The organism is Pseudomonas sp. SDO524_S393 (genome assembly GCF_054071875.1).
In genome coordinates, this window is record NZ_JBSVVZ010000010.1 from 56911 (window position 1) to 108835 (window position 51925).

A 51925-nucleotide genomic window follows, 5' to 3' on the forward strand; every position below is an offset into this window, starting at 1 on the left:
TGTCCCTCAACACGGTTCCAACATCAGACCATGAACACGCTCCCACGCTGCTTGATGATGCTCGGTCTCTGCCTGACCGCCACCTCCGCCCTGTGTGCTTCCAAGGTCGACGTGACGTTGACCGGCAGCATCACCCCGAGTGCCTGCACGCCGGTCCTGTCGCCCAGCGGCATTGTCGACCATGGTCGGGTGCCGGCCCGCTCGCTCAATCAGTACGAGTTCACCGAACTGCCCATGCGCACGCTGGACATGAACGTCACCTGCAACCAGCCCGTGCTGTTCGTGCTGGTCGGTGTGGATAACCGTGCCGACTCCTCCGTGGGGCCAGGCTTCTATTACGGCCTGGGCAACAACGTCCATGCCCCGGCCGAACGCCTGGGCTCGGTGGCCGTGGCCATCCGCGAAGCGGTGGGCGATGGCCAGCGCGCCATTGTGCTGGCCTCCAGTAACCAGGGCCTGACGTGGTTTCCCGAAACCAACGCCTACCCGGACAACTACATGGGCTTCGCGCACCCCGGCACCCTGGTGCCGGACCCGCACAGCGAGCTTACCGCCAAGCTGGACATCAAAACATCGATCAACGCCGCCGCCTACCTGACCCTCGACCAGGAGGTGCCGTTGGACGGTTCCATCGTGCTAGACCTGAGGTATCTGTAGCCATGCTCCCCTTCCCTTGCGTTGCCAAAATAATGACACGGGTGTTCAACCTGGTTCGCTATGCCTGCCTCTACCTCGCCGCGCTGGCGCTGACGTTGTGGGGCCCCACCCTTGTGCTCGCCGATGGCATGGTACCGGACACGTCGGTGGTCATCGTCAACGAGGCCGATGGCGAAGCCTCGGTGTCGGTGACCAACACTGACGCCAAGCTTGCCCTGCTGCACGTCACCCTCGAAGACATTCCCGAAGACCAGGCGCGCCTGCTGGTTGTCACGCCACCGCTCACACGGGTCGAGCCGTCCAAGAGCCAGTTGATCCGCTTCATCCTGCAATCTGCCACGCCACTGACCACCCAGCGCTTGAAAAGGGTGATCTTCGAAGGCATGCCCCAGGGACGCGCCGAAGGCCAGGCCGGGCATGCGCGGGTTGGCGTGACGGTGCGCCAGAACCTGCCGGTGATTCTGCACCCCAAGGGGCTCGCACCGAATCGCACGCCCTGGACCGGCTTGGTCTGGAGCCTGAAGAACCAGCAACTGAGTGTGAGCAACCCGACGCCCTACGTGGTCCGCCTGGCTCAGGAATTGACCTTGCTGCCCGGCAAAGGCTCAGCCTTGCTGCCACGCACCTACGTGCTGCCCGGCGAGACCTTGAGCGTGGCCGCCAGCCAGGCCCAGGCCACCACCGTGCAGATACAACCGGCCACCGTCTACGGATTTGCGGTCGCGCCTTACGAAGCACCGATCACCCTTTGATCGCAGCGCCGGCGGGCCCGATGCCGGCGCCCTGATAACGAAGTGGCCTCTCATTGAAGGCCGCCGGGAGCTCTCCCGCCACGATGGAATGGCGCGGGCCAGACTCCACTATTCGAGTACGACTTGTGAGCACAGTTATGACTGATCGCGACGGCGAAGCCGTGCCTGGTATTTCATCACCCCGGGCGCGCCAATGGCTGGCGGGCGTTGCGCTGAGCCTGGGCACCGTGCTGCCAACGGCTGCCTCCCTGGCCGATGAAGGCGCCGGCTCATTTGATCCGCAAACCCTGGCCCAACGGGGCATTGACCCGCAATTGGCCAACCTGTTGCTGGAAGCCCCGCGCTTCCCGGCCGGGCGCCACGCTCTGAACCTCACCGTAAACGGTCAGCGACGTGGTCGGGTGGACATGGTGTTCAACGGGCAAGGCGCGTTGTGTTTCAACCAGGCCCTACTGGATGCAGGCCACTTGCGCGTACCGGCCGACGATGGCGAATGCCATGCCTTTCTCGAGGCCTACCCGCAGACCGTGATCGAGCAGGATCCCGCCACCCTCAGCCTGTCGCTGGTGGTGCCCACCGATGCGCTGCGTCCGACCGTGCGCGATGTGTCCGGCTACCAGACCGGCGGGTTCGCCGGGCTGCTCAACTATGACCTGAGCGGCCTGTACAACGAATTCGGCGACGACACCAGCCGTTTCGGCTCGGCCAACACCGAGGTCGGTTTCAACGCCGGCGACTGGATCGTGCGCAGCCGCCAGGTACGCACCTGGCAAGACAAGGTGTCGCGCACCACCCACCTGGACGCCTACGCCCAACGCACCTTCGCCGAACAGCAAGCGGTGTTCCAGGCCGGGCAGATCAACCTGTACAACCCGGTATTGGCCGGCGCACAGATCACCGGGGCGCAGGTGCTCACCGAGACGGCCCTGCAGGACCAGAACCAGGGCGCCACCATCACCGGCATCGCCAACAGCCCGGCTCAGGTGGAGATCCGTCAGAACGGCACGTTGATTCATTCCACCGTGGTGCCGGCGGGGCCGTTCTCCCTCACCGATGTGCGGCGCTTGAACAGCCGCTCCGATGTGGAAGTCACGGTCAAGGAAAGCAGCGGCGAGGAGCGTCGCTTCACCGTGCCTGCCGCCATGCTTGGCCTGGGCTTGCCTGCGCCGGGTTACTCGGTGGCGGCGGGGCGCGTGCGCAAGCTCGGTGCCGGTGAAGGCGCCGAACCCTGGGTAGTCAGTGGTGGCTGGAGCGGTGCGTTGCACCCGCAAGTCAGTGTGGGTGCCGGCGCGCTGGGCGCCGAGGATTATCGCGCGGTCGGTGCCAGTCTGGGTTGGTTGCCGTGGCAAGACAGCCAGCTCCAACTGTCCAGTCAAATCGCCCAGGCCACGCGCAATGGCAACGAACGCGGTGTACAAACCGATCTGTCGTGGTCGCAACGCCTGTCCGAACGTTGGGCAATCACCACGGCGGGCTCCTGGCGCACCCTGGGTTACCGAGACCTGGAAGACTCCACCTACCTCACCGAAACCCGCGAGCAACGCCAGTCGCGCTACCGCGACCAACAGAGCGCGACCGCATCCTGGTCACACCCGATGCTCGGCGCATTCAGCGCCGGCATCTCGCGCTCGTCCTCGTTTACCGGTGAGAGCAGCAGCCGCGCGCTGGCGTCGTGGGGCACCAGCTTTGGGCGTGTTTCGGTGTCCGCCAGTGCCGAGTGGCAAGTGGGCGGCCGCCAGCAGAGCGATGACAGCGTGTACCTGAACATCAGCGTGCCCCTGGGCGAAAGCCGCCGCGGTCGTGCCTGGGCGCGCAATGCCGGAGGCGATCACCGCATCGGGGCCGGGGTCAGCGAACAGATCAACGACCAGTTGAGCTACCAGGCAAGCGTTGAACGCGACAGCCGTGACCGTGAGGTGGAGTCATCCATCGGTGTCTCGACGCTGCCGTATTACAGCCAGTTGGACTTCAACTACACCCGCAACAATCAAGAACGCTCCAGCTACCAGGGTGGCGCACGCGGTGGCGTGGTGTTGCACGGCGATGGGCTGACTTTTTCGCCCTACCCGGTACGCGAGACCTTTGCGCTGATGTCGGTGGGCGACATGGCCGGCATCAAGGTCAGCACCCCCAGTGGCCCGGTGTGGACCGACTGGCAAGGCCAGGCCGTGGTGTCGCAGCTCAGCCCCTATGGCCGCAGCCCGGTGGAAGTGCAAACCCGCTCGTTGCCGCGCAACGCCGACATCAGCAACGGCCTGGCCGTGCTGTCGGCCGGACGTGGCGCCGTAGACAAAGTCGAGTTCGGCGTGGCGCTCACACGCCGGGCCCTGTTGAGCGTAACCGACGCCAACGGCCAGCCTCTCCCCCGCGGCGCCGCCGTCAGCACCGCCGACGGTGAGTTCGTAACCCTGGTTCAGGACGGCAGCCAGGTGTTCTTGCCGGACGTATTGGACCGCCGCGAATTGTGGGTCAGCGCCCCCGGCCAGCCCCGTTGCCGCCTGGACTTCGACCTGCCCGAACGCGGCGATCCCGAGGTGTATTACGAAACCGCACCGGCGCGGTGCCAACCATGAGGAACTTAACCATGGGCCTGAAACCTGCCTTGTTGTCCGCCAGCCTGTTGCTGGGCGCTAACGCCTGGGGCATGGATGAGTGCCAGTTGAACCTGAGCGAAACCGCCGTGGATTTCGGCTTGGTGAACCGGGCGGTGTCGCCGGTCGCCGTGGCCGAGCACCTGTTGGGCGAACGGCGCCTGAGCCTGACGCTGAACTGCCCCACGCCCACTGACTTGAGCCTGTTCTATCGCGGACTGGCAGCCGGCACCGAGCGCTTCCAATTCACCAGCCGTGGCAGCTACAGCCTGCGGGCGAGCGACGCACTGCTCGACGGCCAGCCCGTGGAGTTGGGCCTGGTGCCCGGCAGCGGCCAGCCGCCGATGAGCAGCGCCGCAGCCCTGCGCTGGCGTCCTGAACACGGCATCGTGCCGATGCGTGCCGGTGTGCCGGTCAGCGGGCGCAGCTTGTCGTTGCAACTGGAGGTCAGCGCCTGGGCCAGGCAAGACGCCCTGCGCGTCAGCGATACCGTCACCTGGGACACCAGCGGCGTCGTCGATGCCATCCACACGGGACGCTCGCGGGAGTTGCGCCTGCAAGCACGCTTCGCCCCTGCGGCCTGTACGCCAAGCCTGTCCAACGGCGGCACGGTGGCCTTCGGCAAGTTATCGGTGATGGATCTGAGTGTCGACAAAGAGACGGCCCTGCCCGCACGACCACTGGTGGTCAGCGTGGCCTGCGACGCACCGACCGCGTTCAGCCTGCGCCTGCAGGACAACCGCCAAGGCTCGGCCACCGGCCCGGGAGACGACAGCACCTACGGCCTGGGGCTCGACGCGCAGCAACAAAAAATCGGCCGCTACCGGTTGGTCTTCGACCCTGCGCGCACCACCGCCGACAGTTTCCCCGGGCTCTACCGAACCGACTCCCCCACCGGCACCGCGCCCTGGAGCAGCGCGAGCGCCAACCCGCTGGCGATTGGCGCCAGCCGTTTCCTGGGGTTCAGCACCAGCGTCGGCAACACCAGCGGCCCCGTGCCGATTCAACAACTCAGCGCCACCACGAGCCTGGAAGCGGTGATCGCACCGCTGGGCACGCTGGACCTGGGCAGCGAAGTGCGCCTTGACGGCGCCGCCACCCTCGAACTCAACTACCTCTAGGAGCCTTCCCATGAAGCACCTTCTGATTGCCTTGGCATTCGTGTCGGGCAGCGCACACGCCGCCTCCACCGTTGACCTGGCCGTCACCGGCCTGATCACGCCCATGGCCTGCACACCGCTGCTGTCCGGCGGCGGGCTGGTGGACTTCGGCAAGATCTCGCGCAATGACCTCAACCTCACCAACGGTACGCGCCTGCCCCACAAGTACCTGACCCTCACCGTCAACTGCAACGCACCTGGCCGCTTCGCCCTGCGCATGCGTGACAACCGAGACGGCACGGCCCACGTCAACAGCGAGATTTTCTACGGCCTGGGGCTGGACACCAGCGGCAACAAGATCGGCGTGTACTCGGTGAGCTTCGACCCCAGGCAGACCGTGGTCGACAACCTGGCCGTGGTGTACGGCACCGAATCCACCACCGGCGGCCTGGCCTGGCGCACCGCCAACCTCAACCCCATCGACGTGGGCTCGCGCAGCCTGCTCGGTTTCACCGATGTGGTCGGCAGCACTGCCGGCCCGTCGGCCATCCAGACGCTGACCAGCACCCTGAAGCTGGAAGCCACGCTCAACGCCCGGCAGAACCTGGACCTCAGCGTGGAAACGCCGATGGACGGGTCGGCCACGTTGGAAGTTGTGTACCTGTAATTCGCGTTTTTTTCCCCAACCCTGTAGGAGCAATACCATGAGCATCACCCGTAACCTGTTGGTCGCCGCGTTGATGATGAGCGCAGGCCATGCGCTCGCCGCGTCCAGCGTCGACCTGAGCGTCAAAGGCACGATCACGCCAAGCGCTTGCACACCAGCCCTGGGTAATGGCGGGCAGTTTGAAGTGGGTAAGATCGCCTCCAAAGACCTCAAGCCAGACGACTTCACCTGGCTGGGCGACTTTGTCACGCAAGTCAGCGTCACCTGCGATGCACCGACGCTGATGGCCATCGAGCCCAAGGATAACCGTGCAGGCTCCGAAGCCATGGGCGAGCCCGCTTACTTTGGCCTGGGCCTGATCAACGGCAGCGAAAAACTCGGCTCGATGTCCTTACTTCTAGAGAAAGCATTCGCTGACGGCGTCGCCAGCCGGGCGATTGACTCTCTCGATGGTGGCGCCACTTGGACGCGCCACTCCGTCATAGGGCCGGATCGCATCACTTCGGTTGCCGACACTTCAACTTACGCGCCGATCCCCGTTCAGGTCTTCGAAGCTCAAATGACCGTAACTCCGTCTATTGCCCCCACCCGCGGCCTGACCCTCACCGAAGAAGTGCCCATCGACGGCTCGGTCACCCTGACCGTGCGTTACCTCTGAACCTTGTCGCCAATCCCCTAGACGCTGACCAGCCGCCTGAAGCTGGAAGCCACACAACGCCCGACAGAACCTGGACGCTCAGCGTGGAAACGCCGATGGACGGGTCGGCCACGTTGAAAGTTGTGTACCTGTAACACCCTGAACGATCCCTTCCCTAGATAGGAGCAACACTGTGAGCAACTCCCTGAAAACCCTGATTGCGGGCCTGATGTTCGCTGCCAGCAGCACCGGCTTCGCAGCCTCCAGCGTCGATCTGACCGTACGCGGTACTATCACTCCGAGCGCGTGCTCACCCAGCCTCGGCAACAGCGGAAGCTTCGACGTGGGCAAGGTTTCCGCCAAGGATCTGAAGCCCGACCGCCCCACAAACCTGGGTGATTTTGTCACGCCATTCACCCTCACCTGTGAGGCCCCTACCCTGATTGCCATTGCGGCAAAGGACAATCGTGCGGGGTCACACTACTCGGGAGAGCCCAGTTATTTTGGCCTGGGCCTGATCAACGGCAACGAAAAACTCGGTGGGATGTCGTTGTTGCTGGACAAGGTGATCGCCGATGGCGTGCCCCGCAGAGGCACCGACTCACTCGACGGGGGCACAAGCTGGACGTATCACGACGCGTTGGGACCGAACCGCATCACTTCGTTCTCCGACAACGCCACGTTTGCGCCAATCCCGGTGCAGTCGGTGACCGCCGAAATGATGGTGACCGTCACGATAGCCCCCGCCAACAGCCTGACCCTCACTGAAGAAGTCCCCATCGACGGTTCGGGTACGCTGACGATGTTCTACCTCTAAACCTTCTGGCTGGTCACCCCGACATACAGGGCACGACCAGCCCCCAACCCGGCGATGATCGCGCCCAGGCCGATCACGCCGAACACCCAGCCGGTGGCGCCCCAGCCACCGGTCCAGTCATGCAACACACCGACCGCCAGCGGGCCCAATGAGGCCAGCGTGTACCCGATGCCCTGGGCCATGCCCGACAGGTTGGCCGCCACGTGGGAATCCCGCGAGCGCAGCACGATCAAGGTCAGCGCCAGGCTGAACGTACCGCCCTGGCCCAAGCCCAACAGAATTGCCCAGCCCCACAACCCGTCCAACGGCGCAAACAGGCAGCCAAACAGCCCGCCCAGGGTCAACAGCATCACTACCACAATGGCCAGGCGCTGGTCCTTGCCCCGGGTGGCCAGCCACGGCGCGGTCAGCGCGCTGAGCAGTTGCACGATGATCGAACCGGACAGCAGCAAGCCGGCTTCGGTGGCGCTCAAGCCGCGGCTGATCAGGATCGATGGCACCCAGCCGAACACGATGTAGGCCAGGGACGATTGCAAACCCATGTACAAGGTCACCTGCCAGGCCAGCGGATCGCGCAGCAGCCCTTTGACCTTGTACGCCACTTGATGGGCGCCGTGCTTCTGCCCCACCTGTGGCAACCAGAACAACGCCGCGACCAGCGCGGGCACGATCCAGAACCCCAGGCCGAAGGTCCAGCTGTTGCTGAAAAAATGACTCAGCGGCACCGTGGCCCCCGCCGCCAGCGCCGCGCCCAGGCACAGTGCCATGGTGTAGACACCGGTCATGGTCCCGGCCTGTTTGGCGAAGTCACGCTTGACGATGCCCGGTAGCAGCACGCCGATGATGCCAATGCTGGCGCCGGCGATCAGGCTGCCGGTGAACAGCCCGGCCTCGCCGAACGAACTGCGCAGGATGATGCCGCCGGCCAGCGTCAGCAAAATCCCCAGCACCACCCGCTCGGCGCCAAAACGCCGGGCCAGGATCGGCGCCAATGGCGCGAACAGGCCCAGGCACATCACCGGCAAGGTGGTCAGCAGACCGGCCTTGGCTGCCGACAGGCCCAGGCTGGCCGAGACGTCATTGAGCAACGGTGACAGGCTCGACAGCGCCGGGCGCAGGTTCATCGCCACCAGAATCAGCCCCAGGATCAGCAACCAGGGGCGGCTCATGGCGGGTGGGGTGTGTTGCACCACCTCGTCGTCGGCTTCGGCGTCGATCAGCAGTTCTTCAAGTTTGGTTTCAGGGTTCATTGATCAACTGCCGGCAGAGGGATTTGGCGCGTTCCGGGTCTTGGTTCTCGACGGCTTCGAGCAAGGCGATATGCAGGTCGAACACTGCCTGGCGACGCGGGGTGATGTTCAAGGTCTGGCGCAATTGGGCGCCGACGATGGCGGAAAAGTACTGGTACAACTCGCTCAGGGCCGGGTTGTGCGCCGCGTCCACCAGGCGTTTGTGGAAGACCAGATCGGCGCTGATGTAGGCCTCGAGGTCACCGTGATACAGCTCGCCGCTGGCTTCAAGCGCTTCGCGCAAACCGTTGAGGTCTTCCTCGGTTCGACGCAATGCCGCGAGGCTGATCGCCTCCACTTCCAGAATCTGCCGCGTCTCTTGCGCCTGCTCCAGGGTGCAGTGGGACAACGCCCGCAGCGTGCCCAGCGGGTCGGTCATCGAGCGCAGGTAACTGCCGTCGCCCTGGCGGATTTCAATCAACCCGGAAAACGCCAACACACGCATGGCCTCGCGCACGGTATTGCGGCTGATGCCCAATTCGGCGGACAGCTCAGGCTCGGTGGGCAGGCGCTCACCAATGGCCCATACGCCCTGGCTGATGCGCAGGCGCAACTGCTCCAGCGCCTGGTCGACCAGGGAGCGTTTTATCAGAGGGGCGATGTCTGTCATGGGTTTTACGCTTTCGTCCAATCATAGGATGAATTTTCCTACAGCCTATTTGGAATTACCTACAAAGGCAACGCACTACGGTTCTTAAGCAGGAAAAGAAGCAGTGAGGCTCTTCACCGTCCGCGGGCACAATGCATTCTCTCGCTATGAACGGGCGGAGATTTTTCCGCCGGAACCGTTGCTCACATTGATGCGCCTGCTGGATAAACATCCGCACCTGCTGGCCGAGGTAAAAGCCCTTGCTGTCGGTGATGACCTGAACCGCCTGCTCATCGCGAAAGACGCGCAACAGCTCGCAGCGCAAGCCTCCTGAAAACAACAGGCAAAAATAAACCCGGCACCGGGCCGGGTTTATTCATTCACGCTTCGATCAATGCAGAATCTGGCTCAAGAACAACTTGGTCCGGTCATTCTGCGGGTTGTCGAAGAAGTCATTCGGCGCCGCCTGCTCCACAATTTCGCCCTTGTCCATGAAGATCACGCGGTTGGCCACGGTGCGGGCAAAGCCCATTTCGTGGGTCACGCACAACATGGTCATGCCGTCTTCGGCCAGGCCGATCATGGTGTCGAGCACTTCCTTCACCATCTCCGGGTCGAGTGCCGAAGTCGGCTCATCGAACAGCATGATCTTCGGCTTCATGCACAGCGCGCGGGCAATCGCCACACGCTGTTGCTGGCCGCCGGAAAGCTGCCCCGGAAACTTGTGGGCCTGCTCCGGGATGCGCACGCGCTCCAGGTAATGCATGGCGATTTCTTCGGCCTTGCGCTTGGGCATCTTGCGTACCCACATCGGTGCCAGCGTGCAGTTCTGCAGGATGGTCAGGTGCGGGAACAGGTTGAAGTGCTGGAACACCATGCCGACTTCACGGCGGATCGCTTCGATCTGCTTGAGGTCGTTGGTCAGTTCCACGCCATCGACCACGATGCGGCCTTGCTGGTGCTCTTCCAGGCGGTTGAGGCAGCGGATGGTGGTGGACTTGCCCGAACCCGACGGGCCACACAGCACGATACGCTCGCCCTGCTTGACGTTGAGGTTGATATCTTTCAACACGTGGAACTGGCCGTACCACTTGTTGACGCCCTGCATCTGGATAATGCCTTCAGAGCCCACAGGCTTTTTGATTGCTTCGCTCATCAGAAAAACTCCTAACGCTTGTGGCCTGTGTCGAGCTTGCGTTCCAGATGCATGGAATAGCGCGACATACCAAAACAGAAAATCCAGAACACCAGGGCGGCGAACACATAGCCTTCGGTGGCCATGCCCAGCCATTTAGGGTCGGCAGCCGCTTGCTTGACGCTGTTGAGCAGGTCGAACAGGCCGATGATGATCACCAGGCTCGTGTCCTTGAACAGCGCAATAAACGTGTTGACGATGCCCGGAATCACCAGCTTCAGGGCTTGCGGCAGAATCACCAGGCCCATGCTGCGCCAGTAGCCCAGGCCCATCGCGGCGGCGGCTTCGTACTGCCCTTTGGGAATGGCTTGCAGACCACCGCGCACCACTTCGGCCACGTAGGCCGACTGGAACAGGATCACACCGATGAGCGCCCGCAGCAGCTTGTCGAAGTTCATGCCTTCGGGCAGGAACAGCGGCAGCATCACCGAGGACATGAACAGCACGGTGATCAACGGCACACCCCGCCAGAACTCGATGAACGTCACGCAGATCACACGGATCGCCGGCAGGTTCGAGCGCCGCCCCAGGGCCAGCACGATCCCCAGCGGCAACGCACCGGCAATGCCGACCGTGGCGATCACCAGGGTCAGCATCAGGCCGCCCCATTGACTGGTCGCCACGGTGCTCAGGCCGAACAGACCGCCGTGCAGCAGGAAGTACGCAATGATCGGGTACAGCACCAGGAAGCTCAGGCCGTAGACCGCCTTGCGTTGAAAACGCGAGATGAACAACGGCGCCACACCGACGATGGCCAGCCACACGGTCAGGTCCACGCGCCAGCGCAACTCGCCAGGGTAGTAGCCGTACATGAACTGCCCGAAACGCTGTTGGATGAACACCCAGCAGGCGCCCTCCTTGGTGCAGTCGGCGCGGGTGGTGCCCACCCAGTTGGCATCGAGGATGGCCCAATGCAGGATCGGCGGCACCACCAGGTACACCAGGTAGATCGCCAACAGGGTCAGCAGGGTGTTGAGCCAGCTGGAGAACAGGTTGGTGCGCATCCACGCCACCGGGCCGAAGACTTTGGTCGGCGGCGGCATGTCAGGTTTGAAAGTATGTGAAGTCATGCAGGTTTCCTCACCGCTCGATCAGCGCAATGCGCTTGTTGTACCAGTTCATCAGCAGGGAAATGCTGATGCTGATCGCCAGGTACACGCTCATGGTGATGGCAATGACCTCGATGGCCTGGCCGGTCTGGTTGAGTACCGTGCCGGCAAACAGCGAAACCATTTCCGGGTAACCGATACCGGCGGCCAGCGACGAGTTTTTCGCCAGGTTCAGGTATTGGCTGGTCAGCGGCGGAATGATCACGCGCAGCGCTTGCGGGATGATGACCTTGCGCAACGTCGGACCCGAGCGCAGGCCCAGCGAACGCGCGGCCTCGGTCTGGCCGTGGCTGACGGACTTGATGCCCGAGCGCACGATCTCGGCGATGAATGCGGCGGTGTACACCGTAAGCGCCAGGGTCAGTGCCAGCAGCTCCGGGATCAGTACCCAGCCGCCGACAAAGTTGAAGCCCTGCAACTTGGGCATTTCCCAATGCAGCGGCGCACCGAAGATCAAGGCGCACAACGCCGGAATCACGATGAACAGCGCCAGGCCCGCCCAGAATTTGTGGAAGGGTACGCCAGTGGCATCAAACCGCTTGTTGGCCCAGCGCGCCATCAGCACGATCGCGACGATGGCCACCACCACGCTGACCACGAATGGCCAGAACCCGTCGGCGGCAATCGCTGCCGGCATGTTCAGGCCACGGCTGCTGACAAAGAAGGTGTCACCGAAGTTATGGCTGTTACGCGGCCCCGGCATGGTCAGGAACACCGCGAAATACCAGAACAGGATCTGCAGCAACGGCGGGATGTTGCGGAACACTTCCACGTACACCGTCGCCAGCTTGTTGATCATCCAGTTGGGCGACAGCCGCGCCACGCCGATGACGAACCCGAGCAGGGTCGCCAGGATCACGCCGATGAACGTCACCAGCAAGGTATTGAGCAAGCCGATCACGAAGACCCGGGCATAGCTGTCCGATTCGGTGTAGTCGATCAGGTGCTGCGCGATGCCAAAGCCGGCACTGCGCTCAAGAAAGTCGAAACCCGAGGTAATGCCCCGGTGTTGCAGGTTGGTCTGGGTGTTATTGAACAAGTACCAGCCCAGCGAGACCACTGCCACGATCGTGATGATCTGGAAGAGCCACGCACGCACTTTGGGATCGCTGAAGCTGAGCTTCTGCTTGGGTGCGCTGATTTGATTTTGCATGGATTGCCCCGAAAATAATGGAACAGAACATCACCCGGTGGCTGGCCACCGGGTGACAGAACCATCAGCGATCAGCGCACAGGCGGTGCGTATTGAATGCCGCCGTTGTTCCACAGCGCGTTCAGGCCGCGGTCGATTTCCAGCGGGGTGCTCTTGCCGAGGTTTTTCTCGAAGATTTCACCGTAGTTACCCACTTGCTTGACGATCTGCACGACCCAGTCTTTCTTCACTTTCAGGTCTTTGCCGTATTCGCCGTCAGCACCCAGCAGACGGGCAACGTCCGGGTTCTTGGTGGACTTGGCTTCAGCTTCGACGTTTTTCGAAGTGATGCCGGCTTCTTCGGCGTTGAGCAGCGCGTAGCCTACCCAGCGCACGATGGCCAGCCACTCGTCGTCACCGTTACGTACCACTGGGCCCAGAGGCTCCTTGGAAATGGTTTCCGGCAGTACCACGTAGTCCTTCGGCGAGGCCAGCTTGCTGCGCTGTGCGTAGAGCTGGGACTTGTCGGAGGTCAGCACGTCGCAACGACCGGATTCCAGCGACTTGGCGCTTTCATCGGAGGTATCGAAGGTGATCGGGGTGTATTTGAGGTTGTTGGCGCGGAAGTAGTCGGAGACGTTCAGCTCGGTGGTGGTACCGGCCTGGATGCAGATGGTCGCACCGTCCAGCTCCTTGGCACTCTTCACGCCCAGCTTGTTGTTCACCAGGAAGCCAACACCGTCGAAGTAGGTGATGAAGCCCGGGAATTTCAGGCCCATGCCTGCATCGCGGGAGCTGGTCATGGTGGTGTTGCGCGACAGGATGTCAACTTCGCCGGATTGCAGCGCGGTGAAGCGCTCCTTGGCATTCAACTGGCTGAATTTGACTTTGGTCGCGTCACCGAACACGGCGGCAGCGACAGCGCGGCACACGTCAGCGTCGATCCCCAGGATCTTGCCGCTGGCATCCGGTACCGAGAAACCCGGCAGACCGTCACTCACGCCACATTGCACGAAACCTTTCTTCTGCACGGCGTCCAGGGTGGCGCCGGCATGGGCGAAACCGCTGACACCCAGCACTGCCGCCGCGGAAACGATGGCCAGGGTGGATTTCAATACCTTCATTCAAACCTCCAGTTTGCTCTTGTTGTGTCGGAGCTCGAACCCCAGCGCACCCTTTTGAGGCGGTATTGACCTGTGTTGGCTTTTTTTAGGTCAAGCGACATGAGGTTTTCGCAGTAATTCCAGTGGCTATCCCACAAGCGGCCGTCACTGATAGTGTTACCGTCACGCGATAGTTCTGACATCGAACAACACATAGCAAGGCCCGTACCAGAGTGCAGGCCGAGTCAATTCACACGGTGGTCAATAGAAAAAGATTCAACCGTGCGACATTCTCTTAACAGATAAACCTATTGCGCACCGTTCCGACGCACCCAATCGGAGCGAGCGCACTTTTATGGAGCAGACATGACCGAACCCCTGATTCTTCAGCCCGCCAAGACCGCAGACGCCTGCGTTATCTGGTTGCATGGCCTGGGTGCCGATCGCTACGACTTTCTGCCGGTGGCCGAAGCCCTGCAGGAAACCCTGTTGTCCACCCGCTTCGTTTTGCCCCAGGCACCGACCCGCCCCGTCACCATCAACGGCGGTTACGAGATGCCCAGCTGGTATGACATCAAGGCCATGAGCCCGGCCCGCTCCATCAGTCTGGAAGAGCTGGAAGTGTCGGCGAAGACCGTCACGGATCTGATCGAGGCACAGAAGAGAACCGGAATAGACGCTTCGCGGATTTTTCTCGCCGGTTTTTCCCAGGGCGGCGCGGTGGTTTTCCATACCGCGTTTTTGAATTGGGAAGGCCCTTTGGGTGGCGTGATCGCCCTCTCCACCTACGCCCCCACGTTCAGTGAAGAACTGGAATTGTCCGCCAGCCAACAACGCATTCCGACGTTGTGCCTGCACGGCCAGTACGACGATGTGGTCCAGAACGCCATGGGACGCAGCGCCTATGAGCATTTGAAACACCGTGGTGTCACCGTGACATGGCAAGACTACCCAATGGGCCACGAAGTGTTACCCGAAGAGATACGTGACATAGGTGCGTGGTTGAGCGCTCGCCTGGGCTGAAACCCGTGTTTATGTAGCCAACTGACAGACACACTACGCCGCGCCCGATTCTTGCATTACACTGGCCGGCGTACATTCCTTAACCAATTAATGAGATCACCGTGCTCAAAGCACTCAAGAAGATGTTCGGTAAAAGCGAGGCTGAGCCGCTCGCGCCTGTTCCCAGTGCCCCTGTCCCCACGCCCGGCAGCCGCAATGACGGTAAACAGCCAGGCCGGACCGCACCTGCCGCCGAGCCCGCGAAGCCGCCGGCGACCGCGCCCGAACAGGCCAAGCCAGCGCAAGCCGCCCCCGCACCGGCTGCCAAGCCACGCCGGGAACGCGCACCCAAGCCACCGGCCAAACCCTGGAAGCTCGAAGAGTTCGTCGTCGAACCCCAGGAAGGCAAGACCCGCTTCCACGACTTCAAACTTGCCCCGGAACTGATGCACGCCATCCAAGACCTGGGGTTCCCGTATTGCACCCCGATCCAGGCCCAGGTGCTGGGCTTTACCCTCGCGGGCAAAGATGCCATCGGTCGCGCCCAGACCGGTACCGGCAAGACCGCCGCGTTCCTGATCTCGACCATCACTCAGTTGCTGCAGACGCCACCGCCGAAAGAGCGCTACATGGGTGAGCCCCGCGCGCTGATCATCGCGCCCACCCGGGAGTTGGTGGTACAGATCGCCAAGGACGCCGCCGACCTCACCAAGTACACCGGCCTCAACGTGATGACGTTTGTGGGCGGCATGGACTTCGACAAGCAACTCAAGCACCTGGAAGCGCGTCACTGCGACATCCTGGTGGCCACGCCGGGCCGTCTGCTCGACTTCAACCAGCGCGGCGACGTGCACCTGGACATGGTCGAAGTGATGGTGCTGGACGAAGCCGACCGCATGCTCGACATGGGCTTCATCCCGCAAGTGCGCCAGATCATTCGCCAGACGCCACCGAAAAGCGAACGCCAGACCCTGCTGTTTTCCGCAACCTTCACCGATGACGTGATGAACCTGGCCCGCCAGTGGACCACCGACCCGGCCATCGTGGAGATCGAGGCAGAAAACGTCGCCAGCGAGAACGTCGAACAACACATCTATGCCGTCGCCGGTGCCGACAAGTACAAGCTGCTCTACAACCTGGTCAACGACAACGGTTGGGAGCGCGTGATGGTGTTCGCCAACCGCAAGGACGAAGTGCGCCGCATCGAGGAACGCCTGGTGCGCGACGGTGTGAACGCCGCGCAGCTGTCCGGTGACGTACCGCAACACAAGCGGATCAAGACCCTGGAAGGCTTCCGCGAAGGCAAGATCCGTGTGCTGGTGGCCACCGATGTGGCCGGCCGCGGCATTCACATCGACGGCATCAGCCACGTGATCAACTTCACCCTGCCGGAAGTGCCGGACGACTACGTGCACCGCATTGGCCGTACCGGTCGCGCGGGCGCCGCAGGCGTGTCCATCAGCTTTGCCGGTGAAGATGACTCGTACCAGTTGCCGTCGATCGAAGCGCTGCTGGGCCGCAAGATCAGCTGTGAGACGCCGCCGACGCACCTGTTGCGCGCCGTGGAGCGCAAACGCCCTCAAGGCTGAAAGCAGTAGACGTGTGGGAGCTGGCTTGTCGGGCCGCCTGACCCACCGCTTTCGCAGCCTCGCCGGGGCTCGACAGCTCCCACAGAGGACTGCAGTGTCTGGAAAGCCCCTGTCAACTGCACCATCATGCCGGGCACTTTGCTGACCTGCGATAGAGATCCAATGTGGGAGCTGGCTTGCCTGCGATAGCATCACTGCGGTGTCACTGACACACCGGGGTGTTTGAATCACAGGCAAATCAGCTCCCACACTTGTTTGGCGGTGCTTTGAAATGAGGATTCCAGGAGGAACCATGAATCACGCCGACTACATCATCATCGGCGGCGGCATTGCCGGCGCATCCGCCGGCTACTGGCTGTCACAGCACGCACGCGTCATCGTGCTGGAGCGTGAATCGATACCGGGCTATCACGCCACCGGGCGCTCGGCAGCACTGTACATCGCCGCCTACGGTACGCCCCAGGTGCGCGCCCTGACCCTGGGCAGCCGTGCCTTCTTCGACCAGCCGCCCGCCGGGTTCAGTGAACACCCGCTGCTCACGCCACGGGGCGAGCTGCTGGTGGACTTCATCGGCGACCGCGATGAGTTGCAGCGCCAATACCTGAACATCCGTGCGATGGCGCCCGAGGCCAGCCTGCTCGACGCCGATGAAGCCATGACGATGATGCCGATCCTGCGCCCGGAGAAGCTCCACGGCGCGATCTTTGATCCCACCGTCTGCGACATCGACACCGACGCCCTGTACCAAGGCTACCTGCGTGGCATTCGCCGCAACGGCGGAGAGATCCATACCGACAGCGAAGTGCGGCAACTGACGCGTGACAGCCAGGGCGTATGGCACGTCGAGACGTCGCAACAGCCGTTCGGCGCACCGGTCATCCTCAACGCCGCCGGCGCCTGGGCCGATCGCATCGGCGCCCTGGCCGGCTCACGTGGAATCGGCCTGCAACCCAAGCGCCGCAGCGCCTTCACCTTTCCCCCGCCGCCCGATGTGGACATTCAGAACTGGCCCGAACTGGCAGCGCTGGACGGCTCGTTCTACATGAAACCGGACGCCGGCATGTTCCTCGGCTCGCCCGCCAACGCCGACCCGGTAAACCCCCATGACGTACAGCCCGAAGAGCTGGACATCGCCATGGGTATTTATCAGATCGAAGAAGCCACTACCCTGACCATTCGCCGCCCGACCCGCAGCTGGGCGGGGTTGCGCAGTTTCGTCCGCGATGGCGACCTGGTGTGCGGGTTCGATCCACACGTGGAGGGGCTGTTCTGGGTCGCCGCCCAGGGCGGTTACGGCATCCAGACCTCACCGGCCATGGGCCAGGCCAGCGCGGCGCTGGTGCGTGGCGAGCCATTGCCCGGCGCGCTGGGCGCACTGGGCTTGACCGAGGCGATGCTCTCTCCTGGGCGACTGGGGTAGTTACTTCCAGCGATCCGCGGCAGCGTGATCACTGTCGCGCCCTTCGACCCAGCGCGGGCCTTCGGGGGTGATTTCCTTCTTCCAGAACGGCGCGCGGGTCTTCAAATAATCCATCACGAAGGCGCAGGCATCGAACGCCGCCTGGCGATGAGCACTGGCGGCGCCGACAAACACGATGGGCTCGCCCGGCTCCAGGGCGCCGATGCGGTGCAGCACGTCCAGCTTGAGCAAGGGCCAGCGCTGCTCGGCTTCGACGGCGATTTTGGCCAGGGCCTTTTCGGTCATGCCGGGATAATGCTCGAGGAACATCCCCGCCACGTCGCGACCGTCGTTGAAGTCGCGCACATAGCCAACAAAACTCACCACCGCGCCCACGCCGACATTCGCCGCGTGCATCGCGTTGACCTCCGCACCAGGGTCGAACGCCTGGGCCTGCACCCGAATGGCCATGGTCAGCCTCCGGTCACGGGCGGGAAGAACGCCACTTCGTCGCCGGCGAGCAGTGGCTCACCCAGGCCGCACAGCTCCTGGTTGCGCGCGCACATCAGGCTGGTTTCGTTCAGCACCTGGAAATCCGGGTCACTGGCCAGCGCCAGGCGTACAGCATCGACGGTGGCGAATTCGCCCTCCATCTCCAAAGAATCCAAACCGATGGCTTCGCTGTAACGCGCAAAAAACAATACGTTGATGCTCATGGCCGGTCCGCCTTGAAGTGTCCGCTCTTGCCGCCAAGCTTTTCCAGCAGGCGAATGGTTTCGATGGTCATGCCACGGTCCACGGCCTTGCACATGTCGTAGATCGTCAGTGCCGCGACGCTGGCCGCGGTCAGGGCTTCCATCTCCACGCCGGTCTGGCCGGACAATTTGCAGCGCGCCAGGATATGCACGGCATCGGCCCCGTCGGCACTGAGTTCGACTTTCACGCCAGTCAGCATCAGCGGGTGGCACAGGGGAATCAGGTCACTGGTTTTCTTGGCGGCCTGGATACCGGCAATGCGCGCCACGGCGAACACGTCGCCCTTGGGATGGGCGCCGTCGACGATCATTTTCAGGGTCTCGGGCAGCATGCGCACGCGCGCTTCGGCCACCGCCTCACGGAACGTCACGGCCTTGTCGGTGACGTCGACCATGTGGGCGCGTCCTTGGGAATCGAGATGGGTCAGCACAGCGGTACTCCTGATCAGGAGCGCCGATTGTAAACCCGATGGTCAGATTGCACACGTTCAAGTCGGGGCCTGAGCGTGGATAGCCAATAGCCACAACTTGGGGTTGATCAGTGTCGCGAATACAACCCATCAGAACAAAGAATTGGCGCCAAAAACACAATCTCCGTAAAACTTTCCAAAAAAAGGAACCCCACTTCATGTCCATCTTCTATTTCATCCTGCTCAGTTTGCTCGCCGGTTTTGCAGTTCCTCTTCAAGCCGGCACCAACGCCAAGTTGGGTAACTTGCTTGGGCATCCGCTGTGGGCCACCGCTGTTTCATTATTGGTCAGCCTGCTGGTTCTTATCGTCGTTATTACCGTCGTGAAGGCACCGCGCCCCAATATTTCGACGGCACAAGAAGGCCCCTGGTGGATATGGATGGGGGGTGTGGCGGGTGTGTTCTATATCACGGTCGCGTTATTGATGGCGCCTCGCCTCGGTGCGTTGAACTTCATCATGGCCGTATTAGTTGGGCAACTTATCATCTCCATGCTGATTGACTATTTCGGCTTGATGGGTTTCCCGCGCCAGCCATTCAACTTGAACAAGTTGATTGGCGCCATTGTGGTGATCGGCGGCTTTTTGATCACCACACGCAGTTAATAAAGCAATACGGGGCACCGACACAGAAGCCCGCTTCCTGTTCCCGAGTCAGGGATTGACGAACGTTTCAACTTTCATAGGTGGAAAATGACAACTCAAACTGCAACTTACGATTCCATTGGCGAGCGTTTCGAAGCCTTTACCGACACCGCCTCCCAACGTTCCGTGGAAACCGCGACGTTCTTCCACATGGTGGGCGACGTTAAAAACAAATCCGTCCTGGACCTGGCCTGCGGCTTCGGTTTTTTCGGGCGTGAGCTGTATCGCCAGGGCGCCAGCAAAGTGGTGGGCGTGGACATTTCAGCGTCCATGATCGACCTGGCCCGCAAGGAATCGGCGCGCAACAACGAGGCCATCGAATACCACGTCAGCGACATCAGCGAACTGGGCCAGATCGGCAAGTTCGACCTGATCACCGCGGCCTGGCTGTTCAACTACGCACAGTCGCCGGCCGAGCTGGACAAGATGTTCAAGGTCGCCGCACAAAACCTGGCACCCGGTGGCCGGGTGGTGGCCTACACCGTAGAGCCGACGTTCGAACTGAAGCGCGGCAACTTCACCAAGTACGGCGTGCACGTGCTGACCGAAGAACCCCACGAAGGCGGCTTCCGCCACCACGCCGAATTCGTCACCCAGCCGCCCAGCGCCTTCACCTTCCATCGCTGGAGCCGCGAGCTGTACGAGCACGCCATCATGAAAGCCGGTTTCTCTCGCCTGCAATGGCAGAAACCGCTCATCAGCGAAGCCGAGCGCGCCCGTTACGCCGAAGGCTACTGGGACGATTTCGAACGTAACTGCCTGCAGACCGGATTGGTCTGCACCCTCTAAAGACGGCGGGGCGCGTCACCCCGCGCCCGCCTCCTCCGCTCACCTGCCGGAACCTGCGCTATGAACCCCAATGGCTTCAATCATTGGCCCACGTTTGAGGGTCTCCTGACCGCCGACATGACAGACCGCTTCTTGATGGGCCTGCCGGAGCACTTTCAGGAAAGCCTTAACCTGAAATTACCGCTGTCGTCCTGGCGCCAGGTCGCCGAAGAGTCCGCCGAGCAGTTGGCCAGCCGAGTGGAAAACCCCACGTGCAGCCTGGCCTGGCGCTACGCCGCCGCGCAGTTGCTGGCCCAGACGGCCGACCCGCGGATCGACGTGCTCAACCCACCGATGATTCGCATCCGGGGTGGCGCCGTGCAGATCGGCCTCGCAGGCGCCGAAGTCGACCGCGTGATGCACGAGATGCGCGGGTTGGGGCTCGATCGCGACTGGATCGCCAAGGAAGTCCCGCGCCACGCCGTGCAACTGGCCCCCTATGCCATCGGTAAATACCCGGTGACCAACCTGGAATACCGAGCCTTTCTGGAAGCCACCGATCAGGTACGCATTCCCGAAAGCTGGGCGTTCGGGCAATTCCCCCATGAACGCTCCAACCATCCGGTCTACGGGATCAGCGCCGACGATGCCGACGCCTACGTCGCCTGGTTGGCCAAAGCGAGCGGCAAGGCATTCCGCCTGCCGACCGAAGCCGAGTGGGAGTTCGCTGCGGCAGGCCCTGACAACCTGGAGTTCCCCTGGGGCCCGCACTTCCTGCCGGGCCACGCCAACACCGCCGAAATGGGCCTGTTCAGCACGACCCCGGTGGGGTTGCTGGTGGAAGGCGCCTCACCATTCGGCTGCCTGGACATGGCGGGGAACGTCGAAGAATACGTCGCCAATGACTACGCCCCCTACCCCGGAGGCGATGCCATTACCGACGACCTGGTTACCGTTGTCGGCACCCACCGCATTGCGCGCGGTGGCAGCTTCACCCGTTTTCGAGACCTGACCCGCAATTGTCGACGCCACGGTAAGTACCCGCGCGAGATTTACGTCATGGGTTTCCGTCTCGCGCAAACCCTGTAACGACAGCTTGTTCCCTCATTCAAAACAAACACACACTCCTTTAAGGGGTGGAAGGAATTGCGATGAATAGCCTTAGTGTACGCAACCATGTTGATATCCCGCTGGACGATAGTTCCTGCCCTGGCACTTTTTATACCTTCAGCGGTTTAGAGACCGAGCACGAACATATTGTGATCAAACTCGGCCCACCGAATAAAAACAGCCCGCTGGTGCGCATTCATTCGGAATGCCTGACCGGTGACGTGTTCAGTTCCCAGCGTTGCGATTGCGGCCCGCAATTGAACGAGTCCATCTTGCGCATGCAGGAAAGTGGCGGTTACTTGATCTACTTGCGCCAGGAAGGCCGGGGCATCGGCTTGTATGCAAAGTTGGATGCCTATCGCCTGCAAGATACCGGCATGGATACATTCGAGGCCAATACGCACCTCAACTTCCCGGAAGATGACCGTGACTTTTCAATGGCCGCCAATATGTTGAAAGCGTTGGGCGTGCATCATTGCAAACTCATCACCAACAACCCGGACAAAGTCAAAGCGCTGCAAGACAACGACATTATTGTCGACGACGTCATTCCGACCGGCGTGTTTGTCACCCGGCATAACACTCACTATCTAAAAGCAAAAGTCGACAAGAAAAACCACCTGATTAACCTGATCAAGTAATGCGGCGGCCCCGTTCAACTTCCACCGCCAACTTCTGCATTAAGGATAATGAACCATGAGACACTTTGGCCCTATCAGTGGTATCGCAACGTTCAACGATCGTTATGTCGCCACCGCCGGCTACGACAATCAGGTCATCCTCTGGGATGCCCAGACCAAGACGCCGATCCAGCGGGTCCTCCACGACCACCTGGCCAACCAGTGCGCCTTCAACGCCACCGGTACGTTGCTGGTCAGCGCCAGCAGCGACTACACCGCCCGCGTCTGGGAAATCCCGTCGCTGCGCCTGAAAAGCGTGCTGGTCGGGCATGACGACGACATCGAAATGGCCGCCTTTTCTCCGGACGGGCAAACCATCGCGACCTGCTCCCGTGACCACACCATTCGCCTGTTCAACCTCAGCGGCCAGGTTCAACGGATCCTGACCGGCCATGAAGCCGATGTCATTTCCGTGTGCTGGGCGGCCGATGGCGACAGCCTGGTCTCCAGCAGCGACGACGGCACCATTCGTCGCTGGAATGCCGCCACCGGCGAGCAACTGGAAACCATCGACCTGGGTGGCGTGGAAACCGACACCATCGCCATCTCCCAGGAAGGCACCATCTTTGCCGGTGACGACGAGGGCAAGATCTCGGTCATCAGCCGTCAGGGCACCCACCTGCAACCCGCCCATGCCGCCGGCATCAAACGCATCGTCTGGAACGACGCACAACGCCTGCTGGTCAGCCTGAGCTACGACCGCTGCGTGATGCTGTGGCAACTGACAGCCGATAACCAACTGGTGAAAACGGCCCAGACCTCGCTGCCCAGCATCATCTGGCCACGCAGCTGCGCCCTGCTGGGCAACAGCCGCATTGCCTTCGTGACCTTCGGTTCCAGCTACGCCACCTGGGATTTCAGCACCCAGCAATGGGATGTGACAGGCATCGAACCGGCGATCAGCCTGAACGCCGTGGCCGTGGTGGGCAACGACATCTACAGCATCGGCGACGCCGGCATTCTGCAAATCAACGGCCAGGCGAGTACCCGTGCCGGCAGCCTGTGCAACTTCCTGCTGCCATTCGGTAACAGCGTGCTGACCGGTGGCCAGATGGGCACGGTGTTCGACGCCAAGACCGGCGACACCCTGTACCAGCACCGCTCACCGCTGAACTGCGGCACCACCTTTACCCGCAACGGCCAGCTGCATGCGGCCATCGGCACCTACACCGGCGAAGCCCTGATCTTCAACCTGGACGGGCAAACCCCACAGTTTCTGCGTGAAGTGCGCATGCACGAAAACGCGATCAAGGGCATTGCCGCCGACGAGAAATACCTGTTCAGCGTCTGCGCCACGGCGGCGGCAGCGTTCTGCCGTATCGAAGACTTCGAGCTGGAGGCCTACCTCGACAAGGCCCATGACCGTATTTCCAACGGTTGCACGCAAATCCAGGGCGGCTTTGCCAGCATCGGCCGCGACTTGAAACTGCGTCTGTGGCAGGAAGGGTTCAACGAGGTCTACGACACGCCGCATACCCACTCGATCAAGTGCATCGCGATTTCCAAGGATCAGCAATTGATCGCCACCGGCAGCTACGGCGGCACCGTCGCGGTGTTCGACCTGGCCAAGCGCAGCTGGACCACGGTGGAGAAAATCACCGCCAGCGGCATTTCCTGCCTGACCCACGACGCCGAAGGCAGCGGGTTCCTGGCCAGCGCCTATGACGGTCGCATCTACCCGATCGCGACAGGAGCTTCGGCACGGCGTCAGCTGCCATGACCCACTTCAGCGAAGTCGACTTTCAACACATGCACCATGCATTGTCGTTGGCCGAACGCGGCAGTCACTCCACCTGGCCTAATCCTCGGGTCGGGTGCGTGATCGCCCACGGGCGGCACATCGTCGGCGAAGGCTGGCATCGGCGTGCGGGCGGTCCGCACGCCGAGGTGTTCGCGCTGCGGCAGGCCGGCGCATTGGCCAAGGGCGCCACCGCCTACGTGACGCTGGAACCGTGCAGCCATGTCGGTCGCACCGGTGCCTGTCACCAGGCGCTGATCGACGCCGGCATCGCCAGTGTCGTGGTCGCCCACGAAGACCCGTTCAAACAGGTCGACGGCAAAGGCATCGCGCAACTGCGCGAGGCCGGCATCGACGTCAAGGTGGGGCTGCTCAGTGCCGCGGCCAGGGAGCTGAACCGGGGGTTTCTATCCTCGGTCAAGCGCCAGCGGCCCTGGGTGCAGTTGAAAATGGGCATGAGCCTGGACGGTCGCACTGCGCTGCAGAATGGCCAGTCGCAGTGGATCACCAGCGCCCGCGCGCGCGCCGATGTGCAGTACTGGCGCGCACGCAGCGCTGCGATCCTGACCGGCAGCGGCACGGTGCTGGCGGACAACCCATCCCTGACCGTACGTGAGCTGGCCAGTGCCGAGGCCATCGCCCCGGTGCGGGTCATTCTCGACAGCCAGGGCCGGGTGCCGGCCACCGCCCGGGTGTTCGACGATCAAGCGCCAAGCCTGCATGTGGTGCACGAACAGCACGCGCCGGAAGGCACGCCCGACGAACGTGTACTGCGCCTGCAAGGCGACCAACAGGGCCTGGACCTGCATGCGCTGATGGAACAGCTCAGCGCCCGCGGCCTGCACGATGTGATGGTCGAAGCCGGGCCGACGCTGGCCGGCAACCTGCTGCGCGCCGGACTGGTGGACGAATTGCTGCTGTACATGGCGCCACGCCTGCTGGGCGATCTGGCGCGTCCGCTGGTGCACTTTCCAGCGCTGGACAACCTGGCGCACTCCGTGGACTTCATCCTCTACGACGTGACCCAGCTGGGCCCCGACCTACGCCTGCGGTTGCGCCCCGATCAACTTGCGGATGCGGTATGAGTCACCACCTGCCTGACCTGCTCGCGCAACCAGTTATGGGCCTGATCGTCACGGAAACGTTGATGCCAGATCTGCACGAACGGAAAGCGCGGGATATGAAACGGCGGCGGCAATTGCACCAGGTCGGGGTTGTGCCGTGCCTCATCCAGGGTGCGGGTGGCCACGGTGAGGATCAGGTCGGTGTTGTGCAACATGCTCGGTGCCGTACGCCAGTGCGGCACGCTCACCACGATACGTCGACGCAGGCCCTCGGCCCGCAGCAGGTTGTCGACCTCGCCATTGGTGCCACCGTCCATCGACACCTGGATATGCGGACGTTCCAGGTAACTCTCCAGGCGCAACAGACCGTCCTTGGGCAGCGTGCGCCGGTCCATGAGGCAGGAGAAGCTTTCTTCGAACAGCACCTCCATGGACACGTCGGTGGTCAACTGCGGGAACACCCCCAGCGCCAGGTCGATCTTGCCCTGGGCCACCTGTTCGAACATCGCATGGCGGCTGCCCTGGGTGACCATCAGCGTGGTGTTGGGCGCATAGCGGCGCAACCGCTCCAGCAGGCGCGGCAGCACAATCGCGGCGCCGTAATCGGACATCGCCATATGAAAGGTGCGCTGGGAGCTGGCGGGGTCGAAGTCGATGGACTTGCCGAACAGCGTTTCGACCTGGCTCAGAATCTCGCGCAAAGGTCCCTGGATGTTCTGCGCCAGGGCGCTCAGCGCGACTTCGTTGCCCTCGCGGATCAGGATCGGATCATCGAGCAACACCCGCAATTTGCTCAACGAGTGACTGATCGCCGGCTGGCTGAGGTGCAAGCGCGTGCCGGTGCGCGTCACGTGTTTTTCGGTGAGCAGTGCGTCAAGCACCACCAACAGGTTCAAATCGATGTTGCGCAATAACACTGTGACCATTTTTTTGAATTCCATTTCAGGGAGCGACATCCCACAAGGAGCGACCCATGCCTCAACTCAGACGAATCATTGAAACCGCGTTGTACGTAGATGACCTGGACCGGGCCAAGAGGTTCTATACCGAACACCTGCAACTGGAGACCATGGTCGAGAGCAACGTACTCGTCGCAATGAACGTTGGTCAGCAGAATACTCTCTTGCTGTTCAAACGGGGCGCCTCCGTGCACACCAAATACCTGAGCGGTGGCGAAATACCGCCCCACGACGCCAGCGGACGGATCCATATCTGTTTTGCCGTGGACAAACAGGACATGCCCGAATGGGAACAACGCCTGCACGAAGCGCACATCGAGATCGAGGGGCGCACCGAGTGGCCCAAGGGCGGTTCCAGCGTTTATTTCCGCGATCCGGACGCCAACCTCGTCGAACTGTTGACCCCGGGCTGCTGGCCCATCTACTGACCTCTGCAAGGAATGACGCTTATGCGCCACGTCAGCCATCCACGACGTGTTGTTTCTCGGACCACCGGCGCACTGCTGATCGCCATCGCTCTGCTGCTGGGCCTCGCGTGGGGCCTGTGGCAGTGGAGCCACCCGGCGGTCGCCGCCAGCCGCGCTGCGCCGATCAAGGTCGCCATCGCCCCCGCCAGCAGCGCCCCGTTCACCCGTTACCTCGAAGCGATCGGCGAACTGGAGGCGGTGCAACAAGTCAGCGTACCTGCCGAAGTCGGCGGACGCATCGTGCAATTGCCGATTCAGTCGGGGCAACGGGTGGAGCGCGATCAGGTACTGGTCAAGCTCAACGATGCGCCGCTGCAAGGCACCCTCGTGCGATTGCAGGGTGAAGTGGAGAACGCCCGGGTCAAGCTGGAGCGCTCGCGTCGGCTGGTGAGCGTCAACGCCACCTCGCGCGAAGCCTTCGACAATGCCCAGACCGAATACACCACCGCCCGGGGCGCCTTGCAGGAGCTCAAGGCGCAGATCGACCAACACACCATCCGCGCGCCGTTTGCCGGCACCGTCGGCATCCGCAAGGTGCACCTGGGCCAGTACGTCAACCCGGGCGACAGCCTGATCAACCTGGTGGGCGACCAGGGTTTGTACGTCAACTTCAACGTGCCGGAAAAAGCCTTGGGGCAAGTGGAGGTCGGCAGCGACCTGCAAGTCGTGCTCGACGCCCTGCCCGGGCAGACCTTCACCGCGCGGGTCAGTGCCATCGACCCGTTCCTGGACCGCTCGCGCACCTTGAGTGTCCAGGCGAAGCTCCAGGCGCCCACCCAGAATGCCTTGCCAAGGATGTTCGCCAAAGTGCGCCTGCCCCAGACATTGCCGGCCGACACCCTGACCGTGCCGGAAACCGCCGTGACCTATAACGCCTATGGCGAAGACCTGTTCGTGTTGCAGCCGCCTGCCGAAGCCGGCGCGGCGCCTACCGTGCGCCGCGTGCTGGTCAAGACCGGCGAGCGCCGCGATGGCCGGGTGGTGATTGACGAGGGGCTGCATCCCGGTGAACAGGTGGTGATTTCCGGCCAGATCAAGCTCAGTGACGGCGCCACCATCGAACCGTTGGAACACAGCGTATTGAACGAGCGCAACAGCCCCTCGGGCATGACCATGGCCGGGGAAAACCAGTGAAGCTCACCGATCTCTTCGTGCGCCGTCCGGTGCTGGCGCTGGTGGTCAGCCTGTTGATCATGCTGGCGGGCCTCAAGGCCTACCTGGGCCTGCCGGTGCGTCAGTACCCGTTGCTGGAAAGCTCGGTGATCACCGTGACCACCGACTACCCCGGCGCGCCTGCCGAACTGATGCAGGGTTTCGTGACCCAACCGATCAGCCAGTCGCTGGCCTCGGTGGAGGGCGTGGACTATGTCAGTTCCTCGTCGGTCCAGGGCCGCAGCCTGATTACCCTGCGCATGGCCCTCAACCAGGACTCCAGCAAGGCCTTGAGCGATGTGATCGCCAAGGTCAACCAGGTCAAATACCGCCTGCCCGAGCAGGCCTACGACCCGGTCATCGAACGCTCGGCGGGCGATGCCACCGCAGTGGCTTACGTAGGCTTTTCCAGCGACAGCTTGTCGGCCTCGGCCCTGAGCGACTACCTCAGCCGTGTGGTGCAGCCGCTGTTCGCCACCATCGACGGGGTGGCCAAGGTCGAGACCTTCGGCGGCCAGCGCCTGGCCATGCGCCTGTGGCTCGATCCGCAGCGCATGGCCGGCCACGGCATCAGCGCCGCGCAGGTCGAGCAGGCGATCCGCGACAACAACTTCCAGGCCGCCCCCGGGCAGATCAAGGGCCAGTACGTGATCGCGTCGATCCAGGTCAACACCGACCTGATCAGCCTCGAAGACTTCCGCGACATGGTTATCCGCAATGACGGTGATCACCTGGTCCGCCTGCGGGACGTCGCCACCGTCGAACTGGGCTCCGCCGCCTATGAAACCAGTGCGCTGATGGACGCCAAACCGGCCGTGCACCTGGGCTTGTACGCGACGCCCAAGGGCAACCCGCTGCTGATCGTGGCCGATATCAAGCGTCTGTTGCCGGGCATCGAGAAAACCCTGCCACCGGGGGTCAAGGTGGCGCTGGCGTTTGAAACCGCGCACTTCATCGAAGCCTCGATCATCGAAGTGATCGAGACGCTGGTGGAAGCCATCCTGATCGTGGTGGTGATCATCTACCTGTGCCTGGGCTCGGTGCGCAGCGTGATCATCCCGGTGGTCAGCATTCCCTTGTCCATACTCGGCGCCATGGGGCTGATGACGCTGTTCGGCTTCAGCATCAACCTGCTGACGCTGCTGGCAATGGTGCTGGCCATCGGGTTGGTGGTGGACGATGCCATCGTGGTCATGGAGAACATCCACCGTCATGTCAAAGAGGGCCGCAGTACGCTGCAGGCGGCGCTGTTCGGCGCCCGCGAGATCGCCTCGCCGGTGATCGCCATGACCATCACCCTGGCGGCGGTGTACATGCCCATCGGCCTGATGAACGGCCTGACCGGCGCGCTGTTCAAGGAGTTCGCCCTGACCCTGGCCGGCTCGGTGGTGGTGTCCGGGGTCATCGCCCTGACCCTGACCCCGGTGATGTGCGCCAAGCTGCTGCCCACCCAGGAGAGCGAAAGCACCATGGGGCGGCTGGCCGAGGGCTTCTTCCATCGTTTGTCGCACATGTACCAGCGCGCTTTGGTGGGCTCACTGCGCGTGCGTGGGGCCATGCTGCTATTGGGCGCGCTGGTGCTGCTCAGCCTGCCGTGGCTGTACGGGCACGCCAGCAAGGAGCTGGCGCCCAACGAAGACCAGGGCAACCTGTTACTGGCCATCAAGTCTCCGCAACACGCCAACCTCGATTACGTCGAGCGTTATGCCTACCAGTTGAGCGAAATCCTCGGTGAACTGCCAGAGGCGGTCAGCACCTGGATCATCAATGGCAACGACGGCGTGGCCTCCAGTTTTGCCGGCGTCAACTTCACTGAATGGGCCCAGCGCGAACGCAGCGCCGCCGCGATCCAGAGCGAGCTGCAACAGCGCGTGGACGCGGTGGAAGGCAACTCGATTTTCGTGTTCCAACTGCCGCCGCTGCCCGCCTCGACGGGCGGCTTGCCGGTGCAGATGGTGATTCGCAGCACCGAGGACTACCGCTCGTTGTACCAGGCCATGGAAGACCTCAAGACCCAGGCCCGGGCCAGCGGCCTGTTTGCGGTGGTCGACAGCGACCTGGCGTTCAACAACCCAGTGGTCCAGGTGCGTATCGACCGCAGCAAGGCCAACAGCCTGGGCATCCGCATGCGTGACATCGGCAGCACCCTGGCGGTGCTGATCGGCGAGAACTACACCAACCGGTTCGGCCTGCAAGGCCGCTCCTATGATGTGATCCCGCAAAGCCAGGCGTCGCGCCGCCTGACGCCCCAGGACTTGAACGACTTCTACCTGGACACCGACTCCGGCCGCCAGGTGCCGTTGTCTACCGTGGTCAGCCTGCATAACGTGATCGAGCCGAACAAACTCACGCAGTTCAACCAGCAGAACAGCGCCACCTTCCAGGGCATCCCGGCACCCGGGGTCAGCCTGGGCCAGGCGGTGGCGTTTTTGCAGGAACACAGCCGTGCCTTGCCGGTGAGTTTCAGCCATGACTGGCAGGCCGACTCGCGGCAGTTCATTCACGAGGGCAACGCCCTGCTGTTGACCTTTTTGTTTGCCCTGATCGTGATCTACATGGTGCTGGCCGCCCAGTACGAGAGCCTGACCGACCCGCTGATCATCCTGATCACCGTACCGCTGTCGATCTGCGGCGCGTTGATCCCGCTGGCGCTGGGCCTGGCGACGGTCAATATCTACACGCAGATCGGCCTGGTGACACTGATCGGCCTGATCAGCAAGCACGGCATCCTGATGGTCGAGTTCGCCAACGAGTTGCAGGTGCTGCACCGCTGCACCCCGGCCCAGGCGATCATCCGCGCGGCGCGCATTCGCCTGCGGCCGATCCTGATGACCACGGCGGCCATGGTGGTCGGTCTGGTGCCCCTGCTGTTTTCCTCGGGCGCCGGCGCCAGCAGCCGCTTCGGCCTGGGCCTGGTGATCGTGATCGGCATGCTGGTCGGCACGCTGTTCACCCTGTTCGTGTTGCCATCGGTGTACACGCTGATGTCGCGGGCGCACAAACCCGCCGTCGACTGGGCACTGGTCGAGCAGCAAGGCTGACGGCTGGAAACAAAAACGGGCGCCCCGGGGCGCCCGTTTTTTGTGCTTGAAGCTTAGAGATGGGATTCGGCGTATTCGGCCAGAATCGAACGTGGGACGCCCTGCAAGGCGATGTGCACGCCGTTCGGGAAGTCCTTGAAGCGTTCCGTCAGGTAGGTCAGCCCGGAGCTGGTCGCGGACAGGTAAGGGGTGTCGATCTGTGCCAGGTTGCCCAGGCACACCACTTTGGAACCGGCGCCGGCCCGGGTGATGATGGTTTTCATCTGGTGCGGCGTGAGGTTCTGGCATTCATCGATCAGAATCAGGCTCTGCTGGAAGCTGCGACCCCGTATGTAGTTGAGGGATTTGAACTGCAACGGCACTTTGCTGAGGATGTAGTCGACGCTGCCATGGGTGTTTTCGTCATCCATGTGCAAGGCTTCGAGGTTGTCGGTGATCGCCCCCAGCCACGGCTCCATTTTTTCCGCTTCGGTGCCGGGCAGGAAACCGATTTCCTGGTCCAGGCCCTGCACACTGCGGGTGGCGATGATGCGGCGATAGCGCTTGGTCACCATGGTCTGTTCGATGGCGGCGGCCAGGGCGAGGATGGTTTTCCCCGAGCCTGCGGCACCGGTCAGGTTGACCAGGTGGATGTCCGGGTCGAGCAACGCGTACAGCGCCAGGCTCTGGTAGATATCACGCGGTTTCAGGCCCCAGGCTTCCTGGTGCAACAGGGGTTCCTGATGCAGGTCGAGGATCAGCAGCTTGTCGATCTGGATCTCTTTGATCCAGCCCACGAAGCCCTGTTCGTCGACGATGAACTCATTGATGTGCACCGCCGGCAGGTTGTCGATCAGCTGCACCTGGTGCCAGGTGCGGCCATGGTCCTGGCGGGTTTCGACCTTGCTCACGCGGTCCCAGAACGAGCCGGTCATCATGTGATAACCCCGGGACAGCATCGACACGTCGTCGACCAGTTGGTCGGTGCTGTAGTCCTCGGCCGCGATCCCACACGCTCGGGCCTTGAGGCGCATATTGATGTCTTTGGTCACCAGCACGAGACGCAGGTCCTTGTCGCGCGCGTGCAGGTCGATCAATTGGTTGATGATCTTGTTGTCGTTCAGGTTTTCCGGCAGCAGGCTGTTGGGCTCGTGGTGCTTGCTCATCAGAATCGACAGCAACCCCTTGGGCCCGCCCTTGCCACGCTGGATCGGCACGCCGAGCTCAACGTCCTCGGGCGAAGCTTCGCCCAGGGTCTTGTCGATCAGGCGGATCGCCTGGCGACATTCGGCGGCCACGCTGTGGTGCCCGCTTTTGAGTTTGTCGAGCTCCTCAAGCACGATCATCGGGATGGCGACGTGGTGTTCTTCGAAATTGAGCAGTGCGTTTGGATCGTGGATCAATACGTTGGTATCAAGCACATAAAGGATTGGCTGGTCGGAAGAAGGGTTACGTCCATGATCATCCATACTCGGTCACCTTTTGTGGGAGCCAGTCGACGCAATACCTGGGCGGTGCTGCGCCTCGAATCGACCGCCGAATGCACCTGAGTGACGTCAAGTGCGGGGCCCACCGAAGGAGTCTTGGAAGACGCCACCTGTGCTGCAGGTTTCGGCGATCTGACTTCGTAATACCGCAAAACCTGTGACAGGAAAAAGCACTTTGACGCTTTTTTGAAGTTTATTTTTCAGGATGACGAATAGCACTAGCCGTGTGCCAGCGTCCCCGTTAAAGTCGGAAGTCCGCCTGCATCGAATTGTCGCAATAATTCACCGCAAAAACGCCTCATCCCCAACAGGGCCGGGCACTTCGCCTTTTTAACGAAATGCTTCCCGGCAGTCCTGCCAGCCCAGGCCACTTTGTGCCGTAGCCTGCATCAGGATCGGCAACGCGACCCGCGCCTTGTCCTGGGTGTCGTGAAATACAATCACCCCTTTGCGCCACAACAGCATCAGCGTCAGCACGCGCTGTGCCGACTCATCGGCCTTGAGCTTGCCCGGTTCGTCCTGGGAGTCGATGTCCCACAACGCCACCTGCAAACCCTGAGCCTGGAAAAAACCCTGGCTGTCCGCGCGGCGCTGGCCGTAGGGCGGGCGGAACAGCGGCACGTAGTTTTCCGGCATCAGGTTCTGCGCCAGCAGTGCGCTGCGGGTAATCGAGCTCTGCCACTCCACCCAATGGCTGTGGGAGCGATACTGCCAGCCCTGGGTGCCCACGCACTGGCCCTGGTACAACGCCTGCACATCGGCGGCGGAACTGCGCTCCACGCGGGTCTGCAAGCTGCTGCCGAGCACGAAGAAAGTGGCGTTCATTTTCTGCTTGCGCAGGTAGTCGGTGAGCCAGTCGGTATTGCCGCTGAGCGGGGCGGGGCCGCCGTCGAAGGTCAGCAGAAACAGGCGGTCGTTGAATTCGTCGCCATTACGCTCGTGGTCGCCGAACCGCGCGACTTCGCTGCTGATCTGCGGGAACAGCGCGGCCTTGCGCAGCAATTCGTCCAGATACCGCTCATGAAACACGTGGCTGGGGCCCGCCCAGCCTATATAGAAAGAGTTCTCGCTGACCTCGAACTTGCCGGCCTGCTCGCGCAGGTCGTCCATGCTTTCCACCAGGTAGCAGAACGAGGCGTCTTCCTCGCAGCTCTGCTGGGCGAAGGTGTAGTTCTCCAGCAGGCGTTGCCACAACTGGCGGCGCAGGTCGTCGATGGCCGCCAGGTTGATGATCTTCAGGCCCAGGCGTTGCTTGAGTGCGGCTTCGTCCTGATTCTCGCTGGCCAGCAGGCTGTGGGCGAACATGAGGATTTCGGCGCGTGAGGCCACGTCGAACAGCGCCGGGCTGGCGAGTTTTTCGGGCCAGGTGCCACGGTCCAGGCTGGCCACATCCACCGGCGCCGCGTGGGCATTCAGGCATAGCAGGCAAGCCGATAACAAAAGCGCTATTCGCACACGGGGTCTCCCTCTCCAGAGTCGTCGGCCATCATAGCGGATCGTGCCTATCACCATCATAGGTGGAGTCAAAACGCCCCAGCCCCTAGAATCGCCCCACTATTACAGGAGACGACTGCATGCTGATGGTGATTTCCCCCGCCAAGACCCTCGATTTCGAGACCGCGCCTGTGACCCCGCGCTTTACCCAGCCGCAGTACCTGGATCATTCCCAGGCACTGATCGAGCAGCTGCGCACGTTCAGCCCGGCGCAAATCAGCGAACTGATGCACGTCTCCGACAAGATCGGCGGTCTCAACGCCGCGCGTTTCGGCAGCTGGACCCCGGCGTTCACCCCGGCCAACGCCAAGCAGGCGCTGCTGGCGTTCAAGGGCGATGTGTACACCGGCCTGAACGCCGAAACCTTCAGCGATGCCGACTTCAGCTACGCCCAGGACCACCTGCGCATGCTGTCGGGCCTGTACGGCTTGCTGCGCCCTCTGGACCTGATGATGCCGTATCGCCTGGAGATGGGCACCAAACTGGCCAACGCCCGGGGCAAGGACCTTTACGCGTTCTGGGGCACCCGCATCAGCGAATGGCTGAACGAAGCCCTGGCCGCCCAAGGCGACGATGTGCTGCTCAACCTGGCATCCAATGAGTACTTCTCGGCGGTCAAACGCACGGCGCTGAACGCGCGGATCATCAATACCGAGTTCAAGGACCTGAAGAACGGCCAGTACAAGATCATCAGCTTCTACGCGAAAAAGGCCCGGGGCATGATGAGCCGTTTCGTCATCGACGAACGCATCAACGACCCGGCCAGGCTCAAGGAGTTCGATGTGCAGGGCTACCGCTTCAATGCGGAGCAGTCCAAGCCGGACAACCTGGTATTCCTGCGCGATCACGCACCGGAATAAAGCCGAAAGCCTCTCTTACAGGCGATGAAATCCAACGGTGGGAACAATCAAACATTTTTGTTGAACGGACCTCTGTAGTGAGCGGGCTTGTCCCGCGCTGGGCTGCGAAGCAGCCCCAACAAGGCTTGCCTCCGTCTCTCAGGAAAAACCCATCGCCCGGTTTCGGGGCCGCTTCGCGCCCCAGCGCGGGACAAGCCCGCTCACTACAAATGTCACGCATGCGCCAAAAAATAGTCATTATTTTGACGTCAAAAAATATCCTGACGCATTTCTAACGTTTCTTTCACTCGACAATTCCAAAATTTTTTCGTAGTGGCACCACTTTTTTTAAACAGTAGTGGCATAAAACTATCTACCCGTCTCAACTCCCCGCAACTATTGGCCCAAATAGCAAGTGCTATCAATATGGTGCCAGTGCCATCTTTTCCAATATTTCAAAAAATTTCAAGAAACAGGATGAGCGGCTCGGAACTTCGCCAAAACAGGCGGCTCATACCACCGGTAACGAAATTCTCTGTTTCTGTAAGAGATGACTTACATAACGACCCAAGGAAGTAGCGAAGTTGCCCCCATCAACTTTGTCTCGCGGGTTACATCATCAACTGATTGAGTTGAGGGCGGCGATAAGGACTGGTTGCTATCCCCTATAGGCCAAGGCAGCGCTTACCCAAATGTGTCAGTGATGACACCCAGGGCATTGATATTAAAAGGCTTAGCGCCTGTATCGAGACCCTGCGGCACTGGCGTCGGACCCTCCTCCCAGGGAGACCGGCTGCATTTGAGGGCAAGCCCCAATAACAAGGCCACGTTGCGCACAACTTGAGTGCAATAGTTAGTCACTCACTATTAAACATGCCTGTACGCGGTAAGTCGGCGTCTATTCGCACAACTTTCGCGGCATCAGTGACGCTTGCAAATATTAACGCCAGCCAATAATTGGCTTGATTAACAACGTCTTCAGTGACAATGAGGTAAAAGCGATGCGCATCAGCATATTTGGTCTGGGTTACGTTGGCGCAGTATGTGCCGGTTGCCTGTCTGCACGTGGCCATGACGTGGTCGGCGTAGACATCTCCAAGGACAAGATTGACCTGATCAATGCCGGCAAATCGCCGATCGTTGAACCGGGCCTGGGCGAATTGTTGAGCCAGGGTATCCAGACCGGTCGCCTGCGTGGCACCACCAACTTCGCCGACGCCATCCGCGACACCGACCTCTCGATGATTTGCGTCGGTACGCCCAGCAAGAAAAACGGCGACCTGGAACTGGACTACATCGAAGCCGTGTGCCGCGAGATCGGTTTTGTCCTGCGCGACAAAGCCACCCGCCACACCGTGGTCGTACGCAGCACCGTACTGCCGGGCACCGTGGCCAACGTGGTGATCCCGATCCTCGAAGACTGCTCCGGCAAAAAAGCCGGCGTCGACTTCGGCGTGGCGGTCAACCCGGAATTCCTGCGTGAATCCACCGCCATCGCCGACTACGACCTGCCCCCGATGACCGTCATCGGCGAATTCGACAAAGCCTCCGGCGATGTCCTGCAGTCGCTGTACGAAGAACTCGACGCGCCGATCATCCGCAAGGACATCGCCGTTGCCGAAATGATCAAGTACACCTGCAACGTGTGGCACGCCACCAAAGTGACCTTCGCCAACGAGATCGGCAACATCGCCAAGGCCGTCGGCGTCGATGGCCGTGAAGTGATGGAAGTGGTGTGCCAGGACAAGACCCTCAACCTGTCCCAGTACTACATGCGTCCAGGCTTCGCTTTCGGTGGCTCCTGCCTGCCGAAAGACGTACGCGCCCTCACCTACCGCGCCGGTTCCCTGGACGTGGAAGCGCCACTGCTCAACTCGCTGATGCGCAGCAACGAATCCCAGGTGCAGAACGCTTTCGACATCGTCTCCAGCCACGACAAGCGCAAAGTCGCCTTGCTGGGCCTGAGCTTCAAGGCCGGTACCGACGACCTGCGCGAAAGCCCGCTGGTGGAATTGGCCGAAATGCTGATCGGCAAGGGTTTCGACCTGAGCATCTACGACAGCAACGTCGAGTACGCCCGCGTCCACGGTGCGAACAAAGACTACATCGAAGGCAAGATCCCGCACGTGTCGTCCCTGCTCAACTCGGACTTCGACGACGTGATCAACAACTCCGACGTGATCATCCTCGGCAACCGTGACGAGAAGTTCCGTGCCTTGGCGCACAACGCGCCGCAAGGCAAGCAAGTGATCGACCTGGTGGGCTTCATGGCCAAGGCCACCAGTGCCGGTAGCCGTACCGAAGGTATTTGCTGGTAACAGCGACGGCTAGTTCCGGGCTGCACGCGTACCTCCCCAGCGCGTGCAGCCGGGAACCTCCTTCACCTGCGGATGACGCTTATGTCCAAGTTAAAACACGTACTACTGCAATCCGCCGGCTGGCTGTTCTTCCTCAGCCTGCTGATGGGTCTCGCCCTGCTGTTGCCGGCGAGTACGTTCGACTCCGAGTCGAAGAATTTCATTTTCCTGATTGGCGCCGTAGGTATCTGGCGCTACTCGATGGGTGCCACGCATTTCATTCGCGGCATGTTGTTCCTGTACGTGGTCTACCCGCATCTGCGCCGCAAAGTGCGCAAGCTGGGCAAGGCCGCCGACCCGTCCCATGTGTTCCTGATGGTCACCAGCTTCCGTATCGATGCACTGACCACCGCCCAGGTGTACAGCTCGGTGATTCGCGAAGCCATCGACTGCGGTTTTCCCACCACCGTGGTCTGCTCGCTGGTGGAAATGTCCGATGAGCTGCTGGTGAAAAGCCTGTGGGAACGCATGGCACCGCCTGACCGCGTGACCCTCGACTTCGTGCGCATCGCCGGTACCGGCAAGCGCGACGGCCTGGCTTTCGGTTTCCGCGCCATCTCGCGCCACTTGCCGGACGACCGCGCCGTGGTGGCCGTGATCGATGGCGATACCGTGCTCGCCGAAGGCGTGGTGCGCAAGACCGTGCCGTGGTTCCAACTGTTCGGCAACGTCGGCGGCCTGACCACCAACGAATTCTGCGAAGTGCGCGGCGGTTACATCATGAGCGAATGGCACAAGCTGCGCTTCGCTCAACGCCACATCAACATGTGCTCCATGGCCCTGTCCAAGCGCGTGTTGACCATGACCGGCCGCATGTCGGTGTTCCGTGCCCGCGTAGTGACTGACCCCGGCTTCATCGCCGACGTGGAAAGCGACTCGCTGCAACACTGGCGCCTGGGCCGCTTCAAGTTCCTCACCGGCGACGACAAATCCAGCTGGTTCAGCCTGATGCGCCTGGGCTACGACACCTTCTACGTGCCGGACGCCGCGATCAACACCGTGGAACACCCGCCGGAAAAAAGCTTCATCAAGGCCAGCCGCAAACTGATGTTCCGCTGGTACGGCAACAACCTGCGCCAGAACTCCCGCGCCCTGGGCCTGGGCGTGCGCCGTCTCGGGCTGTTCACCAGCATCGTATTGTTCGACCAGCGTGTATCGATGTGGACCTCCCTGCTCGGCCTGACCGTGGCCTTCATCGCCACCTTCAAGTACGGCGGTGCGTTCATCCTCGCCTACCTGCTGTGGATCGGCATCACCCGCCTGATCCTCACCCTGTTGCTGTCGTGCTCCGGCCACAAGATCGGCCCGGCCTACCCGATGATTCTCTATTACAACCAGATCATGGGCGCACTGGTGAAGATCTACGTGTTCTTCCGCCTTGATCAACAGTCCTGGACCCGCCAGGACACCAAACTGACCCGCGATTTGGCCAGCTTTCAACGTTGGTTCAACACCTGGTCGTCTCGGACCATGACCTTCTCCGCCGGCAGCATTTTCGTCGCCGTGTTGCTGATGATGGTCTGACAGCCAAGCCTGAATTAACTAGGAGCTACACCTATGAGTCAGAACACCATGAACAGCCAAGCAAACGTCAACGTTGTCCACGAATCCGAAGCCCAGCGCCAACATGCCCGCGTGAAAATCCCGGCCAAGCTGCGCTTCTTCAATACTGACCGCACGCCGACCGAAGCACGGGTGATCGACCTGTCCGCCGGCGGCCTGGCCTTCACCTCCACCCAGCCGTTGACCGTCGGCGAAGTGCACAAGGGCCGCCTGCAATTCGTGATCGACAACCTGGGCCTGGCCATGGACGTGGAGCTGCAGATCCGCTCCTACGACCGCCAGAGCGGCCGCACCGGCTGCCAGTTCCAGAACCTCGAACCCCAGGATATTTCCACCCTGCGCCACCTGATCACCTCGCACCTGTCGGGTGACATCGTGACCATGGGCGACGTGCTGGCGACCCTGCAACGGGACAACTTCACCAAGGCGCGCAAGGTCAAGGACACCGGCAGCGGCATGACCGCATTCGGTCGTCTGCGTGCGGTGACGTTCAGCGCAGGCATTTTCATCGTTGGCCTGGCCGCGTTCGGTTTCATCTTCAAATCGGTGTACGGCATGTACTTCGTCAGCCACGCCCAGGCCGGCCTGGTGAGTGTGCCCGGCATGAACGTGACCATGCCCCGCGACGGCACCGTGCAAAGCCTGCTCAAAGGTGACGCGGTCGCGGCCAAGGGCGCGCCATTGGCAACCTTCAGCACCAGCATGCTCGACGTGCTCAAGGGCCATCTGGACGAAGACCAACTGCAACCGGCCAAGGTCGAAGAGCTGTTCGGCAAGCAAATGACCGGCACCCTGACGTCGCCCTGCGATTGCGTGGTCGCTCAGCAACTGGTCGCTGACGGCCAGTACGCCAGCAAGGGCGACGTGATCTTCCAACTGGTGCCACGCGGCAGCCTGGCCAATGTCGAAGCGCGCTTCACCTACCGCCAGTTCGCCGACGTGCGCCCGGGCACCCCGGTGAGCTTCCAGGTGGCCGACGAAGAACAAGTGCGCACCGGTACCATCGTCAGCAGCACCAGCCTGAACAGCGCCGACCTGTCCTCCGACATCCGCGTGCAGATCAAGCCCGACGCACCGCTGGACAGCACTTACGCCGGTCGCCCGGTGGAAGTCACCAGCGACCGTGGCCCTTCGCTGAACTGGCTGATCGACAAAGCCATGGCTAACGGTCTGTAAGCAGAGGACATGCCTGTGATGACTCTCTCAAAAACACCGCTGCCCCCTGTGGGAGCCGGGCTTGCCCGCGATGGCATCGACTCGGTACACCCGACACACCGAGGTGCCCGCATCGCAGGCAAGCCAGCCCCCACAGAAAACAGATCTCACTGCGTCCTGGCCTTCTGCACATTGGCACTGGCCGTGAGCCTCGCCGGCTGCGCCGGCCTGCCCGACCAGCGCCTGGCCAATGAAGCGCTCAAGCGCGGCGACACCGTCACCGCGCAGCAGAATTACCAGCAACTGGCCGACCTGGGCTACAGCGAGGCCCAAGTAGGCCTGGCCGATATCCAGGTCGGCACCCGCGACCCGGCGCAGATCAAACAGGCCGAAGCCACCTACCGCGCCGCCGCGGATACGTCGCCGCGTGCCCAGGCCCGTCTCGGCCGCCTGCTGGTGGCCAAGCCTGGCAGCACCGAAGCCGAACACCACGAAGCCGAAGGCCTGTTGAAGAAAGCCTTTGCCAACGGCGAAGGTAATACCCTGATCCCGCTGGCCATGCTCTACCTGCAATATCCCCACAGTTTCCCGAACGTGAACGCCCAGCAACAGATCAGCAAGTGGCAGGCGGCAGGTTATCCGGAAGCGGGCCTGGCCCAGGTGCTGCTGTATCGCACCCAGGACACCTACGACCAGCATCTGGATGACGTGGAGCGCATCTGCAAGGCCGCGCTGAACAGCACCGATATCTGCTACGTCGAACTGGCCACGGTCTACCAGAAAAAAGCCGAGCCGGAAAAACAGGCCGAACTGCTCAAGCAGATGGAAGCCGGCTACAGCCGTGGCACCGTCACCGCGCAGCGTGTCGACAGCGTGGCCCGTGTCCTGGGCGATTCGACCCTGGGCAAACCGGACGAAAAGACCGCCCAGGCCCTGCTGGAAAAAATCGCCCCCGGTTACCCCGCGTCCTGGGTCAGCCTGGCGCAACTGCTCTACGACTTCCCGGAGCTGGGCGACGTCGACCAGATGATGAAGTACCTGGACAACGGCCGCGCCGCCGACCAGCCCCGCGCCGAACTGTTGCTGGGCAAGCTCTACTACGAAGGCAAGTGGGTGCCCGCCGATGCCAAGGCTGCCGAAGCGCACTTCGAAAAAGCCGTGGGCAAGGAAGTGGCCGCCGATTACTACCTGGGCCAGATCTACCGCCGTGGCTACCTGGGCAAGGTCTACCCGCAGAAGGCCCTGGACCACCTGTTGACCGCTGCGCGCAACGGCCAGAACAGCGCCGACTTCGCCATCGCCCAATTGTTTTCCCAAGGCAAGGGCACCAAGCCCGACCCCGTGAACGCCTATGTCTTCAGCCAGCTGGCCAAGGCCCAGGACACACCCGAGGCCAACGACCTGGCTACGCAGCTTGAAACCCCGCTCACACCGGACCAGCGCGCCCAGGGTCAACGCCTGGTGCAACAGGAACTGGCCGCTCGCGGCACTTTGGCCCAGAGCACGTTGCAACTGCACGCCCTGGAAGAAGAAGACGGCGAGGAATCCCTATGAAGCTCAATTCATTCGTCAAGGCCGGCATTGGCCTGACCTTCGCCCTGTTGTGGTCGTGCCCGACCCTGGCAGCGCTGACCGAACAGAAAAACTTCGGCCTGGAAGTGAAAATCACCGGCCAGTCCGAAGACGACCGCGACCTGGGCACCAAGCCCGGCGGCGACGTCAACGGTATCGGCCTGGACCTGCGCCCGTGGGTCTATGGCGAAAGCGGCAACTGGAGCGCCTACGCCATGGGCCAGGCCGTGACCTCCAGCGACATCATCGAGACGGACACCTTGCAACAGTCTGCCGATGACGCCAGCGAACAATCGAGCAACGACGACCGCAAGACCAAAAAGAATTACCTGGCCCTGCGCGAATTCTGGGTCGGCTACAGCGGCTTCACGCCCTACCCCGGCGAGATCCTCAAGTTCGGTCGCCAGCGCCTGCGCAATGACGACGGTCAATGGCGCGACACCAACATCGAAGCGCTGAACTGGACCTTCGACACCACCTTGCTCAAGGCCAATGTCGGCGCCGCCGAACGGTTCAGCGAATACCGCACCGACCTCAAGGAACTGTCGCCCAAGGACAAGGACCGCCAGCACTTCTACGCCGACGCCGCCTACCAGTGGACGCCGGGCCAGTGGGTCGGCGTGCGCGCCCACCACACCCATGACGACGGCAAGCTCGACTACGCCGAACCGGGCGTGGCCACCGACCCGCTGGACAAGCGCGAGAACGGCGACCTGACCTGGCTCGGCCTTGAAGCCAACAGCGACGCCTACAACTGGCGCAACACCAACACCGTCAACTACTGGGCCAGCATCACCGGCATGCAGGGCGACCGCGACACGGTCAACGCGCTGAACGCCGATGGGACCCGCCCCACTAATGCCAAGCGCAGCGATGACGTGAACGGCTGGGCCACCGACCTCGGTGTGCGCCTGCGTCTGGATCCGCAATGGCAAGTGGGTGCGGCCTACTCCCGCGCCAGCGCCGAGTACGAACAGAACGGCCTGCAAAGCAACCGCTCGAACTGGACCGGCACCCAGTCCCGCGTGCATCGCTTCGGCGAAGCCTTCCGCGGCGAGATGAACAACATGCAGTCCATGAGCCTGTTCGGTTCCTGGCAGCTGCGCGAGGACTACGACGCGAGCCTGGTGTACCACAAGTTCTGGCGTGTCGACGGCAACAAGCCGGTGGGCAGCAACGGCATCGACGCGGTGCAGAACAACACCGACGACGTGACCGGCGCGATCCTGTCCAGCACGTCCTTGCCGCTGGAAGACGGCAAGAAAGACCTGGGCCAGGAGATGGACCTGGTGGTCACCAAGTACTTCAAGAAAGGCCTGTTGCCCGCCGCACTCAGCCAGTCGATCGATGAACCGTCGGCCCTGGTGCGTCTGCGTGCAGGTGTATTCAAACCGGGCGACGCCTATGGCAGCCAAGTCGACTCGTACATGCACCGCGCCTTTGTCGACGTGATCTGGCGATTCTGATGGGAGCCTGCGCAATGAACCCTCAAGCCCTCAAAGGCTCGGTCAGCCTGTTGGTCGCGGCCATGCTGCTTGCCAGCACTTCGGCCTTTGCCGAAGGCGCTGCGGTCAAGGCGCCGACCATCGCCAAAGAACTGCAGGAGGCCAAGACCTACACCGTTTCCAGCCCGCCGACGGCGCCGCTGGAAATGGCCAAGCCGGCCCTGCCGGACCTGTCGGGCTACACGGCCGCGGCGATGGAAAAAAAGATCGTACGCAGCAAGCCCGGCAAAATCAGCATCCGCCGCATGATGCAGGAAGACGCCCTCAAAGACTTCATCGGCGGTGACAACAAGATGGCCGAATGGGTGGTGCGCCAGCACGGCATCCCCCAGGCGATCTTCGTCGACGACGGCTACATGAACCTCAAGGACCTGTTGGGCAAGGTGCCCAAGCAGTACCTGAGCGAAACCTCGCCGGGGGTGTTCCTGGCCAAGTTGCCGATCGTGGTCGGACGCAAAGGCATCCTGGAGATCGACAAGAAAACCCAGGAACTGCGCCTGTCCCAGGAAGCCGGTTCGTTCCTGATCAACGACGGCCAGCTGTTCGTGCGTGACACCAGAATCACCGGCTGGAGCGAGAAAGCCAACGGCCCGGCGCTGTTCAAGTCGCCCAAGGAATTCCGTCCGTTCCTGCTGGCCTGGGGTGGCACCGAGACCTACGTGGCCAACAGCAAGATGGCCAGCTTCGGCTACGCCAACAGTAAGTCGTACGGGGTGAGTATTTCCCAGTACACGCCGAACATGGCCAAGGTGCTCAAGCGTCCGGAACCCACCGGCTGGATCATCGACTCCGAGTTCTCGGACATGTGGTACGGCTTTTACTGCTACGAAACCACGGGCTTCGTGATCAAGGGCAATACCTACAAGGACAACATTGTCTATGGCATCGACCCCCACGACCGTTCCCACGGCCTGATCATCGCCGACAACACTGTCTACGGCACCAAGAAGAAGCACGGCATCATCATTTCGCGGGAAGTGAACGACAGCTTCATCTTCAACAACCGCAGCTACGACAACCACCTGTCGGGCCTGGTGATCGACCGGAACAGCGTGAACAACCTGATCGCCGACAACGAGATCTACCGCAACCACACCGACGGCATCACCCTCTACGAGAGTGCCGACAACCTGCTGTGGGGCAACAAGGTGATCAGCAACCGTCGCCACGGCATCCGGGTGCGTAACAGCGTGAACATCAAGCTGTATGAGAACACCGCCATGGCCAACGGCCTGACCGGCGTGTACGGCCACATCAAGGACTTGACCGACACCGACCGCGACATCGCGCTCGACCCGTTCGACGCCAAGGTCTCGCTGATCCTGGTGGGCGGCGAGCTGGCCGGCAACGGCAGCGGCCCGCTGTCCATCGACTCGCCCTTGAGCATCGAGCTGTACCGCGTGTCGATGCTGGCACCGACCAAATCCAGCGGTATCAGCTTCTCCGGCGTCCTCGGTGATCGCCAGGAAGAGATTCTCGACCTGCTGGTGCGCCAGCAGAAAGCCGTGCTGATCGACCCTGTCGAACGCCAGACCGAAATGCAGGACTGAGGATGACCCTTATGCACCCACACATGATCAAATTGCTGAGCCTCTCGGGTCTGACCCTCGGCCTGCTGGCGGCCAGCCAGGGCGTGCGCGCCGACGACATCAAGGCGCCGACCTTCACTGCCGAGCCCTGCTGCAGCCTGTGCCCCGCCGCCCATGACGCGCGCAACTACACCACGCGCTACCAGCAGAACTTCACCACCCTGGTGCAGGCCCAGGGCGACTGGCTGTTCCGTACCCAGGAAGACTTGCGCACCGAGTTCGACACCACCCCGGCCGGCTACAAACGCATGCAACAACTGCACGACGCGTTCAAGGCCAAGGGCGTGGAACTGGTGGTGGTCTACCAGCCGACCCGTGGCCTGGTGAACCGCAACAAGCTCAACCCCGAAGAAAAGGCCAAGTTCGATTTCGACAAGGCCCTGGCCAACTACAAAACCATGCTCGGGCGTTTCGCCAAGATGGGCTATGTGGTGCCGGACCTGTCGCCGCTGACCAACGAGCAACTGCCCGACGAGCTGCCGGCCCACGACTTCTACTTCCGTGGCGACCAGCACTGGACCCCGTACGGCGCCCAGCGCACCGCGAAGATCGTCGCCGAGAAAGTGCGCGCCATGCCCGAGTTCGCCGACATTCCCAAGCGTGAATTCGAGACCAAGCGCTCCGGGCGCATGGGCAAGACCGGCACCCTGCACAACATGGCCGGCCAGCTCTGCGGCACCAGCTACGCGATCCAGTACATGGACCAGTTCACCACCGAGCCCAAGGGCGAAGCCGGTGACGGCGACCTGTTCGGTGACTCGGGCAACCCGCAGATCACCCTCGTCGGCACCAGCCACAGCGGCAAGAACTACAACTTCGCCGGGTTCCTGGAGCAGGAAATCGGTGCCGACATCCTCAACGTGGCCTTCCCCGGCGGCGGCCTGGAAGGCTCGATGATCCAGTACCTGGGCAGCGATGAGTTCCAGAAGAGCCCGCCGAAAATCCTGATCTGGGAATTCTCGCCGCTGTACCGCCTGGACCAGGAAACCATCTACCGCCAGATGATGGCGTTGCTGGACAACGGCTGCGAAGGCAAGACCGCGCAGATGACCACCAGCACCACACTGAAAACCGGCAAGAACGAATTGCTGGTGAACAGTTCGAACAAAGACCTGCGCAACAGCAGTCACCAGATAGATATCCGCTTCGCCGACCCGTCGGTGAAAACCTTGCAAGCCACCCTCTGGTACATGAACGGGCGCCACGAGGACCTGAAGATCGAAAAACCCGAGACATCCGATACAGACGGGCGTTTCGCCTTCGAACTGCGCACCGATGAAGACTGGGCCTCGCAGAACTTGCTGGCCGTGGAAGTGCAAGGCCCCGAAGCGGGCCAGGCCGCGCAGAAGGTTGAAGCGAAAATTTGCACACGCAACGTATTCCCAAGCGGTGGTCAGCAGACCGCCCAACTTGGGCAATGAGGTTACCTATGCAGAAGTTATTGATTCCATCGTTGCTGGGCCTGGCGATCTTCGCCGGCGCAGCCAACGCCGCCGCCCCATTGCGTCCGCCCCAGGGTTATTTCGCCCCGATCGAGTCGTTCAAGACCGGCGACTTCAAGAATGACTGCGACGCCATGCCGGCGCCGTACACCGGCTCGCTGCAATTTCGCAGCAAGTACGAAGGCTCGGACAAAGCCCGCGCCACCCTGAATGTGCAATCCGAAAAAGCCTTTCGCGACAGCACCGCCGACATCACCAAGCTGGAAAAAGACACTAGCAAGCGCGTGATGCAGTTCATGCGCGACGGGCGTCCGGAGCAGCTGGAATGCACATTGAATTGGCTGACCAGCTGGGCCAAGGCAGATGCATTGATGTCCAAGGACTTCAACCACACCGGCAAGTCCATGCGCAAATGGGCGCTGGGCAGCATGGCGTCGGCCTATGTGCGCTTGAAGTTTTCCGACTCGCACCCGCTGGCCAACCACCAGCAGGAATCGCAGTTGATCGAGGCCTGGTTCAACAAACTGGCCGACCAGGTGGTGAGCGACTGGGACAACCTGCCGCTGGAAAAAACCAACAACCACTCGTACTGGGCCGCCTGGTCGGTGATGGCCACGTCCATCGCCACCAACCGCCGCGACCTGTTCGATTGGGCGGTGAAGGAATACAAGGTCGGCGCGAACCAGGTCGACGCTCAGGGCTTTTTGCCGAACGAATTGAAGCGTCAGCAACGCGCCCTGTCGTACCACAACTACGCGCTGCCGCCGCTGTCGATGATCGCCAGTTTTGCCCTGGTCAATGGCGTGGACCTGCGCCAGGAAAACAACGGCGCGCTCAAGCGCCTGGGCGACAAGGTGCTGGCCGGGGTCAAGGACCCGGAGATCTTCGAACAGAAGAACGGCAAGGAACAGGACATGAAGGACCTCAAGGAGGACATGAAATTCGCCTGGCTCGAACCGTTCTGCACCCTCTACACCTGCGCACCGGATGTGGTGGAACGCAAGCACGGCATGCAGCCGTTCAAGACATTCCGCCTGGGGGGCGACCTGACCAAGGTCTACGACCCGGCGCATGAAAAAGGCAACAAAGGTAGCTGACGAAACGCAGTTCAAATGTGGGAGCGGGCTTGCTCGCGAATACGGTGTGTCATTCAACACAGATGGCGACTGTTACACCGCCTTCGCGAGCAAGCCCGCTCCCACAGTTTGAGCCGGTTTCGACAGTTGGAATGTAGTACCACCCTCCCCCGAATTTCCGTGGGGGGGTTTGGGGGGGCTCCGGCCCTTGACTGTTGGTTAAACATGGAGAGATCGGGATGGTTTTCTCGTCCAATGTGTTCCTGTTTCTGTTCTTGCCGATCTTCCTCGGCTTGTACTACTTGAGCGGGCAACGCTATCGCAACCTGCTGCTGCTGATTGCCAGCTATGTGTTCTACGCCTGGTGGCGAGTGGACTTCCTGGCACTGTTCGCTGCGGTGACGCTGTGGAACTACTGGATTGGCCTCAAGGTAGGGGCCGCCGGTGTGCGCACCAAGCCGGCCCAGCGTTGGCTTCTGTTGGGCGTGGCAGTCGACCTGTGCATCCTCGGCTACTTCAAGTACGCCAACTTCGGCGTCGACAGCATCAACGTGATGATGAAGTCCATGGGGCTTGAGCCGTTCATCCTGACCCACGTGCTGCTGCCGATTGGTATCTCGTTCTACATTTTCGAGTCCATCAGCTACATCATCGACGTATACCGTGGCGACACCCCGGCCACGCGCAACCTGATCGACTTCGCGGCGTTCGTGGCGATCTTCCCGCACTTGATCGCCGGCCCCGTGCTGCGCTTTCGCGACCTGGCCGATCAGTTCAACAACCGCACGCACACCCTCGATAAATTCTCCGAGGGCTGCACGCGGTTCATGCAGGGTTTCATCAAGAAGGTGTTTATCGCCGACACCCTCGCGGTGGTGGCCGACCATTGCTTCGCCCTGCAAAACCCCACCACGGGCGATGCCTGGCTCGGCGCACTGGCCTACACCGCACAGCTGTACTTCGACTTCTCCGGCTACAGCGACATGGCCATCGGCCTGGGCTTGATGATGGGTTTCCGCTTCATGGAAAACTTCAAGCAACCGTATATCAGCCAGTCGATCACCGAATTCTGGCGCCGCTGGCACATCAGCCTCTCCACCTGGCTGCGCGACTACCTCTACATCACCCTGGGCGGCAATCGCAAAGGCACACTGATCACCTACCGCAACCTGTTCCTGACCATGCTGCTCGGTGGCCTGTGGCATGGCGCGAACATCACCTACATCGTCTGGGGTGCCTGGCACGGTATGTGGCTGGCGATTGAAAAAGCCATCGGCCTCAACACCTCGCCACGCAGTTTCAACGTGGTGCGCTGGGCGTTCACCTTCCTGCTGGTGGTGATGGGCTGGGTGATCTTCCGCGCCGAAAACCTGCATGTGGCCGGGCGTATGTACGGCGCCATGTTCAGCTTTGGCGAGTGGTCGCTGTCGGAACTCAACCGCGCCAGCCTCACCGGCCTGCAAGTGGCGACCCTGGTGGTGGCGTACGCAACCCTGGCGTTCTTCGGCCTGCGCGACTTCTACACCAACCGCCCTGCGGACAAAACCAAGCCGGCCGACCCGAGCCTGATCAAGGCCGTGCCTGGCGACAACCCCGGCAGCATCCACCAGCCCGGTTTCACCGTGGGCCGGGACGCCGCCGTGCAACCGGCCTACTGGACCGCGGACTGGCCACGCTACGCCATGCGCGCGGCGGTGCTGCTGCTGTTCGTGGCGTCGATTCTCAAACTGTCGGCGCAGAGTTTCTCGCCGTTCCTTTACTTCCAATTCTGAGGGAGCCGACCATGACCCGTTCATTACGCGTCCTCTATATCGGGCTGTTCCTGGTGCTGCTGCTGGCCCTGGGCGCCTGGTCGATGCGCAGTTTCTTCGGCTTCAGCACCAACGCCGACGCCACTGTGCTCAATGGCCGCTGGACCAAAGCCGTCGAGACCCACTACGACGACGAGTTCCCGATCAAGCGCCTGGGCACCAATCTCTGGGCCGCGCTGGACTACAAGCTGTTCAACGAAGGCCGCCCGGGCGTGGTGCTGGGCCGCGATCACTGGTTGTACAGCGACGAGGAGTTCAACCCCGCCGTCAACGAAGACCAGAACCTGGAAGGCAACTACGCACTGGTCGAAGGCGTGCGTCAGAAGCTCAAGGCCCAGGGCATTCAGCTGGTGATGGCGATCGTGCCGGCCAAAGTGCGCCTGTACCCGGAGCATCTGGGTGAAGTGAAGCCGGCGAGCATCCACGCCAACCTGTACCAGGACTTCCACGCCCGTGTCGCCGCCGACAAGATCATCGCCCCGGACCTGCTCGGCCCGCTGCAACAAGCCAAGTTGGGCGGCACCCAAGTGTTCCTGCGTACCGATACTCACTGGACGCCGGACGGTGCCGAAATCGCCGCCAGGCAACTGGCCCGGACCATTGCCGACCAGACGCCACTGAGCGGCGAGCCGCAGCGCTTCGTCACCGAGGCCGAGAAGACCGAGCCGCACAAAGGCGACCTGCGTCTGTTCCTGCCCCTGGACCCGCTGTTCGAAAACCTGATGCCCCCCAAGGAACCGCTGGAAAAACGCGTGACGCACCTGGCGCAGGAAGCCGGCGACGACGCGCTGTTCACCGACAGCGAAACCCCGGTCGCCCTGGTAGGCACCAGCTACAGCGCCAACCCCAACTGGAACTTCGTCGGCGCCCTCAAGCAAGCCCTGGGCAGCGACGTGGTGAGCTACGCCGAGGACGGCCACGGCCCGATCCTGCCGATGCTCAGCTACCTGAAAAGCGACGACTTCAAGAACAACCCGCCCCAGGTGCTGATCTGGGAATTCCCTGAACGTTATCTGCCCGTGAACAACGAAATCGGTGATGCCGACCCGCAGTGGGTTGCGCAGCTTAAACAAGCCGGTTCGCGCCAACAGAACATGGCTATCAACTCCCCAAAATCCGAGACGCCCGACCGGGCGCAAAACTGAAAGAGAGGTAACTCACATGACTTTCACTACAACTCCGCGTCGTCTCGCCAAGACCCTGGCCCTGGCTGCCGGCATGAGCCTCGTATCGATGTCCGCCTTCGCCGGTGGCGACGCCGCCCTCTACGGCCCGACCGCCCCCAAAGGCTCGACCTTCGTGCGGGTGTACAACGCCGGCAACCAGGAAGTCAGCGCCACCGTGGGCAACACCAACCTGAGCGAAGTTGCGCCACTGGCCAGCAGCGATTTCAGCTTCATGCCCGGCGGTGACTACAGCGCCAAGATCGGCAGCCAGACCGTGCCGGTCAAACTCGCCGCCGACCACTACTACACCCTGGTCAGCAGCGGCAGCGGCCAGCCACAACTGATTGAAGAGCCACCGTTCAAGAACAAACAGAAATCCCTGGTGCGCGTGCAGAACCTCAGCGACAAGGCCCTGACCCTGAAAACCGCCGATGGCAAGACCGATGTAGTCAAGTCGGTGGCGGCCAAGGGCCGTGGCGAGCGTGAAATCAACCCGGTGAAGGTAAGCCTGGCGTTGTATGACGGTGACAAGAAAGTCGGCGATGTGAAGCCGGTTGCGTTGGAACGTGGTGAAGCGGCGGTGCTGTATGTGACGGGCTCCGGTTCGAGCCTCTCGCCAGTCTGGGTGAAACGCCCGGTATCGACCCGCTGATTAGCTTTTGAAATTGACGCTCCCTCTGTGGGAGCGGGCTTGCTCGCGAATGCGGTGGTTCATCCACAGATGTGCCGACTGACACATCGCTTTCGGGAGCAAGCCCCCTCCCACAGGCTCTGACCCATATCGATTCAAGGAGAAACACCCATGATCCCAGTAATCCTTTCTGGTGGTAGCGGCTCACGTCTTTGGCCGCTTTCCCGTAAACAGTTCCCGAAACAATTCCTGGCCCTGACCGGCGAGCACACGCTGTTCCAGCAAACCCTGGAGCGCCTGGTGTTCGAAGGCATGGACACCCCGATCGTGGTCTGCAACAAGGACCATCGGTTCATCGTCAACGAGCAACTGAGCGCGCGCAAGCTGGAAAGCCAGCGCATCCTGATGGAGCCATTCGGCCGCAACACCGCGCCCGCCGTGGCCCTGACCGCGATGATGCTGGTCAACGAAGGCCGCGACGAGCTGATGCTGGTGCTGCCCGCCGACCACGTGATCGACGACCAGAAAGCCCTGCAACGCGCCCTGGCCCTGGCCACCGTGGCCGCCGAGCGCGGCGAGATGGTGCTGTTCGGCGTGCCGGCGACCCGCCCGGAAACCGGTTATGGCTACATCAAGTCCACCAACGATTCGCTGCTGCCCGAAGGCGTGAGCCGTGTCGAACAGTTCGTGGAAAAACCCAATGAAAAACGCGCCGTCGAGTTCGTCAAAAGCGGCGGTTACTTCTGGAACAGCGGGATGTTCCTGTTCCGCGCCAGCCGCTTCCTCGAAGAGCTGAAAAAGCATGATCCGGACATCTACGACACCTGCCTGCTGACCCTGGAGCGCAGCGAGCAGACCGCCGACACCGTGTCGTTCGACGAAGCTACCTTTGCCTGCTGCCCCGACAACTCCATCGACTACGCCGTGATGGAAAAAACCCAGCGCGCCTGCGTGGTGCCGCTGAGCGCCGGCTGGAGCGACGTGGGTTGCTGGGCATCGCTGTGGGCCGTCAACGATAAAGACGCCAACGGCAACGTGAGCAAGGGCGACGTGGTGATCCAGGACAGCAAGAACTGCATGATCCACGGCAACGGCAAGCTGGTGTCGGTGATCGGCCTGGAAAACATCGTGGTGGTGGAAACCAAGGACGCGATGATGATTGCCCACAAGGACAAGGTCCAGGGCGTCAAGCAGATGGTCAACACCCTCAACGAACAAGGCCGCAGCGAAACCCAGAACCACTGCGAAGTCTATCGCCCATGGGGCTCCTACGACTCGGTGGACATGGGCGGCCGCTTCCAGGTCAAGCACATTTCGGTCAAGCCGGGCGCCTGCCTGTCGTTGCAGATGCACCACCACCGCGCGGAACACTGGATCGTGGTCAGCGGCACCGCCGAAGTCACCTGTGACGAGAACGTGTTTCTGCTCACCGAAAACCAGTCCACCTACATCCCGATCGCCTCGGTGCACCGCCTGCGCAACCCGGGCAAGATCCCGTTGGAGATCATCGAAGTGCAATCGGGCAGCTACCTGGGCGAAGACGATATCGAGCGTTTCGAAGATATCTACGGTCGTTCCACGCCGGTTGAACGTGGCGTGTCGGTGAAAACTATCGCGCAGTAAAACAGTCGTACAAGAAGCCCTCGCCCAGCCGACTGCGTCCCCTATCCGCAGCCGGTTGGGCGGGGGCTTTTTCTTTGGGTTTTGCAGTGACGCTGAAGGCCCCATCGCAGGCAAGCCAGCTCCCACAGTTGACCGAGTACATCCTTTGGAATGCGGTTAA

At 61.9% G+C, this 51925-nt stretch carries 45 protein-coding genes; 33 read left to right on the top strand and 12 right to left on the bottom strand.

The features are described from left to right. Positions 1 to 30 precede the first annotated feature (30 nt). The 7 genes from ACW9IB_RS06985 to ACW9IB_RS07015 all read left to right on the top strand — a co-directional run bounded on the left by ACW9IB_RS06985 (position 31) and on the right by ACW9IB_RS07015 (position 7221). On the top strand, positions 31 to 657 hold the full coding sequence (locus tag ACW9IB_RS06985; RefSeq protein WP_457412929.1) for a DUF1120 domain-containing protein: 627 nt from the start codon (positions 31 to 33) through the stop codon (positions 655 to 657). A 32-nt stretch (positions 658 to 689) separates the two neighbouring features. Beyond that, positions 690 to 1409, top strand: a complete 720-nt coding sequence (locus tag ACW9IB_RS06990; RefSeq protein WP_457412930.1) for a fimbria/pilus chaperone family protein — start codon at positions 690 to 692, stop codon at positions 1407 to 1409. A gap of 137 nt (positions 1410 to 1546) precedes the next feature. Beyond that, on the top strand, positions 1547 to 3982 hold the full coding sequence (locus tag ACW9IB_RS06995) for a fimbria/pilus outer membrane usher protein (protein ID WP_457412931.1): 2436 nt from the start codon (positions 1547 to 1549) through the stop codon (positions 3980 to 3982). Positions 3983 to 3993: 11 nt separating this feature from the next. Further along, on the top strand, positions 3994 to 5121 hold the full coding sequence (locus ACW9IB_RS07000) for a DUF1120 domain-containing protein (RefSeq protein WP_457412933.1): 1128 nt from the start codon (positions 3994 to 3996) through the stop codon (positions 5119 to 5121). A 10-nt stretch (positions 5122 to 5131) separates the two neighbouring features. After that, complete coding sequence (locus ACW9IB_RS07005) at positions 5132 to 5767, top strand: DUF1120 domain-containing protein (protein ID WP_176994980.1); 636 nt, start codon at positions 5132 to 5134, stop codon at positions 5765 to 5767. Between the two features lie 37 nt (positions 5768 to 5804). Further along, positions 5805 to 6425 carry a DUF1120 domain-containing protein gene (locus tag ACW9IB_RS07010; protein WP_457412934.1) on the top strand — a complete coding sequence of 207 codons (621 nt, stop codon included), beginning with the start codon at positions 5805 to 5807 and terminating at the stop codon, positions 6423 to 6425. Between the two features lie 172 nt (positions 6426 to 6597). After that, a complete protein-coding gene (locus tag ACW9IB_RS07015; protein ID WP_457412935.1) occupies positions 6598 to 7221 on the top strand; it encodes a DUF1120 domain-containing protein in 624 nt (207 codons plus the stop codon). Here the strand turns inward: ACW9IB_RS07015 and ACW9IB_RS07020 are convergent. Both ACW9IB_RS07020 and ACW9IB_RS07025 read right to left on the bottom strand, forming a co-directional pair. Next, the gene (locus ACW9IB_RS07020; protein ID WP_457412936.1) at positions 7218 to 8471 is read right to left on the bottom strand and encodes a CynX/NimT family MFS transporter; all 1254 of its coding nucleotides are present in this window, start codon (positions 8469 to 8471) and stop codon (positions 7218 to 7220) included. The two genes, ACW9IB_RS07015 and ACW9IB_RS07020, sit on opposite strands and share 4 nt — an antisense overlap. Then, positions 8461 to 9120 carry a FadR/GntR family transcriptional regulator gene (locus ACW9IB_RS07025; protein ID WP_457367089.1) on the bottom strand — a complete coding sequence of 220 codons (660 nt, stop codon included), beginning with the start codon at positions 9118 to 9120 and terminating at the stop codon, positions 8461 to 8463. Before ACW9IB_RS07025 ends, ACW9IB_RS07020 begins: the two co-directional genes overlap by 11 nt. 103 nt (positions 9121 to 9223) lie before the next feature. On the opposite strand from ACW9IB_RS07025, the gene ACW9IB_RS07030 reads away from it, so the two are divergent. Continuing rightward, entirely contained in the window at positions 9224 to 9433 is a 210-nt protein-coding gene (locus ACW9IB_RS07030; RefSeq protein WP_457412938.1) for a type II toxin-antitoxin system MqsA family antitoxin, read from the top strand. 57 nt (positions 9434 to 9490) lie between these two features. Here ACW9IB_RS07030 and ACW9IB_RS07035 read toward each other — a convergent pair whose 3' ends face one another. The 4 genes from ACW9IB_RS07035 to ACW9IB_RS07050 all read right to left on the bottom strand — a co-directional run bounded on the left by ACW9IB_RS07035 (position 9491) and on the right by ACW9IB_RS07050 (position 13659). Next, entirely contained in the window at positions 9491 to 10255 is a 765-nt protein-coding gene (locus tag ACW9IB_RS07035) for an amino acid ABC transporter ATP-binding protein (RefSeq protein ID WP_457412939.1), read from the bottom strand. An 11-nt stretch (positions 10256 to 10266) separates the two neighbouring features. Continuing rightward, a complete protein-coding gene (locus tag ACW9IB_RS07040; protein WP_457367086.1) occupies positions 10267 to 11364 on the bottom strand; it encodes an amino acid ABC transporter permease in 1098 nt (365 codons plus the stop codon). 10 nt (positions 11365 to 11374) lie between these two features. Next, positions 11375 to 12556, bottom strand: coding sequence for an amino acid ABC transporter permease (locus tag ACW9IB_RS07045; protein WP_457367085.1), 1182 nt, complete (start codon positions 12554 to 12556; stop codon positions 11375 to 11377). Between the two features lie 71 nt (positions 12557 to 12627). Beyond that, positions 12628 to 13659 carry an amino acid ABC transporter substrate-binding protein gene (locus tag ACW9IB_RS07050; protein WP_457367084.1) on the bottom strand — a complete coding sequence of 344 codons (1032 nt, stop codon included), beginning with the start codon at positions 13657 to 13659 and terminating at the stop codon, positions 12628 to 12630. 345 nt (positions 13660 to 14004) lie between these two features. Between ACW9IB_RS07050 and ACW9IB_RS07055 the strand changes: the two genes are divergently transcribed. The 3 genes from ACW9IB_RS07055 to ACW9IB_RS07065 all read left to right on the top strand — a co-directional run bounded on the left by ACW9IB_RS07055 (position 14005) and on the right by ACW9IB_RS07065 (position 17649). Beyond that, positions 14005 to 14661 (top strand): alpha/beta hydrolase, encoded by a 657-nt coding sequence (locus ACW9IB_RS07055; RefSeq protein ID WP_457367083.1) that lies wholly within the window; start codon positions 14005 to 14007, stop codon positions 14659 to 14661. Between the two features lie 95 nt (positions 14662 to 14756). Then, a complete protein-coding gene (rhlB, locus tag ACW9IB_RS07060) occupies positions 14757 to 16229 on the top strand; it encodes an ATP-dependent RNA helicase RhlB (protein WP_457412955.1) in 1473 nt (490 codons plus the stop codon). A 292-nt stretch (positions 16230 to 16521) separates the two neighbouring features. Beyond that, entirely contained in the window at positions 16522 to 17649 is a 1128-nt protein-coding gene (locus tag ACW9IB_RS07065) for an NAD(P)/FAD-dependent oxidoreductase (protein WP_457412940.1), read from the top strand. On the opposite strand, the gene moaE is transcribed toward ACW9IB_RS07065, so the two are convergent. The 3 genes from moaE to moaC are packed head-to-tail and all read right to left on the bottom strand — an operon-like array spanning position 17650 to position 18814. Continuing rightward, positions 17650 to 18099: a molybdopterin synthase catalytic subunit MoaE gene (moaE, locus tag ACW9IB_RS07070; protein WP_457412941.1), complete on the bottom strand. Its 450-nt coding sequence runs from the start codon at positions 18097 to 18099 to the stop codon at positions 17650 to 17652. It lies immediately after the preceding gene. Positions 18100 to 18101: 2 nt separating this feature from the next. Continuing rightward, positions 18102 to 18344, bottom strand: a complete 243-nt coding sequence (locus ACW9IB_RS07075; RefSeq protein WP_457412943.1) for a MoaD/ThiS family protein — start codon at positions 18342 to 18344, stop codon at positions 18102 to 18104. Then, positions 18341 to 18814: a cyclic pyranopterin monophosphate synthase MoaC gene (gene moaC / locus ACW9IB_RS07080; RefSeq protein ID WP_457412944.1), complete on the bottom strand. Its 474-nt coding sequence runs from the start codon at positions 18812 to 18814 to the stop codon at positions 18341 to 18343. Before moaC ends, ACW9IB_RS07075 begins: the two co-directional genes overlap by 4 nt. A 197-nt stretch (positions 18815 to 19011) precedes the next feature. Here moaC and ACW9IB_RS07085 point away from each other — a divergent pair, with 197 nt between their 5' ends. From ACW9IB_RS07085 to ribD, 6 genes are all read left to right on the top strand, one after another. Then, a complete protein-coding gene (locus ACW9IB_RS07085; protein ID WP_457367078.1) occupies positions 19012 to 19458 on the top strand; it encodes a DMT family transporter in 447 nt (148 codons plus the stop codon). An 87-nt stretch (positions 19459 to 19545) separates the two neighbouring features. After that, entirely contained in the window at positions 19546 to 20286 is a 741-nt protein-coding gene (locus tag ACW9IB_RS07090) for a class I SAM-dependent methyltransferase (RefSeq protein WP_457367077.1), read from the top strand. Between the two features lie 60 nt (positions 20287 to 20346). Beyond that, complete coding sequence (locus tag ACW9IB_RS07095) at positions 20347 to 21354, top strand: formylglycine-generating enzyme family protein (protein ID WP_457367076.1); 1008 nt, start codon at positions 20347 to 20349, stop codon at positions 21352 to 21354. A gap of 62 nt (positions 21355 to 21416) precedes the next feature. Then, positions 21417 to 22016, top strand: a complete 600-nt coding sequence (locus ACW9IB_RS07100) for a GTP cyclohydrolase II (protein ID WP_457367075.1) — start codon at positions 21417 to 21419, stop codon at positions 22014 to 22016. Positions 22017 to 22071: 55 nt separating this feature from the next. Then, on the top strand, positions 22072 to 23775 hold the full coding sequence (locus ACW9IB_RS07105) for a WD40 repeat domain-containing protein (RefSeq protein ID WP_457412945.1): 1704 nt from the start codon (positions 22072 to 22074) through the stop codon (positions 23773 to 23775). Then, positions 23772 to 24878 carry a bifunctional diaminohydroxyphosphoribosylaminopyrimidine deaminase/5-amino-6-(5-phosphoribosylamino)uracil reductase RibD gene (gene ribD / locus ACW9IB_RS07110; protein WP_457412946.1) on the top strand — a complete coding sequence of 369 codons (1107 nt, stop codon included), beginning with the start codon at positions 23772 to 23774 and terminating at the stop codon, positions 24876 to 24878. Before ACW9IB_RS07105 ends, ribD begins: the two co-directional genes overlap by 4 nt. On the opposite strand, the gene ACW9IB_RS07115 is transcribed toward ribD, so the two are convergent. Further along, positions 24857 to 25783 carry a LysR family transcriptional regulator gene (locus tag ACW9IB_RS07115; RefSeq protein ID WP_457367072.1) on the bottom strand — a complete coding sequence of 309 codons (927 nt, stop codon included), beginning with the start codon at positions 25781 to 25783 and terminating at the stop codon, positions 24857 to 24859. The genes ribD and ACW9IB_RS07115 overlap by 22 nt on opposite strands. 47 nt (positions 25784 to 25830) lie before the next feature. On the opposite strand from ACW9IB_RS07115, the gene ACW9IB_RS07120 reads away from it, so the two are divergent. Genes ACW9IB_RS07120 through ACW9IB_RS07130 form a run of 3 tightly spaced genes read left to right on the top strand, consistent with a single transcriptional unit; the run spans position 25831 to position 30476 of the window. After that, positions 25831 to 26244 (top strand): VOC family protein, encoded by a 414-nt coding sequence (locus ACW9IB_RS07120; RefSeq protein WP_457367071.1) that lies wholly within the window; start codon positions 25831 to 25833, stop codon positions 26242 to 26244. A gap of 21 nt (positions 26245 to 26265) precedes the next feature. Next, a complete protein-coding gene (locus ACW9IB_RS07125) occupies positions 26266 to 27417 on the top strand; it encodes an efflux RND transporter periplasmic adaptor subunit (RefSeq protein WP_457412948.1) in 1152 nt (383 codons plus the stop codon). Further along, positions 27414 to 30476 (top strand): MexW/MexI family multidrug efflux RND transporter permease subunit, encoded by a 3063-nt coding sequence (locus tag ACW9IB_RS07130; protein WP_457412949.1) that lies wholly within the window; start codon positions 27414 to 27416, stop codon positions 30474 to 30476. Before ACW9IB_RS07125 ends, ACW9IB_RS07130 begins: the two co-directional genes overlap by 4 nt. A gap of 53 nt (positions 30477 to 30529) precedes the next feature. Here ACW9IB_RS07130 and ACW9IB_RS07135 read toward each other — a convergent pair whose 3' ends face one another. Both ACW9IB_RS07135 and ACW9IB_RS07140 read right to left on the bottom strand, forming a co-directional pair. After that, a complete protein-coding gene (locus ACW9IB_RS07135; RefSeq protein ID WP_457367068.1) occupies positions 30530 to 31924 on the bottom strand; it encodes a PhoH family protein in 1395 nt (464 codons plus the stop codon). A gap of 348 nt (positions 31925 to 32272) precedes the next feature. Continuing rightward, on the bottom strand, positions 32273 to 33397 hold the full coding sequence (locus tag ACW9IB_RS07140) for a polysaccharide deacetylase family protein (protein ID WP_457412951.1): 1125 nt from the start codon (positions 33395 to 33397) through the stop codon (positions 32273 to 32275). A gap of 119 nt (positions 33398 to 33516) precedes the next feature. Between ACW9IB_RS07140 and yaaA the strand changes: the two genes are divergently transcribed. From yaaA to ACW9IB_RS07205, 13 genes are all read left to right on the top strand, one after another. Continuing rightward, positions 33517 to 34296 carry a peroxide stress protein YaaA gene (gene yaaA / locus ACW9IB_RS07145; protein WP_457367066.1) on the top strand — a complete coding sequence of 260 codons (780 nt, stop codon included), beginning with the start codon at positions 33517 to 33519 and terminating at the stop codon, positions 34294 to 34296. A 980-nt stretch (positions 34297 to 35276) separates the two neighbouring features. Then, entirely contained in the window at positions 35277 to 36593 is a 1317-nt protein-coding gene (locus ACW9IB_RS07150; RefSeq protein WP_457367065.1) for a nucleotide sugar dehydrogenase, read from the top strand. A gap of 81 nt (positions 36594 to 36674) precedes the next feature. Then, positions 36675 to 38156 carry a mannuronan synthase gene (gene alg8, locus ACW9IB_RS07155; protein WP_457367064.1) on the top strand — a complete coding sequence of 494 codons (1482 nt, stop codon included), beginning with the start codon at positions 36675 to 36677 and terminating at the stop codon, positions 38154 to 38156. Between the two features lie 48 nt (positions 38157 to 38204). After that, the gene (locus tag ACW9IB_RS07160; protein ID WP_457367123.1) at positions 38205 to 39371 is read left to right on the top strand and encodes a PilZ domain-containing protein; all 1167 of its coding nucleotides are present in this window, start codon (positions 38205 to 38207) and stop codon (positions 39369 to 39371) included. A gap of 18 nt (positions 39372 to 39389) precedes the next feature. Further along, positions 39390 to 40904, top strand: a complete 1515-nt coding sequence (algK, locus tag ACW9IB_RS07165; protein ID WP_457367063.1) for an alginate biosynthesis TPR repeat lipoprotein AlgK — start codon at positions 39390 to 39392, stop codon at positions 40902 to 40904. Beyond that, the gene (locus ACW9IB_RS07170; protein WP_457412952.1) at positions 40901 to 42388 is read left to right on the top strand and encodes an alginate export family protein; all 1488 of its coding nucleotides are present in this window, start codon (positions 40901 to 40903) and stop codon (positions 42386 to 42388) included. Before algK ends, ACW9IB_RS07170 begins: the two co-directional genes overlap by 4 nt. Then, the gene (gene algG / locus ACW9IB_RS07175) at positions 42388 to 43977 is read left to right on the top strand and encodes a mannuronan 5-epimerase AlgG (RefSeq protein ID WP_457367061.1); all 1590 of its coding nucleotides are present in this window, start codon (positions 42388 to 42390) and stop codon (positions 43975 to 43977) included. The genes ACW9IB_RS07170 and algG overlap by 1 nt, the downstream gene beginning before the upstream one ends. 11 nt (positions 43978 to 43988) lie before the next feature. After that, positions 43989 to 45437, top strand: a complete 1449-nt coding sequence (locus ACW9IB_RS07180) for an alginate O-acetyltransferase (RefSeq protein ID WP_457367060.1) — start codon at positions 43989 to 43991, stop codon at positions 45435 to 45437. A gap of 8 nt (positions 45438 to 45445) precedes the next feature. Continuing rightward, positions 45446 to 46555 (top strand): mannuronate-specific alginate lyase, encoded by a 1110-nt coding sequence (locus ACW9IB_RS07185; RefSeq protein WP_457412953.1) that lies wholly within the window; start codon positions 45446 to 45448, stop codon positions 46553 to 46555. A gap of 218 nt (positions 46556 to 46773) precedes the next feature. Then, positions 46774 to 48306 carry an MBOAT family O-acyltransferase gene (locus ACW9IB_RS07190; RefSeq protein ID WP_457367058.1) on the top strand — a complete coding sequence of 511 codons (1533 nt, stop codon included), beginning with the start codon at positions 46774 to 46776 and terminating at the stop codon, positions 48304 to 48306. Positions 48307 to 48317: 11 nt separating this feature from the next. Then, a complete protein-coding gene (locus ACW9IB_RS07195) occupies positions 48318 to 49490 on the top strand; it encodes an alginate O-acetyltransferase (RefSeq protein ID WP_457367057.1) in 1173 nt (390 codons plus the stop codon). Positions 49491 to 49506: 16 nt separating this feature from the next. Next, on the top strand, positions 49507 to 50163 hold the full coding sequence (locus tag ACW9IB_RS07200) for an alginate O-acetyltransferase AlgF (protein WP_457367056.1): 657 nt from the start codon (positions 49507 to 49509) through the stop codon (positions 50161 to 50163). A gap of 150 nt (positions 50164 to 50313) precedes the next feature. Continuing rightward, on the top strand, positions 50314 to 51765 hold the full coding sequence (locus tag ACW9IB_RS07205; protein WP_176995007.1) for a mannose-1-phosphate guanylyltransferase/mannose-6-phosphate isomerase: 1452 nt from the start codon (positions 50314 to 50316) through the stop codon (positions 51763 to 51765). The last annotated feature ends 160 nt before the right edge of the window (positions 51766 to 51925 follow it).

Coding starts and splice junctions, on each gene's coding strand:
- ACW9IB_RS06985 (WP_457412929.1), top strand. CDS start 31: ATGAACACGCTCCCACGCTGCTTGATGATGCTCGGTCTCTGCCTGACC.
- ACW9IB_RS06990 (WP_457412930.1), top strand. CDS start 690: ATGACACGGGTGTTCAACCTGGTTCGCTATGCCTGCCTCTACCTCGCC.
- ACW9IB_RS06995 (WP_457412931.1), top strand. CDS start 1,547: ATGACTGATCGCGACGGCGAAGCCGTGCCTGGTATTTCATCACCCCGG.
- ACW9IB_RS07000 (WP_457412933.1), top strand. CDS start 3,994: ATGGGCCTGAAACCTGCCTTGTTGTCCGCCAGCCTGTTGCTGGGCGCT.
- ACW9IB_RS07005 (WP_176994980.1), top strand. CDS start 5,132: ATGAAGCACCTTCTGATTGCCTTGGCATTCGTGTCGGGCAGCGCACAC.
- ACW9IB_RS07010 (WP_457412934.1), top strand. CDS start 5,805: ATGAGCATCACCCGTAACCTGTTGGTCGCCGCGTTGATGATGAGCGCA.
- ACW9IB_RS07020 (WP_457412936.1), bottom strand. CDS start 8,471: ATGAACCCTGAAACCAAACTTGAAGAACTGCTGATCGACGCCGAAGCC.
- ACW9IB_RS07025 (WP_457367089.1), bottom strand. CDS start 9,120: ATGACAGACATCGCCCCTCTGATAAAACGCTCCCTGGTCGACCAGGCG.
- ACW9IB_RS07035 (WP_457412939.1), bottom strand. CDS start 10,255: ATGAGCGAAGCAATCAAAAAGCCTGTGGGCTCTGAAGGCATTATCCAG.
- ACW9IB_RS07040 (WP_457367086.1), bottom strand. CDS start 11,364: ATGACTTCACATACTTTCAAACCTGACATGCCGCCGCCGACCAAAGTC.
- ACW9IB_RS07045 (WP_457367085.1), bottom strand. CDS start 12,556: ATGCAAAATCAAATCAGCGCACCCAAGCAGAAGCTCAGCTTCAGCGAT.
- ACW9IB_RS07050 (WP_457367084.1), bottom strand. CDS start 13,659: ATGAAGGTATTGAAATCCACCCTGGCCATCGTTTCCGCGGCGGCAGTG.
- ACW9IB_RS07055 (WP_457367083.1), top strand. CDS start 14,005: ATGACCGAACCCCTGATTCTTCAGCCCGCCAAGACCGCAGACGCCTGC.
- ACW9IB_RS07065 (WP_457412940.1), top strand. CDS start 16,522: ATGAATCACGCCGACTACATCATCATCGGCGGCGGCATTGCCGGCGCA.
- moaE (WP_457412941.1), bottom strand. CDS start 18,099: ATGGCCATTCGGGTGCAGGCCCAGGCGTTCGACCCTGGTGCGGAGGTC.
- ACW9IB_RS07075 (WP_457412943.1), bottom strand. CDS start 18,344: ATGAGCATCAACGTATTGTTTTTTGCGCGTTACAGCGAAGCCATCGGT.
- ACW9IB_RS07085 (WP_457367078.1), top strand. CDS start 19,012: ATGTCCATCTTCTATTTCATCCTGCTCAGTTTGCTCGCCGGTTTTGCA.
- ACW9IB_RS07090 (WP_457367077.1), top strand. CDS start 19,546: ATGACAACTCAAACTGCAACTTACGATTCCATTGGCGAGCGTTTCGAA.
- ACW9IB_RS07095 (WP_457367076.1), top strand. CDS start 20,347: ATGAACCCCAATGGCTTCAATCATTGGCCCACGTTTGAGGGTCTCCTG.
- ACW9IB_RS07100 (WP_457367075.1), top strand. CDS start 21,417: ATGAATAGCCTTAGTGTACGCAACCATGTTGATATCCCGCTGGACGAT.
- ACW9IB_RS07105 (WP_457412945.1), top strand. CDS start 22,072: ATGAGACACTTTGGCCCTATCAGTGGTATCGCAACGTTCAACGATCGT.
- ribD (WP_457412946.1), top strand. CDS start 23,772: ATGACCCACTTCAGCGAAGTCGACTTTCAACACATGCACCATGCATTG.
- ACW9IB_RS07115 (WP_457367072.1), bottom strand. CDS start 25,783: ATGGTCACAGTGTTATTGCGCAACATCGATTTGAACCTGTTGGTGGTG.
- ACW9IB_RS07120 (WP_457367071.1), top strand. CDS start 25,831: ATGCCTCAACTCAGACGAATCATTGAAACCGCGTTGTACGTAGATGAC.
- ACW9IB_RS07125 (WP_457412948.1), top strand. CDS start 26,266: ATGCGCCACGTCAGCCATCCACGACGTGTTGTTTCTCGGACCACCGGC.
- ACW9IB_RS07135 (WP_457367068.1), bottom strand. CDS start 31,924: ATGGATGATCATGGACGTAACCCTTCTTCCGACCAGCCAATCCTTTAT.
- yaaA (WP_457367066.1), top strand. CDS start 33,517: ATGCTGATGGTGATTTCCCCCGCCAAGACCCTCGATTTCGAGACCGCG.
- ACW9IB_RS07150 (WP_457367065.1), top strand. CDS start 35,277: ATGCGCATCAGCATATTTGGTCTGGGTTACGTTGGCGCAGTATGTGCC.
- alg8 (WP_457367064.1), top strand. CDS start 36,675: ATGTCCAAGTTAAAACACGTACTACTGCAATCCGCCGGCTGGCTGTTC.
- ACW9IB_RS07160 (WP_457367123.1), top strand. CDS start 38,205: ATGAACAGCCAAGCAAACGTCAACGTTGTCCACGAATCCGAAGCCCAG.
- algK (WP_457367063.1), top strand. CDS start 39,390: ATGACTCTCTCAAAAACACCGCTGCCCCCTGTGGGAGCCGGGCTTGCC.
- ACW9IB_RS07170 (WP_457412952.1), top strand. CDS start 40,901: ATGAAGCTCAATTCATTCGTCAAGGCCGGCATTGGCCTGACCTTCGCC.
- algG (WP_457367061.1), top strand. CDS start 42,388: ATGGGAGCCTGCGCAATGAACCCTCAAGCCCTCAAAGGCTCGGTCAGC.
- ACW9IB_RS07180 (WP_457367060.1), top strand. CDS start 43,989: ATGCACCCACACATGATCAAATTGCTGAGCCTCTCGGGTCTGACCCTC.
- ACW9IB_RS07185 (WP_457412953.1), top strand. CDS start 45,446: ATGCAGAAGTTATTGATTCCATCGTTGCTGGGCCTGGCGATCTTCGCC.
- ACW9IB_RS07190 (WP_457367058.1), top strand. CDS start 46,774: ATGGTTTTCTCGTCCAATGTGTTCCTGTTTCTGTTCTTGCCGATCTTC.
- ACW9IB_RS07195 (WP_457367057.1), top strand. CDS start 48,318: ATGACCCGTTCATTACGCGTCCTCTATATCGGGCTGTTCCTGGTGCTG.
- ACW9IB_RS07200 (WP_457367056.1), top strand. CDS start 49,507: ATGACTTTCACTACAACTCCGCGTCGTCTCGCCAAGACCCTGGCCCTG.
- ACW9IB_RS07205 (WP_176995007.1), top strand. CDS start 50,314: ATGATCCCAGTAATCCTTTCTGGTGGTAGCGGCTCACGTCTTTGGCCG.